The organism is Micromonospora pallida (assembly GCF_900090325.1).
Taxonomy (GTDB): domain Bacteria; phylum Actinomycetota; class Actinomycetes; order Mycobacteriales; family Micromonosporaceae; genus Micromonospora; species Micromonospora pallida.
Genome location: NZ_FMHW01000002.1, coordinates 2,475,216 through 2,532,886, shown reverse-complemented (window position 1 = coordinate 2,532,886; position 57,671 = coordinate 2,475,216). Strand labels below are relative to the sequence as shown.

The following is a 57,671-nucleotide window of genomic DNA, read 5'->3' as shown; positions in this document are numbered from 1 at the left end:
CACCGACAAGGGCGGCTTCCTCTACGACGCCACCGGGTTCGACCCGGGCTTCTTCGGTATCTCGCCGCGCGAGGCCCTGGCGATGGACCCGCAGCAGCGGCTGCTGCTGGAGAGTGCGTGGGAGGCGTTCGAGTCCGCCGGCCTGGACCCGCAACGGCTGCGTGGCAGCCGCACCGGCGTGTTCGCCGGGGTGATGTACCACGACTACGCCTCCCGGGTGCTGGACCTGCCCGAGGGCGTCGAGGGGTACATCGGCACCGGCAACTCCGGCAGCCTCGTCTCCGGCCGGGTCGCCTACACGTACGGCCTCGAGGGGCCGGCGGTCACCGTCGACACCGCGTGCTCGTCGTCGCTGGTCGCCGTGCACCTGGCGGTACAGGCCCTGCGCCAGCGTGACTGCGACTTCGCCCTGGCCGGCGGGGTGACCGTGCTGTCCACCCCGGGTGTCTTCGCCGAGTTCTCCCGGCAGCGCGGTCTCGCCTCCGACGGGCGGTGCAAGTCGTTCGCCGCCGCCGCCGACGGCACCGGCTGGGCCGAGGGCGTGGGCGTGCTGCTGCTCCAGCGGCTCTCCGACGCCCAACGCGACGGCCGGCGCGTCTACGCGGTGATCCGGGGCAGCGCGGTCAACCAGGACGGCGCGAGCAGTGGCCTGACCACCCCCAACGGCCCCAGCCAGGAACGGGTGATCCGGCAGGCCCTCGCGAACGCCCGGCTCGCTCCCGCCGACGTGGACGCCGTCGAGGCGCATGGCACCGGCACCACCCTCGGTGACCCGATCGAGGCGCAGGCCCTGCTCACCACGTACGGGCAGGACCGGGCCGGGGCGGAGCCGCTCTGGCTCGGCTCGGTCAAGTCCAACCTCGGCCACACCCAGGCCGCCGCCGGGGTCGCCGGCCTGATCAAGATGGTGATGGCGATCCGGCACGGCGTGCTGCCGGCCACCCTGCACGTCGACGAGCCGTCGCCGCACATCCACTGGTCGGCCGGGGCGGTGTCACTGCTCACCCAGGCCCGCTCCTGGCCCGAGGCGGATCGCCCGCGCCGAGCGGGCGTGTCGTCGTTCGGCATCTCCGGCACCAACGCCCACGTCATCGTCGAACAGGCCCCCGCCGTCGAGGAACCCGAGCCGCCAGCGGACGTCGTCGTGCCGCCGCTGGTTCCCGTCCTGCTTTCCGCCCGCAGCCCGGAGTCCCTGGCCGCCCAGGCCGGCCGCTGGGCCGACCACCTCGCCGCCGACCTCTCCGTCCGCCCGGTCGACGTCGCCGTCTCCTCGCGTGCCCGCGCCGGCCTGGACCGGCGGGCCGTGGTGCTCGCCGGGGACCGCGCCGCCCTGCTCGCCGGGCTGCGTGCCCTCGCCGACGGCGAGCCGACCGCCTCGGTGGTCACCGGCACCGCCATGCCCCGCGGTCGGGTCGCGTTCCTCTTCTCCGGGCAGGGCGCCCAGCGCGCCGGGATGGGCCGGCAGCTCGCCGAGGCGTACCCCGTCTTCGCCGCTGCCCTCGACGAGGCCTGCGCCGCGCTCGACCCGCACCTGCCCCGGCCGCTGCGCGAGGTGATGTTCGCCGAGGCCGACACGCCCGAGGCCGAGCTGCTGCACCAGACCGTCTTCACCCAGCCCGGCCTGTTCGCCGTCGAGGTGGCCATGTTCCGGCTGGCCGGATCCTTCGGCCTCGTCCCCGACTTCCTGGTCGGCCACTCCATCGGCGAGCTGGCCGCCGCGTACGTCGCCGGGGTGCTCTCCCTCGCCGACGCCGCCACGCTGGTCGCCGCCCGGGGACGGCTCATGCAGGCCCTGCCGGCCGGCGGGGCGATGCTCGCCGTCGCCGCCGACGAGGCGAGCGTGGTCGAGTCGCTGACCGGCGTCACCGGCCGGGTCGGCGTCGCCGCCGTCAACGGCCCCACCGCCGTCGTCGTCTCCGGCGACGCCGAGGCGATCGACGAGCTGGCCGCGTACTGGTCCGGCCGGGGCACCCCCACCCACCGGTTGCGGGTCAGCCACGCCTTCCACAGCGAACTGATGGACCCGATGCTCGCCGAGTTCGCGGCCGTCGCCGCGGGGCTCACCTTCCGGCCGCCCACCGTGCCGATCGTGTCGAACCTGACCGGCCAGATCGCGTCGGCAGAGCAGTTGGGCAGCCCCGGGTACTGGGTACGGCACGTGCGGGAGGCCGTCCGCTTCGCCGACGCCGTCGACCGGCTCGCCGAGGCCGGCGTGGGCACGTACGTCGAGCTGGGCCCCAACGGTGTGCTCACCGCGATGGCCCAGAGCTGCCTCTCCGACCCGGCGGCCGTGCTCGTGCCGCTGGCCCGCAAGGACCGGTCCGAGCCCCGTGCCCTGCTGGAGGCCCTGGGCCGCCTGCACGCCGACGGCCTGCACGTCGACTGGGACGCCCTGCTCGCCGGCTCCGGCGCCCGCCGGGTCGACCTGCCCACGTACGCGTTCCAGCACGAGCGGTACTGGCTGGAGCCGGCCGGCCGGATCGCCGACGTCTCCGGTGCCGGCCTCGGTGCGGCCGGGCATCCGCTGCTCGGCGCGGCTGTCTCCGTGGCCGGCGAGGACATGGTGCTGCTCACCGGCCGGCTGTCCCTGGCCACCCATCCGTGGCTGGCCGACCACGCCGTCTCCGGTGTCGTGGTGCTGCCGGGCACCGCGCTGGTCGAGCTGGTGGTGCGGGCCGGCGACGAGGTCGGCGCGTCCCGGGTACGGGAGCTGACCATCGCCGCGCCGCTGACCCTGCCCGAGGCCGGCGGCGTCCGGGTGCAGGTGCGGGTCGGTGTGGCCGACGACGCGGGCGTCCGAACCGTGGCCGTGCACACCCAGGCCGAGGACGACCCCGACGCCGGTTGGGTAAGGCACGCCGAGGGTGTGCTGGAGCCCGCCGCCGACGAGCCCGACTTCGGTGTGTGGCCGCCCGTCGCGGCCACCGAGGTGGATCTGACCGGATGGTACGACGCCCTCGCCGGGCGCGGTCTCGCGTACGGGCCGGCGTTCCGAGGGCTACGCGGGCTGTGGACCGGCGACGGCGAGGTGTACGCCGAGGTCGTCCTGCCCGAGGAGGCGACGGAACACGCGACCGCGTTCGGGGTGCACCCGGCGCTGCTGGACGCTGCCCTGCACCCGGTCGGACTGCTGATCGCCGGGGAGGAAGGCGGACCCCGGGTGCCGTTCGCGTTCGAGGGCGTGCAGGTGTACGCGTCCGGGGCGGCGGCGCTGCGGGTGCGGCTGACCCGCGACGGCTCCACGGTACGGCTGGTCGCCGTCGATGCTGCCGGCGCGCCGGTGGTGTCGGTGGACTCCCTCGTCCTGCGGGAGATGACCGGCCTGACCGCCCCGGGCGTCGCGACCCGCTCCCTGTTCGAGGTCGCCTGGCAGGCCGAGGACGTCCTGACCGTCGAGGACCTGGCCGGTTGGGTGCTGCTCGCCGGCCCGGCCCGGCCCGGCCCGGCCGAGCTGCCCGCCTTCGCGGACGTGGCGGCGGTCCTGGCCGCCGTCGACGCGGGGCAGGAGCCGCCGCGCGCCCTCGTGCTGTCGGTGGTCGGTCGGTCCGACGTCGATCCGCCCGAGGCGGTGCGCGCCGCCACCGCCCACGTGCTCGGTGTGGTCCAGGAGTGGCTGGCCGCCGAGGCGCTGGCCGACTCCCGGCTGCTGGTCCTCACGGCGGGCGCGGTCGCCACCCGGGACGACGACCCCGTCACGGACCTGGCCGGTGCCGCCGTGTGGGGGCTGCTGCGCTCCGCGCAGTCCGAGCACCCGGACCGCCTCGTCCTGGCCGACCTGGACCGGGATCCCGACGCGGCCACCCTCGCCGTACTGGCAGGTGTCGTGGACGACCCCGCCGGCACCGGCGGGCAGGTGGCACTGCGCGGCAGTGGGGTGCTGACCCCGCGGCTGGTCCGCGCCGTAGCCCCGGCTGCCGGGGACCGGGGCGGCGACGAGACCGGACCGGCCCTCGGCGAGGGCACCGTCCTGGTCACCGGCGGCACCGGCGCGCTCGGCGCCCTCGTGGCTGAGCACCTGGTCACCGCGTACGGTGCGCGGTCGCTGCTGCTCGTGTCCCGGCAGGGCCCCGATGCCCCCGGCGCGGGCGAGCTCACCGCGCGGCTGACCGGCCTGGGTGCCCGCGTCGAGGTCGTCGCCGCCGACGTCGCCGACCGGGACAGGGTCGCCGCGCTGGTCGCGGGCGTCTCCGGCCGGTTGGCCGGCGTGGTGCACACGGCCGGTGTGCTCGACGACGGGGTGGTCTCGGCGACCAGCCCGGAGCGGCTGGCCGGGGTGTTGGCGCCGAAGGCGACCGCCGCCTGGTGGCTGCACGAGGCCACCCGGGACCGGGACCTCGATCTGTTCGTGCTCTTCTCGTCGGTCGCCGGGGTGCTCGGCTCGCCCGGGCAGGCCGCGTACTCGGCGGCGAACATGGTGCTCGACGCCCTTGCGGCGTACCGTCGGCAGGCCGGGTTGCCGGCGGTCAGCCTGGCGTGGGGCATGTGGGACACCGACGGCATGGCCGCCACCGTCAGCGACACGGACCGGGCCCGGTCCACCCGGGCCGGCATCACCCCGATGAGCGCCCCCACCGCCCTGGAGTTGTTCGACGCTGCCCTCGCCGCCGCGCGGCCGGCCCTGGTACCGGCCGTGATCGACGTGTCGGCGATGCGGGCGCAGGTCGTCGCCGGCCGGGTGCCGTCGATGCTGCGGGTGCTGCTCGGCGCGGTCACCGCCCGCCGGCAGGCCGGCAGGGGCAACTGGGCCGAGCGGGTCGCCGGGTTGGAACCGCAGGATGCCCGCGACCAGGTCGACGTCCTCGTGCGCGGCCTCGTCGCGCAGGTCCTCGGCCACGGCGGAGCCGACGCGGTACCCGCAGACCGGGCGTTTCGGGAATTGGGCTTCGACTCGCTGACCGCGGTGGACCTGCGCAACCGGATCAACGCCGCCACCGGGCTGCGGCTGGCCTCGACGCTGGTCTTCGACTATCCGACCCCGCAGATCCTCGCGGGACAGGTGTACGCGGAGCTGGCCGGTGGCCGGTCCGCCAGGGGCACGCGTGCCGACGTGGCGAGCGCCGCCGGCCGGGACGAGCCGATCGCGATCGTCGGCATGGCCTGCCGGTTCCCCGGCGGGGCGGACAACCCCGACCAGCTGTGGGAGCTGCTGGCCACCGGTGGGGACGGTATCGGGGAGTTCCCCGCCGACCGGGGCTGGGACCTTGACACCCTGTTCGATCCGGACCCGGACAACAGCGGCACCTCCTACACCCGGCACGGCGGCTTCCTGTACGGCGCCGCCGAGTTCGACCCGGGCTTCTTCGGTATCTCGCCGCGCGAGGCCCTGGCGATGGACCCGCAGCAGCGGCTGCTGCTGGAGAGCTCGTGGGAGGCGTTCGAGTCCGCCGGCCTCGACCCGCACCGGCTGCGCGGCAGCCGTACGGGCGTCTTCGCCGGTGTCATGTACCACGACTACGCCTCCCGGCTGATGGACCTGCCGGCCGAGGTGGAGGGCTACATCGGCACCGGCACCTCCGGCAGCGTCCTGTCCGGACGGATCGCGTACACCCTCGGCCTTGAAGGCCCGGCCGTCACCGTCGACACCGCCTGCTCGTCCTCGTTGGTGGCGTTGCACCTGGCGGCACAGGCGCTGCGGTCGGGGGAGTGCGACTACGCGCTGGCCGGCGGTGTGACCGTGATGGCGACGCCCGGCACGTTCGTCGAGTTCTCCCGGCAGCGCGGCCTGTCTCCCGATGGCCGATGCAAGGCGTTCGCCGGGGGCGCCGACGGTACGGGCTGGGGTGAGGGTGTGGGCATGCTGCTCGTGCAGCGCCTCTCCGACGCCCAGCGGGCCGGCCGGCGGATCTACGCCGTCGTGCGCGGCACGGCCGTCAACCAGGACGGCGCGTCGAACGGCCTGACCGCCCCGAACGGGCCGTCGCAGCAGCGGGTGATCCGCCAGGCACTGGCCAACGCGCGGCTGACCACGGCGGACGTGGACGCGGTCGAGGCCCACGGCACCGGCACCACCCTGGGCGACCCGATCGAGGCGCAGGCCCTGCTGGCCACCTACGGGCAGGACCGGCCGGCCGACCGGCCGCTGCTGCTCGGCTCGGTCAAGTCGAACATCGGCCACACCCAGGCCGCCGCAGGCGTCGCCGGGGTGATCAAGATGGTGCAGGCGATGCGGCACGGCCTGGTGCCGCCGACCCTGCACGTGGACGAGCCGTCCCCGCACGTCGACTGGACCGCCGGCGCGGTCGCCCTCGCCACCGAGCCGACGCCCTGGCCGGCGGTCGGCCGGCCCCGCCGGGCCGCGATCTCCTCCTTCGGCATCAGCGGCACCAACGCCCACGTCGTCCTGGAGCAGGCGCCCGACCCGACCGGAGCCAGGTCCCAGCCCGGTGCCGTCGACGATGCCGGGCTCGTCCCGCTCGTGCTGTCCGCCACCGACCCTGCCGCGCTGCGGGAGCAGGCCGTCCGGCTACGCGCGCACCTCGCTGCGCACCCGGAGATCGACCCGGCGGTGGTGGCGTACGCCCTCGCCACCACCCGGTCCTCGTTCCCGCACCGGGCCGTCGTGCTCGGCCCGGAGCGAGCCGATCTGGTGAAGGGCCTCACCGCCCTGATCGACGGTGACTCCGCCGCCACGGTGGTGACCGGCACGGCTCTCCGCAACGCCGCCCCCGTCTTTGTCTTCTCCGGCCAGGGCTCCCAGTGGTCCGGGATGGTCGTGGAGCTGTTGGACACCTCCCCGGTGTTCGCCGCGTCCGTCGCCGAGTGCGAGGGCGCCCTCGCGCCCTGGGTGGACTGGTCGCTGGCCGACGTGCTGCGCGGCGTCGAGAACACCCCGCCGCTGGTCGACCCGGGCGTGGTGCAGCCCGCTCTGTGGGCGGTGACGGTCTCCCTGGCTCGGCTGTGGCGTTCGCTCGGCGTACGCCCAGCCGGGGTGGTCGGGCACTCGCAGGGCGAGATCGCCGCCGCCTGTGTGGCCGGCGCGCTCTCCCTGACGGACGGTGCCAGGATCGTCGCCCTCTGCGCGGCCGACGGCGTGCGGACCCCTCCCGTCGCCGTCGACCACGCCTCCCACCCGCCGCGGGTCGAGGCCGTCGCCCAGCGGCTGCTGGACAGCCTCGACGGGATCACCGCCCGCCCCGCCGAAGTGCCGTTCTACAGCGCCACCGGCGAGCGGACCACCACCGCTCTCGACGCCGGCTACTGGTACCGCAACCTGCGTGAGACGGTGAACTTCGAGCACGCCGTCCACAACCTGCTCGCCGACGGTCACCGGGTCTTCCTGGAGATCAGCCCGCACCCGGTGCTCAGCGTCGACATGCGGGAGACGATCGACGCCAGCGAGCATGAGGCGGCTGTGGTCGACTCGCTGCATCGCGGCGCGGGCAGCTGGTTGCGGCTGTTCACCGCCCTGGCCGAGCTGCACGTGCGTGGGGTGGACGTCGACTGGAACGCCGTCTGCGGGGTACGTACCGGCCCAGCCGCGCCGCTGCCCACCTACGCCTTTCACCGCCAGCGGTACTGGCCGGAGGCGCCCGTGCGGACCGGCCCGGCGGCGACCGCCGAGGACCCGGTCGACCGGCAGTTCTGGGACGCCGTCGAGCGCGCCGACGCCACGGCGCTCGCCGCCGCCATGCGCGTCGACGAGGCCGGGACCCGCGCGCTCGGTGATGCGCTCCCCATCCTCTCCTCGTGGCGTCGACGACGGCGCGACGAGAACACCGTGGACGGCTGGCGCTACCGGGTTCAGTGGAACCCCCTGCCCGCGGTGTCGGCGACCTCGCTCGGCGGCACGTGGCTGCTCGTCGCGCCCACCGCGTACGCCGACCACCCGCTGGTCGGGCAGGTCGCCGAGGCCCTCGGCGAGGCCGGGGCCGACGTGCTTCCCCTGACCGTCGCCGACCCCGACCGTCGGGCGCTCGCCGCGCAACTCGCCGCGACCGGCACCGACGCCGTCACCGGCGTGCTGTCCCTGCTCGCACTCGACGAGACCGACCATCCCGACCGGCCGGTCGTCCCCGTGGGCCTCGCCGGCACCCTTGCCCTGGTGCAGGCTCTCGGCGACGTCGGGATCACCGCCCCGCTCTGGTGCGTCACCAGCGGCGCCGTCTCCGCCGGCCGCGCCGACCCGCTCGACCATCCCCGGCAGGCCCTGGTCTGGGGCCTGGGCCGGGTTGCCGCCCTCGAGCACGCCGACCGCTGGGGCGGGCTGATCGACCTGCCGTCCCCACTGGACTGGCGCTCGCGCGGCCGGCTGGCCGCCGTGCTCGCCGGAGTCGGACATGAGGACCAGGTCGCCGTGCGCGCCTCCGGCCTGTTCGTCCGCCGGCTCGTGCGCGCCGGTGCGGAAGCCGCCCGCGAGGCCGCCGGCTGGCGGCCCTCGGGCACCGCCCTGATCACCGGCGGCCTCGGCGCGATCGGCGCGCACGTGGCCCGCTGGCTGGCCCGCGACGGCGCGTCCCACCTGGTGCTGACCAGCAGGCAGGGCCCTGCGGCGGCCGGCGCCGCCGAACTGGAGGCCGAAGTGACCGCGCTCGGCGCGACCGTCACCATCGCCGCCTGCGACGTGGCCGACCCGGTCTCGCTGCGTGCCCTCATCGACCGGCTCGCCGACGACGGGGTCCGCATCGACGCGGTGTTCCACGCCGCCGGGGTGGCCCCCGCCGGCCTGCTCGCCGACACCGACCTCGCCACGCTCGCCGACGGCCTGCACGCCAAGGTCGCCGGCGCGGTCAACCTCGACGCGTTCCTCGGCGACGTGGGCGCGTTCGTGCTCTTCTCCTCGGGCGCGGGTGTCTGGGGCGGCGGCCTCCAGGGCAGTTACGCCGCCGGGAACGCCTTCGTCGACGCCCTCGCCGAGGACCGGCGCCGCCGGGGCCTGGCCGCCACGGCGGTGGCCTGGGGCGCATGGGACGGTGCCGGCCTGCTGGAGACCGAGGGCGCTGCCGACCAGATGTTCCGCTCCGGCGTCCGCCCGATGCGCCCCGACCTGGCAGTTTCCGTGCTGGCTCACGCACTCGCCCACGACGAGACCACCCTCACCGTCGCCGACATCGCCTGGGACCGGTTCCACCAGACCTTCGCGATGACCCGCCCCCGGCCGTTGATCGAGGACATTCCCGAGGTCGCCCGGATCACCGACGCCGCCCGGGCCCGGGACGACGAGACGCCGGTCCAGGCGTCTCCGCTGCGCGGCCGGCTCGCCAGCCTCGCCGAGCCGGAACGCCGTCGCACCTTGCTGGAACTGGTCCGGGTGCAGGCAGCGGCCGTGCTCAGACACGACTCAGCCACGGCCATCGGCGCCGACCGACCGTTCCGGGAGATCGGCTTCGATTCGCTCAGCGCCGTGGAACTGCGCAATCGGCTCGGTGAGGCCGTCGGACTGCGGCTGCCCGCCACCCTGGTCTTCGACCAGCCCACACCGGCGCTGCTCGCCGGCTGGCTCGCCGACCGCATCCTCGGCGTCACCGAGCAGGTCGACGCCCCCACGCAGGCCGTCGCCGCCCTCGGCGAACCCATCGCCATCGTCGCGATGAGCTGCCGTTACCCGGGCGGGGTGGCCAGCCCCGAGGACCTGTGGCGGCTGGTCGCCGAGGGCCGCGACGCGATCGCCGGGTTCCCGGCCGACCGGGGCTGGGACCTGGACGCCATCTACGACCCCGACCCCGACACCCCCGGCACCTCGTACGTGCGGGAGGGCGGTTTCGTCTCCGACGTCGGCGGGTTCGACGCCGGCCTGTTCGGCATCTCCCCCCGCGAGGCGTTGGTGATGGACCCGCAGCAGCGGCTGCTGCTGGAGACCGGGTGGGAGTTGTTCGAGCGGGCCGGCATCGCCCCCGCCGACATGCGGGACAGCAGCACCGGCGTCTTCGTCGGCACCAACGGCCAGGACTACGCGACCCTGCTGATGGCCGCGAAGGCCGAGACCGAGGGCTACCAGTCCACCGGCAACGTGGCGGCGGTGCTCTCCGGCCGGCTCTCCTACACCTTCGGCCTGCAGGGGCCGGCGGTCAGCGTCGACACCGCCTGTTCGTCGTCGCTGGTCGCCCTGCACCTGGCCGTGCAGTCGCTGCGGGCCGGCGAGTGCGAGATGGCGGTCGCCGGTGGGGTGACCGTGATGGCCACCCCCGGCCCGTTCCTGGAGTTCGCCCGGCAGCGCGGTCTCGCCTCCGACGGGCGGTGCAAGTCGTTCGCCGGAGCCGCTGACGGCACTGGCTGGGGCGAGGGCGCCGGCCTGCTGCTCCTCCAGCGGCTCTCCGACGCGCAGCGGGACGGCCGGCGGATCCTCGCCGTGGTCCGCGGCTCCGCCACCAACCAGGACGGCGCGTCCAACGGGCTCACCGCCCCCAACGGCCCCGCCCAGCAGCGGGTCATCCGGCAGGCCCTGGCCAACGCCCGGCTCACCCCCGCCGACGTCGACGCCGTCGACGGCCACGGCACCGGCACCCGGCTCGGCGACCCGATCGAGGCGCAGGCCCTGGTCGCCACGTACGGGCAGGACCGGCCCGCCGACCGGCCCCTGCTGCTCGGCTCGGTCAAGTCCAACCTCGGCCACACCCAGGCGGCGGCCGGAGTCTCCGGCGTCATCAAGATGGTGATGGCCCTCCAGCACGACCTGCTCCCGCCCACCCTGCACCTCGACGAGCCGACCCCGCACGTCGACTGGTCCGAGGGAGCCGTCGCGCTGCTCGCCGAGCCCACCCCGTGGCCCGAGACGGACCGGCCGCGCCGCGCCGCCGTGTCGGCGTTCGGGGTGAGCGGCACCAACGCCCACGTCATCCTCGAACAGGCCCCCGAGCCCGACGCCGACGAGGAGCCGGAACCCGACACCGGACAGCCGCCGGCGCCGCCGCTGCTGCCCTGGATGGTCTCCGGCAACGACGAGGACGGGCTGCGCGCCCAGGCCGCGCGGCTGGCCGACTGGGCGGTGACCGGATCCGTCGACGACCCCGCCGTCGCCTTGGCGCTGGCCACCGGCCGGTCCCACCTGCGGCACCGGGCGGTGCTGTTGGCCGCCGACCGGGAGACGTACCTGGCCGGGCTGCGGGCGCTCGCCGTCGGGCAGGGCCACTCCGCCCTCACCCGGGACGTCGCCGAGCCCGGCGGCACCCTCGCCGTGCTCTTCTCCGGCCAGGGGGCACAGCACGCCGGGATGGGTCGCGAGCTGTACCACGCGTTCCCCGCCTTCGCCGAGGCCCTCGACGAGGCATGCCAGCACCTCGACGCCCACCTGCCCCGGCCGCTGAAGGACGTGCTGTTCGCCGCCGAGGGCGGCGCCGAGGCCGCGCTGCTCGACCAGACCGTCTTCACCCAGGCCGGCCTGTTCGCCGTCGAGGTTGCCCTGTACCGGCTGGTGGAGAGCTGGGGGATCAGACCCGACCTGGTGGCCGGGCACTCCGTCGGTGAACTCGCCGCCGCGCACGTGGCCGGGGTACTCACCCTCCCGGACGCGTGCGCCCTGGTCGGCAACCGGGGCCGGCTCATGCAGGCCCTGCCGGCCGGCGGCGGGATGCTCGCCGTCGCCGCGGGCGAGGTCGAGGTGCGCGACACCCTCACCCGGTACGTCGGGCGGGTGGCGGTCGCCGCCGTCAACGGGCCGGCCGCCGTGGTCGTCTCCGGCCACGGTGACGCGCTCGCCGAACTCGCCGACCACTTCACCGCCCTCGGGGTACGCGTCAAGCGGCTGACCGTCAGCCACGCGTTCCACAGCCCGCTGATGGAGCCGATGCTGGCCGAGTTCGCCGCCGTCGCCGCCACCGTCGCGTACGCCGCTCCGACGATCCCGTTGGTCTCCAACCTGACCGGCCGGGTCGCCGACCCCGACGAGATCAGCACCCCCGACTACTGGGTGCGGCACGTGCGGGAAGCCGTCCGGTTCGCCGACACCATCACCCACCTGCACTCCCTCGGAGTGGGCACCCTGTTGGAGGTTGGCCCGGACACCGTGCTCACCGCGCTGGCCACCGAGACCCTGCCCGACGACGGGCGCACCCTGGTCACCGGGGTGCAGCGCCCGGGCCGGGGCGAGGTCACGGCCCTGCTCGGCGCGCTGGCCCGGCTGCACTGCCACGGCGTACGCGTCGACTGGGCGGCGCTGCTGCCCCCCGTCGCCCCGGCCGCCCTGCCCACGTACGCCTTCCGGCACCAGCGGTTCTGGCCGGTCGGCGACGGCGCCGTGGTCGGCGCCGCCGCGCCGGTCGCTCCGGTCGCCGGAACCGTCGACGAGGCGTTCTGGCAGGCGGTGGCCGACGCCGACGGCGACGGGCTGGCCGCCCGCTTCGGCGTCGACCCGGACCAGCCGCTGCGCAACCAGCTCCCCACCCTCGCCCGGTGGCACCGGCAGCGACAGACCGACGCGCTGGTCGACGGCTGGCGCTACCGGATCACCTGGCCGCAGCGGAAGCTCACCGCCGGCCCCGCCACCGGTGACTGGCTGCTGGTCGTCCCGGACGGAACGGCCACGGACACCGCTGCCCGGACCGCCGCGCTGCTCGGCGAGCACGGCGGCGCCGTCCGCACCCTCGCCGTCGACCCGGCGGCGGTCACCCGGGTCGGACTGGCCGGGCTGCTGCCCTCGCCGGCCGGGACGCCCACCCGGATCGTGTCGCTGCTCGCCCTCGACGAGCGACCCCACCCGGACCACCCGGCGGTGCCCGCCGGTCTCACCGGCAACCTGGCCCTCGTCCAGGCCGTCACCGACGCCGCCCCGGCCGGCCCGCTCTGGCTGCTCACCCGGCAGGCCGTCAGCACCGGCCCGGGTGACCCGCTCGCCCACCCCGCCCAGGCCACCACCTGGGGCCTCGGCCTGGTCACCGCCCTGGAACACCCCGCCCACTGGGGTGGCCTGGTCGACCTGCCGGCCGAGCTGGACCCGGCTGTCGAGGGGCACCTGCTGCGGGCGCTGACCAACACCGACGCCGAGGACCAGCTCGCCGTCCGCCCTCTCGGGGTGCACCTGCGGCGGCTCGCCCGGGCCGCCCGGGGCGAGCTGCCCGACGCCCCGGCCTGGCAGCCGCCCGGCACGGTGCTCATCACCGGTGGCACCGGCGCCATCGGCCGGTACGCCGCCGTCTGGTTCGCCCGGCACGGCGCTCGCCGACTGATCCTGGTCAGCCGGCGCGGCGCGGACGCCCCGGGCGTCGCCGACACCCTGGCCGAGCTGGCCGACCTCGGCGTGCAGGCCCGTGCCGTCGCGTGCGACCTGGCCGACCCCGATGCCGTCGCCGCTCTCGTTGACGGGCTGCGCCGCGCCGGCGAGACGGTGAACGCCGTGGTGCACGCCGCCGGCGTCGGCCGGCTCAACCCGGTCAGCGTGGTCGACGTCGACGAACTCGCCGACGTGGTGGCCGGCAAGACCGCCGGAGCCCGGCACCTCGACGCGTTCCTCGACGCGGACGACCTCGAGCTGGTGGTCTACTTCTCCTCCATTGCCGCCGCGTGGGGGGTCGGCGACCACGGCGCGTACGCCGCTGGCAACGCCTTCCTCGACGCCTGGGCGCAGTCCCGGCCCGCCGGGCGGGCCCGGGTGGTGTCGGTCAACTGGGGACCGTGGGCCGGCGGCGGCATGGTGAGCGACGAGCACGCCGTGGCGATGAGCCGGCGCGGGGTCTCCCTGCTGGACCGGGAACCGGCGATGGCCGCCCTGCGGGCGGCGATCGAGGGCGACGGCACCGTGCTCACCGTCGCCGACGTCGACTGGTCCTGCTTCGCCCCGGTATTCGCCTCCGCCCGGCCCCGGCCGCTGATCAGCGACCTCCCCGAGGTCGCGGCGCTGCGTACCGGCCCCGATCCGGCCGCCGGCGGCGGCGACGAGGTTCTCACCGGTCTGCGCAAGCGGCTGGCCGACCTCACCGTCGCCGAACAGAACCGGCTGCTGACGGACCTCATCCGCACTGCCGCCGCCGAGGTCATCGGCCACGACAGCCCGTACTCCCTGGAAGCCGACCGGCCGTTCCGGGACCTCGGGTTCGACTCGCTGACCGCCGTGGAGCTGCGCGGCCGGCTGGCGAGGGCCACCGGCCTCAGCCCGGCCAGCTCGGTGGTGTTCGACTACCCGACCCCGCAGGCCCTCGCCGAGCACCTGCGCGCCGAACTGGTCAGCGAGGCGTCGGGGGAGGAACTGCCCACCGTCGAGGAACTGGACCGGCTGGAGGCCGCCCTCGTCGGACGCGAATCCGACGACCTCGGCCGGGTCCGGATCACCATGCGGCTGCACCGCCTCCTGGAACGGCTCGGCGCGACCGAGCGGGGTGCGGGGGAGCCCGCCGACGGGGGCGCCGACATGGCCGACCGGCTGCGGGAAGCCAGCAACCAGGAACTTTTCGATCTTCTTGACCGGGACCTCGGGCTTTCCTGAGTCACGCGTCACGTACCGGTGGAGAACGAGGGAGCGAGATCGACCATGGCGGACGAAGAGAGGCTGCGCGAGTACCTGACGCGGGTCATCGCCGAGCTGCACCAGACCCGCCAACGGCTGCGCGAGGTCACCGCCGAGGAATCCGAGCCGGTGGCCATCGTGGCGATGAGTTGCCGCTACCCGGGTGGCATCGCCTCGCCGGAGGACCTGTGGTCGTTCGTCTCGGCCGGCGGGGACGCCATCGGCGAGTTCCCCACCGACCGGGGCTGGGACCTCGACCGGCTGCACCACCCCGACCCCGACAACCCCGGCACCTCGTACACCACCTCCGGTGGGTTCCTGTACGACGCCGGGCGGTTCGACGCCGCCCTGTTCGGCATCTCCCCGCGCGAGGCCCTGGCCATGGACCCGCAGCAGCGGCTGCTGCTGGAGGTCACCTGGGAACTGTTCGAGCGTGCCGGCATCGCCCCGCTCTCCCTGCGCGGCAGCCGCTCCGGCGTCTTCGTCGGCACCTCCGGCCAGGACTACGCCGCCGTGCTGCACCGTGCCCCCGGCGTCGAGGGGTACGTGCTCACCGGCACCGCCGCCAGCGTCGTCTCCGGCCGGCTCGCCTACACCTTCGGGCTGGAGGGGCCAACGGTCACCGTGGACACCGCCTGCTCCTCCTCGTCGGTCGCCCTGCACCTGGCCTGTCAGGCGCTGCGCCAGCGCGAGTGCGGACTCGCCCTGGCCGGCGGTGCCACCGTGCTGGCCACCCCCGGCCCGTTCGTCGAGTTCTCCCGGCAGCGCGGGCTGGCCGCGGACGGCCGGTGCAAGGCGTTCGCCGCCGCTGCCGACGGCACCGGCTGGTCCGAGGGCGTCGGCATGCTGCTGCTGGAACGCCTCAGCGACGCCCGCCGCAACGGCCACCCCGTCCTCGGGATCATCCGCAGCTCCGCGGTGAACCAGGACGGCGCGTCCAACGGGCTCACCGCCCCGAACGGCCCCGCCCAGCAACGGGTCATCCGGCAGGCGCTGGCCAGCGCGAAGCTCACCCCCGACCTGGTCGACGTGGTCGAGGCGCACGGCACCGGCACCACCCTCGGCGACCCGATCGAGGCACAGGCGCTGCTCGCCACGTACGGCCAGGAACGGGGCGACGCCGCGCCGCTGCTGCTCGGCTCGGTCAAGTCGAACATCGGCCACAGCCAGGCCGCCGCCGGCATCGCCGGCATCATCAAGATGGTCATGGCTATGCGGCACGGCACGGTGCCCGCCACCCTGCACGTGGACGAGCCCACCCCGCACGTCGACTGGGCGGCCGGCGCGGTCACCCTGGTCACCGCGCCGACCCCGTGGCCGGCCGTCGACCGGCCCCGCCGCGCCGCCGTCTCCTCGTTCGGCATGAGCGGCACCAACACCCACCTCATCCTCGAACAGCCCGATCCGGCCCCTGACAGGGCCGACCGGCCGGCCCTTCCCGTACCGGGCCCGGTGCTGCTCACCGGCCGTACCCGCGCCGCGCTGCGCCGTCAGGCCGAACGTTGGCACGGGCGGGTCGCCGCCGACGCCGACCTGCATCCGGCCGACGTCGCCTGGACCTCCGCGGTATCCCGGTCGTCCCTCGAACACCGCGCCGTCGTCCTCGCCGACGACCGGGACACCCTGCTGACCGCCCTGACCGCCCTCGCCGACGACCGGCCCGCCCCCGGCCTGTTCACCGGGGCTGCCGCCGACCGGGGAGCGGTCGCGTTCCTGTACTCCGGGCAGGGCGCCCAGCGCGCCGGTATGGGCCGGGAACTCGCCGAGGCGTACCCCGTCTTCGCGCAGGCCCTCGACGAGGTCTGTGCGCACCTCGACCCCCGGCTGCCCCGGCCGCTTAAGGAGGTGCTGTTCGCCCAGGCCGGCTCCGACGACGCGGCCCTGCTGGACCAGACCGTCTTCACCCAGGCCGGTCTCTTCGCCGTCGAGGTCGCCCTGCACCGGCTGCTCGGCTCCTGGGGCATCGCGCCCGACCTCGTCGCCGGGCACTCCATCGGCGAGGTCACCGCCGCCCACGTGGCCGGTGTGCTCACCCTCGAGGACGCCTGCGCCCTGGTCGCCGCCCGAGGGCGGCTCATGCAGGTCCTCCCCGCAGGCGGGGCCATGCTCGCCGTCGCCGCCCGCGAGGACGAGGTGGCCGAAGCCCTCGTCGGCCGTACGGACCGGGTCGGGATCGCCGCCGTCAACGGCCCCGCCTCCGTCGTCGTCTCCGGCGACGCGGCCACCATCGACGAGCTGGCAGACCGGTGGACCGGAGACGGGGTGAAGGTCCGCCGGCTCCGGGTCAGCCACGCCTTCCACAGCCCGCTCATGGAGCCTGCGCTCGCCGACTTCGCCGCCGTCGTCGCCGGCCTCGACCTGCATGCCCCCACCCTGCCCCTGGTGTCCAACCTGACCGGTGGGCTGGCCGACCCCACCGAGATCCGCACCCCGAACTACTGGGTGCGCCACCTCCGGGACGCCGTCCGCTTCGCCGACGGCGTCCGCGCCCTGCGTGCCCACGGGGCCGGCACCTTCGTCGAGATCGGCCCGGACGCCGTCCTCGCCGCCGCCACCGAGGAGACCCTCGCCACCGTCGAGACCGCCGCCGACGTCGCTCCGGCCGCGGTGGTGCCGCTGCTGCGCCGGGACCGCCCCGAACGCCGGGCCCTGCTCGGCGCGCTCGCCCGGCTGCACGTCGCCGGCACCACCGTCGGCTGGACCGACCTCGTCGCCGGCCGCCTCGTCGACCTGCCCACCTACCCGTTCGAGCGGCAGCACTACTGGGTGCCCGCCGAGGCCCCCGCCGAACCGGCGACCACCACGGCGACGGGCCTGCTCGACCGCCGCTTCTGGGAGGCCGTCGAACGCGGCGACCTCGACGCGCTGCGCGCCACCCTCGCCGTCGACGACCAGGCCGCCGCCGAGTCGCTGCGCACCCTGCTGCCCGTCCTCGCCGACTGGCGGCGGCAGCGGCAGGAGCACTCCCGGCTCGACGGTTGGCGGTACCGGGACGACTGGCAGGTCGCCGCCGAACCCACCCCCGGCCGGCTGACCGGCCGGTGGCTGCTCGCCGTCCCCGCCGACCTCGGCGACGACCCGGCCGTACAGGCCGTACACACCGCCCTCGCCGACGCCGGCGCCGACGTGGTGCCGCTGCCGGTCGCCCCCGACACCGACCGGACGGCCCTCGCCGGCGCCTTCGCCGGGACCGCAGCTGCCTTCGCCGGGGTGGTCTCCCTGCTCGCCTGGGAACCGCCGGCCACCGACGTCACCGTCCTGCCCGGCCTCGCCGCCACCCTCACCCTCACCCAGGCCCTCGGCGACGCCGACAGCATCGTCCCGCTCTGGCTGGTCACCCGAGGCGCGGTCGCCGCCGCCACCTACGACCGGCTCGCCGATCCCGCCCAGCACGCGGTCTGGGGCCTCGGCCGGGTGGTCAGCGTGGAGGCCCCGCACCGCTGGGGCGGCCTCGTCGACCTGCCGACCCAATCCGACGCCCGCGCCGCCTCCCGGCTCGCCGCCATCCTCACCGGCGCCACCGGCGAAGACCAGCTCGCGGTCCGCGGCTCCGGCATCTTCGCCCGCCGCCTCGTCCGAGCCGGACTCGGCGACCGCCCCCCGGTACGCCGCTTCGCCCCCACCGGCACCGCCCTGGTCACCGGCGGCACCGGCGGGCTCGGCGCCCGCGCCGCCCGCTGGCTCGCCGCGGCCGGGGCCGACCACGTCGTGCTGGTCAGCCGGCGCGGCCCCACCGCCCCCGGCGCCGCCGACCTGGAGGCGGAACTGACCGGTCTCGGCGCCCGGGTCACCGTCGCCGCCTGCGACGTCGCCGACCGGGACGCCGTCGCCGCCCTGATCCGCCGGATCGAGGCCGACGGCCCGCCGGTCCGCGTCGTCGTGCACGCCGCTGGCACCGCCCAGACCACCCCGTTGATGGCGGTCACCCCCGTCGAACTGGCCGAGGTGACCGCCGGGAAGACCGCCGGTGCGACCCACCTGCACGAACTGCTCGCTGACCGCGAGCTGGACGCCTTCGTCGTCTACTCGTCCATCGCCGCCACCTGGGGCAGTGCCGGCCAGGCCGGATACGCCGCCGGCAACGCCTACCTCGACGCACTGGTGCAGCAGCGCCGCGCCGACGGCCGGGCCGGCACCGCCGTCGCCTGGGGACCCTGGGCCGACGGCGGCATGCACGGCGCGGAGTCCGACCAGCAGCTACGCCGCCGTGGCGTGCCCGCGATGGACCCCACCGTCGCCATGAGCGCCCTGCGGCAGGCCCTCGACCACGACGACGTCACCCTCACCGTCGCCGACGTCGACTGGGCCCGCTTCGCCCCCGCGTACGCCTCCGCCCGGCGGCGACCGCTGCTCGAGGGCGTACCCGAGGCGAAAGCCGCCCTCGACGGCGGCACACCCGTCGACGACGGCGACGACGGACCTGCGGCGGACCTGCGCCGCCGGCTGGCCGGGCTCACGGGGGCCCGGCGGGAGGAGACCGTCGCGGACCTCGTCCGCGAGCTGGCCGCCGACGTCCTCGGCCACGACGGCGGTGCCGCCGCGATCCCGGTCGGCACCGCGTTCCGGGACCTCGGCTTCGACTCGCTGACCGCCGTGGAACTGCGCAACCGGCTCGTCGCCGTCACCGGGAAGGCGCTGCCCACCACCCTGGTCTTCGACCACCCCAACCCGGTCGTCCTGGCCCGCTTCCTGCTCACCGGTCTGCTCGGTGCCGGTGACGAGCCCGTACCGGCCGCCGTGGTCCCCGTCGCGGACGCCGACGACCCCGTCGCCATCGTCGGTATGGCCTGTCGCTACCCCGGCGGGATCGACGACCCCGACCAGTTGTGGCGGCTCGTCGCCGAGGGTGTCGACGCCATCGGTGACTTCCCCACCGACCGGGGCTGGGACCTCGACCGGCTCTTCGACCCCGACCCCGAGAAGCCCGGCACCTCCTACGCCGACAAGGGCGGATTCCTGCCCGAGGCGGCGTCGTTCGATGCGGGTTTCTTTGGGATCTCGCCGCGTGAGGCGGTGGCGATGGATCCGCAGCAGCGGTTGTTGTTGGAGGCGTCGTGGGAGGTGGTGGAGCGGGCAGGGGTTGATCCGGGGGGTTGCGGGGTTCGCGAACAGGGGTGTTCGTGGGGACGAATGGTCAGGACTATGGGGCCCTGTTGATGGTGTCCGGGGATGAGGTGGAGGGGTTCGCGGGGACGGGGAACGCGGCGAGTGTGGTGTCGGGTCGGGTGGCGTACGCGTTGGGGTTGGAGGGGCCGGCGGTGTCGGTGGACACGGCGTGTTCGTCGTCGTTGGTGGCGTTGCATCTTGCGGTGCAGGCGCTGCGGCGGGGCGAGTGCGACCTGGCCCTCGCCGGCGGCGTCCTGGTGATGGCCACCCCCGGCACCTTCGTCGAGTTCTCCCGGCAGCGTGGTCTGGCCGCGGACGGCCGGTGTAAGGCGTTCGCCGCGGCGGCTGATGGTACTGGTTGGGGTGAGGGTGTTGGTGTGTTGTTGGTGGAGCGGCTTTCCGATGCTCGCCGTAACGGTCACCGGGTCCTGGCGGTCGTGCGGGGGAGCGCGGTCAACCAGGATGGTGCGTCGAATGGTCTGACCGCCCCGAATGGTCCCTCGCAGCAGCGGGTGATCCGTGCCGCGCTCGCCAACGCGCGGCTGACTTCCGCCGACGTGGACGTGGTGGAGGCGCACGGCACGGGTACGACCCTGGGCGATCCGATCGAGGCGCAGGCGCTGCTCGCCACCTACGGCCAGGACCGGCCGGCCGAACGGCCACTGCTGCTCGGCTCGGTCAAGTCGAACATCGGGCACACCCAGGCCGCTTCGGGTGTCGCCGGTGTGATCAAGATGGTGCAGGCGATGCGGCACGGTCTCGTGCCGGCGACCCTGCACGTGGACGCCCCGTCCCCGCACATCGACTGGACCGCCGGAGCGGTCGCCCTCGTCACCGAGGCGCAGCCGTGGCCGGAGACGGGCCGGCCGCGCCGGGCGGCGGTGTCGTCGTTCGGCATGTCCGGCACCAACGCGCACGTGATCGTCGAGCAGGCTGAGGAGTTCGCCGACCCCCGTGACCTGTCCGGTGCCACCGGCCTGGCGGCCTCGGACACGACCGTCTGGCCGCTGTCGGCCCGGTCGAAGACCGCGCTGGTCAACCAGGCCGCCCGGCTGGCCCGGTACGTGCGTGAGCACGGAAACGTGGATTCGGCGGTGGTCGGCTGGTCCCTGGCGACCACCCGTACCGTCTTCGACCAGCGGGCCGCCGTCGTGGGCTCGCGCGTCGAGGATCTGCTGTCCGGCTTGGACGCGATCGCTGCCGGTCTGCCGGCGGGGAACGTGGTGGCCGGCACTGCCAGCAGTTCGTCTGCGGGTCCGGTGTTCGTGTTTCCGGGTCAGGGCGCGCAGTCGGCGGGGATGGCGTCGGGTCTGGTGGGTCGGGTTCCGGTGTTCGACGCGAAGCTCGCCGAATGTCAGCGTGCCCTCGCGCCGTTCCTGGACGTGGATCTGGTGTCGGTGCTCACGGGTGACGACGAGTCGTGGCTCGACCGGGTGGAGGTCGTCCAGCCGGTCCTGTGGGCGGTCGGTGTCGCCCTGGCTGCGGTCTGGGAGCACGTCGGTGTCAGCCCGGCGGTGGTGATCGGTCACTCGCAGGGTGAGATCGGCGCGGCCTGTGTTGCGGGCATCCTGAGCTTGGAGGATGCGGCGAAGACGGTGGCGTTGCGGTCGCGTGCTTTGGCGGTGTTGCGGGGTACGGGGGCGATGGCGTCGGTGGATCTGTCCGCCGGGGCTGTCGCGGAGCGGCTGTCGGCGTTCCCGGGTGTGGGTGTGGCGGCGGTGAACGGGCCGTCGACGGTGGTGGTGTCGGGTCCGCCGCAGCCGGTCGAGGATCTTGTCGCGGCGTGTCAGGCCGACGGCATCCGGGCGCGGTTGATTCCGGTGGACTACGCGTCGCATTCGTCGGCGGTGCAGGAGGTCGCCGAGCAGTTGCGCACGGATCTGGCCGACATCCGACCCCAGCAGGGTCACCTCCGTCTCGTCTCCACGCTGACCGGGCAGTGGGTGGAGCCGGAAAGCATGGGCGCCGGCTACTGGTACGAGAACCTGCGGCAGACGGTGTTGTTCGACCCGGCGGTCCGGGTGGCGGTCGAGGCGGGTCACAGCACGTTCGTGGAGATCTCTCCGCATCCGGTGTTGACGATGCCGGTCGCCGCGATCCTCGACGACGTGGGTGTCACCGGGCACTCCCTGGGGACGTTGCGGCGCGGTGAGGACGATCCGACGCGGCTGTTGACCAGCCTCGCCACCGCGTACACGATCGGCCTGCCCGTCGACCTGAAGCGGACCCTCACCGAGACCGAGACGGTCTCCCTGCCCACCTACGCCTTCGACCGGAACCGGTACTGGCTGGTGCCGCCCGCGCACCGGGTCCGCGACGTCGGCTCCGCCGGTCTCCAGGACGCCGGACACCCGCTGCTCAGCGCCGCGATCCCGGTCGCCGACGACCAGACGGTGGTGCTCACCGGCCGGCTGTCCGTGCGTACCCACCCGTGGCTCGCCGACCATGCCGTCGGCGGGGCGATGATCGTCCCTGGCACAGCCCTCGTCGACATGGTGGTCCGGGCCGGCGACGAGGTCGACGCCGGACAGATCGGCGACCTCACGCTGATCAGCCCGCTGGTGCTCGCGCCGGCCGGTGCCGTGCAGGTGCAGGTACGGGTCGGCGCGGCCGGAGGTACCGGCGAGCGGGCCGTCACCGTGCACTCTCGGCCCGAGGACGACGGCGACGCCGAGTGGACGCGGCACGCCGAGGGTCTGCTGCTGCCGCAGCTGCCCGCCCCACCCGTCGTGGCAGGGGAGTGGCCGCCGGCCGACGCCGTCGAGGTCGACATCGACCTGGACGCCTGGTACGCGCGGATGTCCGGCGGTGGCCTCGACTACGGCCCCGCCTTCCAAGGACTGCGCCGGGTGTGGCGCGGTGCCGACGAGGTGTACGCCGAGGTGGCCCTGCCCGACGAGGTAGCCGCCGACGCGTCCCGGTTCGGCCTGCATCCCGCCCTCTTCGACGCGGCGCTCCAGGCCAGCGGGGTCACCGCCCTGCTGGGCGACGGTGACACCGCCGGAACCGGCTGGATGCCGTTCGCGTTCCGCTCCGTCGGGTTGCACGCGCACGGGGCCACCCGACTGCGGGTGCGGCTGCGCCCGCTCGGCCCCGACACGGTCGCGGTCATCCTCACCGACACCGCCGGGCAGCCGGTCGCCACCGTGGAGTCGCTGACCTTCCGTCCGGTCGCCGCCGGGCGGACCGACGAGGCCGCCGCCCTGCGCCGTACCTCGCTGTTCCACCTGGACTGGACGCCGCTGGCGTCACCCGAAGCGTCACCCGACACCGTCCGCTGGGCGCTGCTCGGTACGGACACCCTCGGGCTCGCCGACGCGCTGACCGCCGCTGGGCAACCCGTGACCGTCCACGCCGACCTGGCGGCGCTGGTCACCGACATCGAGCGCTCCGGCGACGTACCGGACGTGGTGGTGGAGCAGCGGGCCGACGTCGACCCGGCGCGGGCCGGCGAGGCCGCGCACGACGCGGCCCGGGACGCCCTCGCGCTGGTGCAGGCATGGCTCGCCGAGGCCCGGCTGGAGCGGTCCCGACTGGTCCTGCACACCGTCGGTGCGGTCGGCGTGGCCCCCGGCGAGGCACCCCGCGACCTGGCCCGGGCCGCCCTGTGGGGGCTGGTCCGGTCGGCGCAGTCCGAGCACCCCGGCCGTTTCACGCTGCTCGACACCGATGCCTCCGCCGTCTCTCGCGCGGCCGTCCCGGCGGCCGTCGCCTCCGGTGAGCCGCAGCTCGCGGTCCGCGACGGCGCGGTGCTGGCCCCCCGGCTGGTCCGGGCCCGCGACGCCGGGGTGCTGCCGCTGCCCGGCGACGACGTGCCGTGGCGGCTTGACGTCACCGAGAAGGGCACCCTGGAAAACCTGGCCCTGCTGCCCTGCCCGGAGGTCACCGGGACGCTGCCGGCGGGCCAGATCCGGGTGGCGATGCGCGCTTCCGGCCTGAACTTCCGGGACGTGGTGTTGACCCTCGGCATGGTTCCCGACCAGGAGGTGCTGGGCAACGAGGGTGCCGGCGTGGTGCTCGACGTGGGGCCCGGGGTCACCGACGTGGCGCCCGGCGACCGGGTGATGGGCCTCTTCTCCGGCTCGTTCTCCTCGATCGCGGTCACCGACCACCGACTGGTCACCCGCATTCCCGACGGCTGGTCCTACGCGGAGGCCGCCGCCGTGCCCGTGGTCTTCCTCACCGCCTGGTACGGCCTGGTCGAGCTGGCCCGGCTGGGTGCCGGTGAGTCCGTGCTGGTGCACGCGGCGGCCGGTGGGGTCGGCATGGCCGCCGTGCAGATCGCCCGCCACCTCGGCGCCGAGGTCTACGGCACCGCCAGCCCCGGCAAGTGGCCGGCGCTGTGCGCCAACGGCTTCGACGACGCCCGCATCGCCTCCTCCCGCACCCTCGACTTCGTCGACGAGTTCCGCGACCGCACCGGCGGGCGCGGCGTCGACGTGGTGCTCAACGCGCTCAGCGGGGAGTTCGTCGACGCCTCGCTGCGGCTGCTGGCCCCCGGCGGTCGGTTCGTCGAGATGGGCAAGACCGACAAGCGGGACCCGCAGCGGGTCGCCGCCGACCACCCCGGCGTCAGCTACCAGGTCTTCGACCTCATCGAGGCCGGCCAGGACAGGATCGGCGGGATGCTCGCCGAGCTGATGCCGCTCTTCGCCACCGGCGCGCTGCGACCGCTGCCCCGGCGCGACTGGGACGTCCGGCGTGCCCCCGAGGCGTTCCGCTTCCTCAGCCAGGCCCGACACGTCGGCAAGCTCGCCCTGAGCATCCCGCAGGTGCCCCGGCTCGACGGCACCGTGCTGGTCACCGGTGCCACCGGCACCCTCGGCGCACTGCTCTGCCGGCACCTGGTCACCGCGCACGACGCCCGGCAGCTCCTTCTGGTCAGCCGACGCGGCCCGGACGCCGAGGGCGCCGACGTGCTGCTGGGCGACCTCAAGGCGCTCGGCGCGGACGTGTCGATCGTCGCCGCGGACCTGGCCGACCCGGAGGCCGTCGCCGACGTGCTGTCCATGGTGGACCGACGACACCCGCTGCGGGCCGTCGTGCACGCCGCCGGTGTCCTCGACGACGGCACCGTCGAGTCTCTCACCCCCGACCGGCTCGACGCGGTGCTGCGGCCAAAGGTCGACGCGGCCTGGAACCTGCACCGCGCCACGCTCGACCGCGAGCTGACGGCGTTCGTGCTCTTCTCCGCCGCCGCTGGTGTGTTCGGCGGGCCGGGGCAGGGCAACTACGCCGCCGGCAACGCGTTCCTCGACGCCCTCGCCGAACACCGGCGGGCCCTCGGGCTGCCGGCGGTCTCCCTCGCGTGGGGCCGGTGGGCGCAGGCCAGCGGCATGACCGGGCACCTCGACGCCGCCGACATCCGGCGGCTCGACCGGGGTGGCATGGCCGCCCTGTCCAACGACGAGGCCCTGGCCCTGTTCGACGCCGCCTGGCGGTCGGAGCGGGCGGTGCTGCTGCCCGCGAAGATCAGCACCGGGGTGGCCGCGCCCGGTGCGCCGGTCCACCCGCTGCTGGCCGGCCTGGTCCGCGCCGCCGGCCGCCGGACCGCCGTCGGCGAGACCACGGACCGGCAGGCGTACGCCGAGATGATCCGCGGCCTCTCCGAGGACAAGCGGGTACGTGCCCTGCGCGACCTGGTGCTGTCGCACGTGGCCGTCGTCCTCGGCCACGGCGACCCGTCGACGGTCGATCCGACCCGGGCCTTCCGGGAACTCGGCTTCGACTCGCTCACCGCGGTCGAGCTCCGCAACCGGCTCGGCGCGTCCACCGGACTGCGGCTGCCGGCGACGCTGGTCTTCGACAACCCCACCCCGACCGCGCTCGCCACGCACCTGGCCGGTCAGTTCGGCCCGGCCGAACCGGCGGACCGGTCGGTGGCGGTCGGGCGGGACCTCGACCGGCTGGAGGCGGCGCTCGCCGGCCTCGACCCGACCGACGACGCGTTCCGGCGGATCACCGACCGGCTGCACGGCCTGCTGGGCCGACTGACCGAGCTGCAGTCGGACGCGGACGGCGACGACGACCTCGAGTCGGCCACCGCCGAGAACATCTTCGACCTGATCGACCGCGAGCTGGAGACGTCGTGACCGCCAGCCGCAACGACCACGGCATGCCGAGTGAGGTGGGTCCACGGTGAGCAACGAGGACGAGAAGTACGTCGAGTACCTGAAGCGTACGACCTCGGAGCTGCGGCGCACCCGGCGGCGGCTGCGCGAGCTGGAGGCCCGGGACGCCGAGCCGATCGCCATCGTGGCGATGAGCTGCCGCTACCCGGGCGGGGTGGACAGCCCCGAGGCGCTGTGGCGGCTCGTCCACGAGGGCGGGGACGGCATCGGCCCGTTCCCCGCCGACCGGGGCTGGGACCTTGACCGGCTGTTCCACCCCGACCCGGACAACCCGGGCACCAGCTACGTCCGCGAGGGCGGCTTCGTCTACGACGCCGCGGCCTTCGACGCCGACCTGTTCGGCATCTCACCCCGTGAGGCCGTCGCGATGGACCCGCAGCAGCGGCTGCTGCTGGAGACGTCCTGGGAGGCATTCGAGCGGGCCGGCGTGCCGCTGCCGGCGGTGCGGGGCAGCCGTACCGGGGTGTTCGTCGGCGCGGCGTCGCACGGCTACGACGGCATCATGGCCCAGGCCGAGAACGGCGAGGGGCACCTGCTCACCGGCAACGCCACCAGTGTCATCTCCGGCCGGGTCGCGTACACCCTCGGCCTGGAGGGGCCGGCGGTCACCGTGGACACCGCCTGCTCGTCGTCCCTGGTCGCCATCCACCTCGCCGCGCAGGCCCTGCGCAACGGCGACTGCGAGCTGGCCCTCGCTGGTGGCGTGACGGTCATGCCCACCCCGGCGGTCTTCGTCGGCTTCTCCCGGCAGCGCGGGCTGGCCGTCGACGGCCGGTGCAAGGCGTTCGCCGCCGCCGCCGACGGCACCTCCTGGTCGGAGGGGATCGGCATGCTGCTGCTCGCCCGCCTCTCCGACGCCCAACGCCACGGGTACCCGGTCCTCGCCGTGGTCCGGGGCAGCGCGGTCAACCAGGACGGCGCGTCCAACGGCCTCAGCGCGCCGCACGGCCCCTCCCAGGTGCGCGTCATCCGGCAGGCCCTCGCCAACGCCCGGCTCACCCCCGACCAGGTCGACGTGGTCGAGGCGCACGGCACCGGCACCACCCTCGGCGACCCGATCGAGGCACAGGCGCTGCTCGCCACCTACGGCCAGGAACGCGGCGACGCCGCGCCGCTGCTGCTCGGCTCGGTCAAGTCGAACATCGGCCACACCCAGGCCGCCGCCGGCGTCGCCGGGGTGATCAAGATGGTGCAGGCGATCCGGCACGGAGTCGTCCCGCCCACCCTGCACGTCGACGCGCCGTCCCCGCACATCGACTGGGACGCCGGTGCGGTCGAGCTGGTCACCCAGGCCACGCCCTGGCCGGCGGCGGACCGGCCGCGCCGGGCGGCGGTGTCGTCGTTCGGTGTCTCCGGGACCAACGCGCACACCGTCATCGAGCAGGCCCCGACCCCGGAGGCCGACGAGCCCGAGGCGGGCCCGACCGCCGTCCGCCCGGTCGCCCCGGTGCTGCTCTCCGCCCGGTCGCAGGCCGCGCTCGCCGCCCAGGCCGGTCGTTGGGCGGCCTGGCTCGACGTGGACGCCGACCTGACCCCCCTGGACGTCGGCTTCGCGTCGGCGACGTCCCGGGCCGTGCTCGACCGGCGGGCGGTCGTGACCGCCAGTGGCCGTGACGACCTGCTCGCGGGGCTGCGCGCCCTCGCCGCCGGTGCGCCGGCCGGGAACGTCTTCGCCGGCCCGGGCACCCCTCGCAACCAGCTCGCGGTCCTCTTCTCCGGTCAGGGCGCGCAACGTGTCGGCATGGGTCGGGAGCTGTACGCGACCTTCCCGGTCTTCGCCGCCGCCCTGGACGAGGCGTGTGCCCACCTGGACCGGGCACTGCCGCAGCCGCTGAAGACGGTGCTCTTCGCCAAGGCGGGCACGCCGGGGGCGGACCTGCTCGACCAGACCGTGTTCACCCAGGCCGGCCTGTTCGCCGTGGAGGTGGCGCTGTTCCGCCTCATCGAGTCGTTCGGAATCGTGCCGGACGTCGTGGGCGGTCACTCGGTCGGCGAGATCGTCGCCGCGCACGTGGCCGGTGTGCTTTCCCTGGAGCACGCGTGTGCGCTGGTCGCCGTGCGTGGCCGGTTGATGCAGGCACTGCCGACCGGTGGCGGCATGCTCGCCGTCAACGCAACGGAGGCGGACGTCCGGTCGACCCTGGACGGACGCACCGACCGGGTCGACGTCGCCGCGGTCAACGGCCCGACCTCCGTCGTGGTCTCCGGCGACACCGCGACGCTGGACGAGATCGAGCGCCTCTGGCGGGACCGGGGCGTGCGCACCCGCCGGCTCGCCGTCAGCCACGCGTTCCACAGCCCGCTGATGGAACCGATGCTGGCGAAGTTCCGGGCGGTGGCGCAGAAGCTGACCTTCACCGCGCCGATGCTGCCCGTGGTGTCGAACCTGACCGGCGCGCTCGCCGACGCCGACGAGATCCGTACGCCCGAGTACTGGGTGCGGCACGTTCGGGGGGCGGTCCGGTACGCCGACGGGGTGACCGCGCTGCGCGCCGCCGGGGTGGACACGTTCCTGGAGATCGGCCCGCAGAGCGTCCTGACCGCGATGACCGCCGACACCCTCCCCGGCGACGACGGCGTGCTGGCCGTGGCGGCGCAGCGTCGGGACCGACCCGAGGCCGCCGCCCTGCTCGCCGCTCTCGGTGAGTTGCACGTCCATGGTGTCCCCGTCACCTGGGGACCGTGGTTCGCCGACACCGGCGCCCGGCGGGTGGACCTGCCCACGTACGCCTTCCAGCACCAGCGGTACTGGCCCGAGGCCGGTGTCGTCGCCGCCCAGGCTGCCCCCGCCGACGACACCGAGGGCGGCTTCTGGGCCGCCGTGGAACGCGGTGACCTGACCGGGGTGGCGTCCCACCTCGCCGTGCAGGACGACCCGGCAGCTGTCGAGGCTCTCGCCCCGGCCGTACCGGTCCTGTCGTCGTGGCGACGTGCCCGGCTGCGCGACGTCACGCTGGACGGTTGGTCGTACCGGATCGACTGGGAGCCCGTCCGTCCCGCCCCCGTAGCGGCCCTGACCGGCCGCTGGCTCGTCGTCACCACCGACACCGGCACCGCCGACCTGGCCGCGGTCCTGACCGGCGCGGGTGCGCGGGTGGACACCCTCGAGGTGCCGGCGGGCACCCGACGGGACGACCTGGCCGAGGCGCTGCGGCAGTACGGTGAGCAGGGCTGGACCGGCGTGCTCTGCGCGTTGCCCGAACGCGACGAGCCGCTGCCGGACGCCCTCGCCGTACCCGCCGGAACGGCGCTGCTGCTCACCCTCGCCCAGGCGCTCGCCGACACCGGTCAGTCCGGCCGGTTGTGGTGCCTCACCCGGGGCGCGGTCTCGGTCGGCGGCGGCGAGAGCATCGCCGACCCGTCGTCGGCGGTGGCCTGGGGGCTCGGCCGGGTGGTCGCCCTGGAACAGCCGGACCGCTGGGGCGGGCTGGTCGACCTGCCGGCTCGCGCCGACCGGAACACCGGGGAGGCGTTGCTCGCCGTCCTGGCCGACGCCGGGCACGACCAGGTGGCGATTCGCTCGCACGGTGTCTTCGGTCGTCGTCTGGTGCCGGCCGTGTCGTCGGTGGGGTCGGGGTGGCGGCCGTCGGGAACGGTGCTGGTCACCGGTGGTACCGGTGCGTTGGGTCGTCGGGTGGCTCGTTGGTTGTTGGCCAACGGTGCCGCCGAGGTGGTGCTCGTCTCCCGGCGTGGCCCCGACGCCCCGGGCGCGGCGGAGCTGGTGGATGAACTGAACGGCCAGGGAATCGTCCGGCTGGTGGCCTGTGACGTGGCCGATGCTGATTCGGTCACCGCCCTGGTCGCCGGGCTGCCGGCGCTGACCGCCGTCGTGCACACCGCCGGAGTCGTCGACGACGGCGTCCTCGACGGCCTCGACCACGCCCGCATGCAGGTCGTCCTCGACGGCAAGGTCCGCGCCGCCCGGGTGCTGCACGACGCCACCGCCGGCCGGGACCTCGACGCGTTCGTACTCTTCTCCTCGCTCGCCGGTGTGGTCGGCAGCGCGGGCCAGGGCAACTACGCGGCGGCCAACGCATACCTCGACGCGTTCGCGGCGTGGCGACGCGGCCAGGGTCTGCCCGCCACCGCCCTCGCCTGGGGTGCGTGGGCGGAGGACGGCATGGCCACCGCCACCGCCGCCCTGACCGCCCGTCTCACCCGGGGCGGCATCACCCCGATGCCCGCCGACCAGGCGGTCACCGCGCTCGGCCGGCTGGTCAACGCCGCCGAACCCGCCGTCGTCGTCGCCGACGTCGACTGGGGGCGCCTCGCCGCGTCCTGGGGTCGACCGACGCCGTTGATCGCCGCCCTGCCCGGGGTGCCCGCCGTCTCCGCCACCCCGGTCCGCGCCACCGTCGTCGGGCGGTCCCTGCCGCAGCTCGCCGACCTGGTCCGCACCCAGGCTGCCGTGGTCCTCGGCTACCCGGCCGGGCAGCCGCTGCCCGACCGCACCTTCCGCGACCTCGGCTTCGACTCGCTCACCGCCGTCGAGCTGCGCAACCGGCTGACCGCCGAGACGGGCATGCCCCTGCCCGCCACTCTCGTCTTCGACCACCCCACCGTCGCCGAACTCGCCGTCCACCTGCACGGCCTCACCGTCGGTCAGACCACCGGGGAGGTCGTCGCCGCCGGCAGCGGACTGCACCGCGAGCCCATCGCCATCGTCGCGATGAGCTGCCGCTTCCCCGGGGGGTGTCCTCGCCGGAACAGCTGTGGGACATGGTCGTCAACGGCACCGACGCGATGACGTTGATGCCCGCCGAGCGTGGCTGGAACGTCGCCGAGCTGTACCACCCCGATCCGGAGCACCTCGGCACCAGCTACGTCCGGGAGGGTGGTTTCGTCGCCGGGGCCGGCGAGTTCGACCCGGCGTTCTTCGGCATCAGCCCTCGCGAGGCCCTTGCCATGGATCCGCAGCAGCGGCTGCTGCTCGAGGCCACCTGGGAGGCGTTCGAGCGGGTCCGGATCGACCCGACCGCCCTGCGGGGCAGCCGCACCGGCGTGTACGTCGGCACCAACGGCCAGGACTACGGCTCCCTGCTGATGGCCGCCGGGGACGTCGACGAGAACTACCTCGCCACCGGCACCTCCGCCAGCGTCATCTCCGGCCGGTTGGCGTACTCGTTCGGGCTGCACGGCCCGGCGGTCACCGTCGACACGGCCTGCTCCTCGTCGCTGGTCGCCCTGCACCTCGCCGCGCAGGCCCTCCAGGCCGGCGAATGTGACCTGGCCCTGGCCGGTGGGGCCACCGTGATGGCCACCCCCGGCATCTTCGTCGGTTTCTCCCGCCAGCGGGGCCTCGCCATCGACGGCCGGTGCAAGCCGTTCGCCGGGGCCGCCGACGGCACCGGCTGGGGTGAGGGCGTCGGCCTGCTGGTGCTCCAACGGCTCTCCGACGCCCGCCGCGACGGGAACCCCGTCCTCGCCGTCGTGCGGGGCAGCGCGGTCAACCAGGACGGAGCGTCCAACGGGCTCACCGCCCCCAACGGCCCCGCCCAGCAGCGGGTCATCCGGCAGGCCCTGGCCAACGCCCGGCTCACCCCCGGGCAGGTCGACGCCGTGGAGGCGCACGGCACCGGCACCACCCTCGGCGACCCGATCGAGGCGCAGGCGCTGCTTGCCACGTACGGGCAGGACCGCGCGGCCGACCAGCCGCTCTGGCTCGGGTCGATCAAGTCGAACATCGGCCACACCCAGGCCGCCGCCGGCGTCGCGGGCGTGATCAAGATGGTCATGGCGATGCGCCACGGGACGCTGCCGCCCAGCCTGCACGTCGACGAGCCCACCCCGCACGTCGACTGGTCGGCCGGGAACGTCGCGCTGCTCACCGAGGCCCGCCCGTGGGAGCCCGTCGACGGCCTCCGCCGTGCCGGAGTCTCCTCCTTCGGCATCAGCGGCACCAACGTCCACACCATCCTCGAACAGGTCGTCGACGAGGAACCCGCCGCACCGGCCGCCGAGGGGCCGGCCGGGGAACTGCCCTGGGTGCTCTCCGGGCGTACCCCCGCCGCTCTCGCCGCCCGCGCCCGCGACCTGCGCGCCCACCTCGACACCGTCGCCGACGCCGTACTGCCCGCCGTCGGCTGGTCCCTGGTCGCCACCCGGGCCGCCCACGACCACCGGGCCGTCGTCTTCGCCGCCGACCGGGACGGCCTGGCCGCCGCGCTGGACGGGCTCGCCGACAGTCGGCCCACCCCGGAGACCGTCACCCGGGCCGCGGGTACGCCCGGCGAGGTGGCGTTCGTCTTCCCCGGTCAGGGCTCCCAGTGGGTCGGCATGGCCGCCGAGCTGCTCGACACCGCGCCCGTCTTCGCCGACACGTTCGCCACCTGTGCCGAGGCACTGCGCCCGTACGTCGACTGGTCCCTGGCCGACGTGGTGCGCGGGGCACCCGACGCCCCCTCCCTGGACCGGGTCGACGTGGTCCAGCCCGCCCTGTTCGCCGTCGGCGTCTCCCTCGCCGCGCTCTGGCAGTCGTACGGCGTCCGTCCGGCAGCCGTCATCGGCCACTCCCAGGGCGAGATCGCCGCCGCGTACGTCGCCGGCGCGCTCACCCTCGACGACGCGGCGGCCGTGGTCGCCCTGCGCAGCCGGATCATCCGGGGCATCGCCGGGGACGGCGGCATGGTCTCCGTCGCCACCACCGCCGACGAGGCCACCGCGACGATCGAGCGGTGGGACGGCCGGCTCGCCCTCGCCGCCGTCAACGGCCCCACCGCCGTCGTCGTCTCCGGCGACGCCGCCGCCCTCGACGAACTCGTCGCCCACTACGAGTGCCGCGACGTGCGGGTCCGTCGAATCCCCGTCGACTACGCCTCCCACTCCGCCCACGTCGAGCCGCTGCGCGACCAGCTCCGGGAACTGCTCGCCGGGCTGCGCCCCCGCACCAGCGAGATCCGCTTCTGGTCCACCGTGGACGGCGACTGGCTCGACACCGTCGGTCTCGACGCCGACTACTGGTACCGCAACCTGCGGCAGACCGTCCGCTTCGACCACGCCGTCCGTAGCCTCACCACCGCCGGGTACCACACCTTCATCGAGGTCAGCGCCCACCCGGTGCTCACCATGGCCGTGCAGGAGAGCGTCGAACTGGCCGCCGCCGACCCGGGTGCGGTCACCGTCACCGGGACGCTGCGCCGCGCCGAGGGCGGCCTCGACCGGTTCCATCGGGCCGTCGCCGAGGTCCACACCGGCGGTACGGCCGTCGACTGGCGGCCGGCCTTCGCCGGCCAGCCCGTCCACCGCCGTGACCTGCCCACCTACCCCTTCCAACGGCAGCTCTACTGGCCGCAGCCCGCCGCCGCTCCAGCCGTCGTCGCCAGCGGACCCGGCGAGCACGACGAGGTGGACGCCCGCTTCTGGGCCGCCGTCGAGGCCGAGGACCTCACCGCGCTCACCGCCGAACTCGCCGACACCGCCGAGGTGCCCGAGGCGGCCGTCGCCGACCTGCTGCCCGTCCTCGCCGCCTGGCGACGCCGACACCGCGACCAGGCCACCATCGACTCCTGGCGGTATCGCGACGCCTGGCTGCCCGTCGTCGGCGACAGCGTCGCCGCGCCAGCCCTGACCGGTACGTGGTGGCTGGTCACCGGCCCGGACGACACCGGCGCCGGGCAGGTCGCGTTCGCCCGGGACGCGCTGGAACGGCACGGCGCCACCGTCGTACCCCTCGCCCTGGACACCGAGCGGACGGACCGGGACGCCCTCGCGGCCCGGCTGCGTGACCTCGCCATCACCCACCCGGCCATCGGCGTCGTCTCCCTGCTCGCCCTCGACGAGACCCCCGTACCAACCCACCGGCATGTGCCGGTCGGCTTCGCCGGCACCGTCACCCTCACCCAGGCACTCGGCGACGCCGGGGTGCGCGCCCCGATCTGGGCACTGACCCGGGGTGCCGTCTCCACCGACTCCGCCGACCCGTTGCCGCATCCCGGCCAGCACCTCACCTGGGGTTTCGGTCGGGTCGCCGCCCTGGAACACCCGGACCGCTGGGGCGGCCTCGTCGACCTGCCCGGGGCCCTGGACGACACCGCCGGCCGACGCCTCGCCGCCGTCCTTGCCGGCACCGACGGGGAGGACCAGGTGGCGCTGCGCGCCGCCGGGACGTTCGGCCGCCGGCTGCTGCGCGCCCCGCTCGACGACACCCCCGCCGTCCGCACCTGGCGGCCCTCCGGCACCGCCCTGGTCACCGGCGGCACCGGCGCGCTCGGCGGGCACATGGCCCGTTGGCTGGCCGCCAACGGCGCGTCCCACCTGGTGCTGCTCAGCCGGCGCGGCCGGCAGGCCGACGGTATCGCCGAGCTGGAGGCGGAGCTGACCGGTCTCGGCGCCCGGGTCACGGTGGCCGCCTGCGACGCTGCCGACCGGGACGCGCTCGCCGCCGTGATCGCCGACCTGCCCGCCGAGCACCCGCTGACCGCCGTCGTACATACCGCCGCCGTCCTCGACGACTCGGTGATCAGCGCGCTCACCCTCGACCAGGTCGACTTCGCGCTGGGCGCCAAGGTCACCGCCGCGGTCAACCTGCACGACCTGACCCGCGCCCACGACCTCGACGCGTTCGTCCTGTTCTCCTCGATGGCCGGCACTGTCGGCAGCTCCGGTGTCGGCAACTACGCCCCCGGCAACGCGTACCTCAACGCCCTCGCCGAGCACCGGCGCGGCCTCGGCCTGCCGGCCACCTCGATCGGCTGGGGCGCCTGGGGCGGCGGCGGCATGGCCGAGGGCGAGTTCGGGCAGATGCTGCACCGCCACGGCGCACCGGAGATGCATCCCCGGCTCGCAGTCGCCGCGCTGCACCAGGCCGTCGAGCACGACGAGACGTTCCTGACCATCTCCCACATCGCCTGGGACCGGTTCTACGTCGCGTTCACCGCCACCCGCCCCGGTCCGCTGATCGCCGAGATCCCCGAGGCCCAGCAACTCAAGGCCACCAAGGGACTCGCCGAGGTCGCCGAAGCCGACGAGCACGACCCGGCCACCGCGTTCACCCGGATGAGCGCCGCCGAGCGCCAGCAGGCACTGCTGGACCTGGTCCGCGACCAGGCCGCCGCCGTCCTGAAGTACGACGGCGGCCACGCCGTCGACCCGCACCACGCGTTCCGGGACCTCGGTTTCGACTCGGTGACCGCAGTGGAGTTGCGTAACCGGCTCGCCACCGCCACCGGGCTGCGGCTACCGGTCACCCTGGTCTTCGACTACCCGACCGCGACCGTGCTCGCCCGGCACCTGTACCAGGAGCTGGGCGGTGGGGCGGCGGCGGTCGCCGAGACCACCACCGTGACCCTCGACGACGACGAACCGGTCGCCATCGTCGCCGTGTCCTGCCGGTTCCCCGGCGGGGCCAACGACCCCGAACGGTTCTGGGAACTACTGCACGCCGGCCGGGACGCCGTGTCCGACCTGCCCGGTGACCGGGGCTGGGACATCGACCGTCTGTACGACCCCGACCCCTATTCCGCCGGCACCTCCTACGTCCGCACCGGGGCCTTCCTGTACGAGGCGGCGTCGTTCGATGCGGGTTTCTTTGGGATCTCGCCGCGTGAGGCGGTGGCGATGGATCCGCAGCAGCGGTTGTTGTTGGAGGCGTCGTGGGAGGTGGTGGAGCGGGCAGGGGTTGATCCGGGGGGGTTGCGGGGTTCGCGAACAGGGGTGTTCGTGGGGACGAATGGTCAGGACTATGGGGCCCTGTTGATGGTGTCCGGGGATGAGGTGGAGGGGTTCGCGGGGACGGGGAACGCGGCGAGTGTGGTGTCGGGTCGGGTGGCGTACGCGTTGGGGTTGGAGGGGCCGGCGGTGTCGGTGGACACGGCGTGTTCGTCGTCGTTGGTGGCGTTGCATCTTGCGGTGCAGGCGCTGCGGCGGGGCGAGTGCGACCTGGCTCTGGCCGGCGGTGTGACGATCATGGCCACCCCCGGGCTGTTCGTCGAGTTCTCCCGGCAGCGTGGTCTGGCCGCGGATGGGCGGTGTAAGGCGTTCGCCGCGGCGGCTGATGGTACTGGTTGGGGTGAGGGTGTTGGTGTGTTGTTGGTGGAGCGGCTTTCCGATGCTCGCCGTAACGGTCACCGGGTGCTCGCCGTGGTGCGTGGGTCGGCCGTCAACCAGGATGGTGCGTCGAATGGTCTGACCGCCCCGAATGGTCCGTCGCAGCAGCGGGTGATCCGGCAGGCCCTCGCGTCGGCCCGGTTGTCGGCGGCGGACGTGGACGTGGTGGAGGCGCACGGCACGGGTACGACCCTGGGCGATCCGATCGAGGCGCAGGCGCTGCTCGCCACCTACGGCCAGGACCGCGACGAGCCGCTGCTGCTCGGCTCGGTCAAGTCGAACATCGGGCACACGCAGGCCGCCGCCGGCGTTGCCGGGATTATCAAGATGGTGCTGGCCATGCAGGAGGGCGTCGTCCCGGCGACCCTGCATGTGGACGCCCCGTCGCCGCACATCGACTGGTCGGCCGGCTCGGTGGAGTTGGTGACGCAGGCGCGGCCGTGGCCGGAGACGGGCCGGCCGCGCCGGGCGGCGGTGTCGTCGTTCGGCATCTCCGGCACGAACGCGCACGTGATCATCGAGCAGGTCAACGAGCCGGTGGGCGAGGAGCCCGTCGTGGCCACCGAGCCGGTGTCGGGACTGATCGCCTCGGACGTGACGGTGTGGCCGGTCTCCGCCCGTTCGGGGGCGGCCCTCACCGGTCAGGCCGCCAGGCTGGCCCGGTACGTGCGTGAGCACGGGGACGTGGATCCGGCGGTGGTCGGCTGGTCGTTGCTGTCCACTCGGTCGACGTTCGATCAGCGCGCGGTGGTCGTCGGTTCGGGTGTCGAGGACCTTCTCGCGGGTCTGGACGCGGTGGCGGCAGGTGCTCCGGCGGGGACCGTCGTCTCGGGTGCCGTGTCGGGTCACGGTGCGGGTCCGGTGTTCGTGTTTCCGGGGCAGGGTGCGCAGTCAGCGGGGATGGCGGCTGGTCTGGTCGGCCAGGTTCCGGTGTTCGATGCCCGGCTGGCGGAGTGTCAGCGTGCCCTCGCGCCGTTCCTGGACGTGGATCTGGTGTCGGTGCTCACGGGTGACGACGAGTCGTGGCTCGACCGGGTGGAGGTCGTCCAGCCGGTCCTGTGGGCGGTCGGTGTCGCCCTGGCTGCGGTCTGGGAGCACGTCGGTGTCACTCCGGCGGTGGTGATCGGTCACTCGCAGGGCGAGATCGGCGCCGCCTGTGTTGCGGGCATCCTGAGCTTGGAGGATGCGGCGAAGACGGTGGCGTTGCGGTCGCGTGCTCTGGCGGTGTTGCGGGGTACGGGGGCGATGGCGTCGGTGGATCTGTCCGCCGGGGCTGTCGCGGAGCGGCTGTCGGCGTTCCCGGGTGTGGGTGTGGCGGCGGTGAACGGGCCGTCGACGGTGGTGGTGTCGGGTCCGCCGCAGCCGGTCGAGGACCTTGTCGCGGCGTGTCAGGCCGACGGCATCCGGGCGCGGATCATTCCGGTGGACTACGCGTCGCACTCTCCGGCGGTGCAGGAGGTCGCCGAACGGTTGCGCACGGACCTGGCCGATGTCACCCCCCGGGCGGGGCATGTCCGGCTGGTGTCCACGTTGACGGGGACGTGGGTGGAGCCGGAGTCGATGGGTGCCGGTTACTGGTATGAGAACCTGCGGCAGACGGTGTTGTTCGACCCGGCGGTCCGGGTGGCGGTCGAGGCGGGTCACAGCACGTTCGTGGAGATTTCCCCGCATCCGGTGTTGACGATGCCGGTGACCGGGATTCTCGACGACGCGGGTGTCAGCGGACACGTCCTGGGCACGTTGCGGCGGGGTGAGGACGACCCCACGCGGTTGTTGACCAGCCTCGCCACCGCCCACACGATCGGCCTGCCCGTCGACCTGAAGCGGATCCTCACCGAGACGACGACCATCGACCTGCCCACCTATGCCTTTGACCGGAGCCGGTACTGGCCGACCCGGGCCGTCCAGGAGGGCGGCGAGGCGGCCCCGAGCGGCGTCGACTCCGCCTTCTGGGCAGCCGTCGAGCGGGAGGACCTCGCCGCGCTCGCCGAACTCACCGCCCAGGACGCCGCCGACTCCCTGGAACGGCTCGGCGCGGCCCTGCCGGTGCTCGCCTCCTGGCGGCGGCAGCAGCGCGACCGGTCCGCCCTGGACGACCTGCGCTACCGGAGCGTCTGGCAGCCGTACACCAGCACTCCGGTCAGCTTCCTGCCCGGCGCCTGGTGGGTCGTCGCCGACGAACGCCACCCGGCCGAGGGAGAGGCGGCAGTCGCCGAACTGACCCGCCGGGGCGCCGATGTCCACCTGCTGCTGCTCCCCGAGGCCCTCGTCGACCGCAGCGCCGTCGCCGCGCACCTGGCCGCCGCGACTCGCGCCGCCGACGGAACACCGGTCCCGGTCGACGGGGTGCTGTCGCTGCTCGCCCTCGCCGACGGCGCCGTCGACGACACCCAGCCGGTGCCGCCGTTCCTCGCCCGGTCCCTCGCCCTGGTCCAGGCCCTCGGTGACCTCGACGTGGCTGCACCATTGTGGTGCGTCACCCGGGGTGCCGCCGGCACCACGCGGGGCGGGACGGTGCACCGGCCGGAGCAGGCGCTGCTCTGGGGTCTCGGCCGGGTCGTCGCCCTGGAACATCCCGAGCGCTGGGGCGGCGTGGTCGACGTACCGGCCACCCTCGACGACCACGGCTGGGACCTGCTCTGCGCCGCCCTCGCCGGGATCGACGGCGAGGACCAGATCGCCGTCGACGGGGCCACCATCCTGGTCCGCCGGCTGGTCCGGGCGCCGGGCGGTGCCCCCGCCGCCGCCGACGACGCCCCCGACCACGGGGGCACGACGTTGATCACCGGCGGCACCGGGGCCATCGGCACGCAGGTGGCCCGCTGGCTGGCTGCCCGGGGGGCCGAGCACCTGCTGCTGGTCAGCCGCCGGGGACCGGACGCACCCGGCACCGACGACCTGGTCCGGGAACTCACCGACGCCGGTACCCGGGTCACCGTCGCGGCCTGCGACGTGGCGGACCGGGCGGCGCTGGCGAAGCTCCTCGACCAGGTTCCCGCCGACCTGCCGCTGACCGGTGTCGTGCACGTCGCGGGCGTCCTCGACGACGGCATGCTCGACGGCCTCACCGGCGACCGGCTCGCCACCGTCCTGCGGCCCAAGGTGCTCGGCGCGCTGCACCTGCACGAGCTGACCGCCGCCCGGGACCTGCGTACGTTCGTGCTCTTCTCGGCGATGGCGGGCCAGCTCGGAGCCGCCGGGCAGGGCAGCTACGCCGCAGCCAACGCGTACCTCGACGCGCTGGCCGAGCAGCGGCACCGGCAGGGCCTGCCGGCCACCTCGATCGCCTGGGGACCCTGGGCGGCCGGGGGGATGGCGTCCACCGACCCGGCCGTCGAGGAGCGCCGCCGCCGCACCGGCATCACCCGCCTGGACACCGGGCTCGCGCTCACCGTCCTGGCCGGGTGCGTCGCCGGCCGCGAGCCGGTCACCCTGGTCGCCGGCATCGACTGGGCCCGGTACGCCTCGGGGTTCGTCGCCGTCCGGCGCAGCCCGCTGCTCTCCGGCGTCGCCGAGGCGCAGCAGGCGGCGGAGGCGGACGCGGCGGGCCCGGACGCGCAGTCCCTCACCGCGCTCCTCGCCGGGCAGACCGACGCCGAGCGGCGCAAGACCCTGCTGGACCTGGTACGCGGCCAGGCCGCCGCCGTGCTCGGGCATGCCTCGATGGACGCCGTCGGACCCGACCGCGCCTTCCGCGAGCTGGGCTTCGACTCGCTGACCGCAGTGGAGCTGCGTAACCGGCTCGGCGCAGCGGGCGGCGTCCGGCTACCCGCCACGGTCGTCTTCGACTACCCGACCGCCACCGCCCTCGCCGACTACATCCGGGCGGCGATCGTGGACGGGGGAGTGGTCGGTGTCGCGCCGGTCTTCGGTGAACTGGACAGGTTGGAAGCGGCGCTCTCCGGCTCGGCACCGGACCGCAGCGCCCGAATTCGGATCACCGAGCGGCTGCGGGCGATGCTGGCCACCCTGCACGAGGCCGACGCCCCGGCGGGTGGTGGCGGGGAGACCGTCGCCGAGAAGCTCCAGGACGCCACCCCCGACGAGGTCTTCGACTTCATCGACCGGGAGTTGGGGGTGTCCTGACGTGATCGCTGCTGGATCGACGGGTCAACACAGGGAGAGTGCGGTCCATGGCTGACGAGGCGAAGCTTCTCGACTACCTCAAGCGGGTCACCGCCGACCTGCACCAGGTGCGGCAGCGCCTGCGCGAGGTGGAGGCCGGCGAGCAGGAACCCGTCGCCATCGTCGCCATGAGCTGCCGTTTCCCCGGCGGGGTGCGGTCGCCGGAGGACCTGTGGGAGGTGGTGGCGTCCGGCCGGGACGTCATCTCCGACTTCCCCGAGGACCGGGGCTGGGACCTCGCCTCCCTGTACGACAGCGACCCGGAACAGAGCGGCACGTCGTACACCCGGCAGGGCGGCTTCGTCCACGACCTGGCCGACTTCGACCCCGGCTTCTTCGCGATCTCCCCGCGCGAGGCCCTCGCGATGGACCCGCAGCAGCGCTGGTTGCTGGAGACCTCCTGGGAGGTCTTCGAGCGGGCCGGCATCGACCCGCACTCGCTGCGCGGCAGCCGCACCGGCGTCTTCGCCGGCAGCACTGGCCAGGACTACGGCGGCGTGCTCATGGGCGCCGCGCAGGGCCTGGAGGGTCACCTGATGACCGGCAACGCGGGTAGCGTCGTCTCCGGGCGGATCGCCTACACCTTCGGCCTGGAGGGGCCGGCGGTGACCATCGACACCGCCTGCTCGTCGTCCCTGGTCGCCCTGCACCTGGCCGCTCAGGCGCTGCGGCAGCAGGAGTGCACCCTCGCCGTCGTCTCCGGGGTCACCGCCATGTGCACCCCGGCCGCGTTCGTCGAGTTCTCCCGGCAGCGCGGGCTGGCCACCGACGGTCGGTGCAAGGCGTTCGCCGCCGCCGCCGACGGCACCGGCTGGTCCGAGGGTGTCGGCGTGCTGCTGCTGGAGCGGCTCTCCGACGCCAAGCGCAACGGCCATCCGATCCTCGCCGTGGTCCGGGGCAGCGCGGTCAACCAGGACGGCGCGTCCAACGGGCTGAGCGCCCCGAACGGTCCCTCCCAGCAGCGGGTCATCCAACAGGCCCTCGCCAACGCCGGCCTCGCCGCCGGCGGGGTGGACGTGGTCGAGGCGCACGGCACCGGCACCCGGCTCGGTGACCCGATCGAGGCACAGGCGCTGCTCGCCACGTACGGGCAGGACCGGGGCGACGCCGCGCCGCTGCTGCTCGGCTCGGTCAAGTCGAACATCGGCCACGCGCAGGCCGCCGCCGGTGTCGCCGGGGTGATCAAGATGGTGATGGCGATGCGACACGGCATCGTCCCGCCCACCCTGCACGTGGACGCCCCGACGCCCGAGGTGGACTGGGACGCGGGTGCCGTCGAGCTGGTCACCGAGGCCACCCCGTGGCCAGCGGTCGACCGGCCGCGCCGCTCGGCGGTGTCGTCGTTCGGGGTGTCCGGCACCAACGCCCACACCATCCTCGAAGCGGCCCCGGAGCCCGAGGCCGTCCCGGCCGAGGCGATCACCACCGTCGAGCAGCCGGTCGTACCGGTGGCGGTGTCGGCCCGTGAGACCGCCGCGCTCGCCGCCCAGGCCGGCCGCTGGGCCGCCTGGCTGGACGCCGACCCCGCCCTGCGCCCGCTGGACGTGGCGTTCTCCTCGGCCACCGCGCAGGCCAGCCTGGACAGCCGGGCCGTGGTGGCCGCCACCGGCCGCGACGACCTGCTGGCGGGGCTGCGGGCCCTCGCGGCGGGCGAGCCGTCCAATGCGGTGGTCACCGGTCGGGTGACCGGACCGGGTCCGCTCGCGGTGCTCTTCTCCGGCCAGGGCGCGCAGCGTGCCGGCATGGGCCGCGAGCTGTACGCGACGTTCCCGGTCTTCGTCGCCGCCCTGGACGAGGTCTGCGGTCACCTCGACCCGCTGCTGCCGCAGCCGTTGAGGACCGTCCTGTTCGCCGAGCCGGGTACGCCCGAGGCGGAGCTGCTGGACCAGACCGTGTTCACCCAGGCCGGTCTCTTCGCGGTCGAGGTGGCCCTGTTCCGCCTCGTCCAGTCGTTCGGTGTGGTGCCGGATCTCGTCGGTGGCCACTCCATCGGTGAGATCACCGCCGCGCACGTCGCGGGTGTGCTCTCCCTGGCGGACGCGTGCGCACTGGTCGCGGCGCGGGGTCGGCTGATGCAGGCCCTGCCGACCGGCGGTGGCATGCTGGCCGTCAACGCCGCCGAGGCGGACGTGCTGTCGACCCTGGACGGGCTGACCGACCGGGTCGGCGTCGCCGCAGTCAACGGCCCGACCTCCGTGGTCGTCTCCGGCGCTGTCGACGCGCTCGACGACATCGAGCGGGTCTGGCGGGACCGGGGCGCCCGCACCCGCCGGCTCACCGTCAGCCACGCCTTCCACAGCCCGCTGATGGAGCCGATGCTCGCCGAGTTCCGGGCCGTCGTCGCGGGGCTTGCGTTCACCGCGCCGACGCTGCCCGTGGTGTCGAACCTGACCGGGGAGCTCGCCGACGCCGACGAGATCCGCAACCCGGACTACTGGGTGCGGCACGTCCGGGAGGCGGTCCGGTACGCCGACGGGGTAGCCGCGCTGCGCGCCGCTGGTGCCGGCACCTTCCTGGAGGTCGGCCCGCAGAGCGTGCTGACCGCTATGACCGCCGACGCCCTCCCGGACGACGCCGATGTCCTCGCCGTCGCCGCCCAGCGCAAGGACCGGACCGAGGTCGCCGGCCTGCTGGCGGCCCTGGCCGAACTGCACGTCCACGGTGTCCCGGTGACCTGGGCCCCGTGGTTCGCCCACACCGGCGCGCGCCGTGTCGACCTGCCCACGTATGCCTTCCAACACCAGCGGTACTGGCCCGAGTCGGGCGCCGGCTGGACCGGCGACGTCACCGCCGTCGGCCTGCGCCCCGCCAAGCACCCCCTGCTCGGCGCGGCCGTCGGCGTCGCCCACGCCGGGGGTTTCCTGTTCACCGGACGGCTCGCCCGGCACACCCACCCGTGGATCGCCGACCACGTCGTCTTCGACACCGTGCTGCTGCCCGGCACCGGTTTCGTCGAACTCGCCCTCCAAGCCGGGGCACACGTCGGCGCCGACCACGTCCGCGAGCTGACCCTGGAGGCGCCGCTCATCCTGCCGGAGACCGGCGGCGTCGACATCCAGCTCTGGATCGGCCCTGCCGACGAGGCCGGCTGCCGTTCCGTGTCGCTGCACTCCGCCCCGGATAGCGAACCGGCCGAGGGCACCGCCGAACGGGCGTGGACCCGCAACGCCAGCGGCGTCCTCGCCAGCGGCCCGGCGAACCCCGGTGGGGCACCCGGCTGGGCCGACCTGACCGTCTGGCCGCCGCCGGGCGCGACCGAGGTGGGCACCGACGACCTGTATCTCAACCTCGCCGCCCAGGGCTACGACTATGGCCCGTCCTTCATCGCGCTGCGTTCCGCCTGGCGGCGCGGCGACGACCTCTTCGCCGAGCTGGCCCTGCCCGAGACGCCCGCCGCCGAGGCCGGCGGGTACGGGCTGCACCCCGCCCTGCTCGACGCGGCCCTGCACACCCTCGGCCTCGCCACCGCCACCGGCACCCCCTCCGGCGCGGACGTACCCCCGGGCTACGGGCGGCTGCCGTTCTCCTGGAACGACATCGACCTGCACGCCGCCGGGGCCGCCGCCGCCCGGGTCCGGCTCCGGCACACCGGCAGTGACAGCGTCTCCCTGCTCCTCACCGACGTCACCGGCGCGCCGATCATCTCGGTCGGCTCGCTCGTGCTGCGGCCGGTCTCCGCCGACCAGCTCCGCACGGCCGGTGGCGGCACCGAGTCGCTGTACCGGATCGAGTGGGCCCCGCTGACCGCGCCCGTCGGTCCGACCACCGCCGCCTGGGCGGTGGTCGACGACGCCACCGACCTCGTCGACGCGGTCGCCGCCACCGGGACCGCCGTGGCGGCGTACCCTTCCCTGGCCGATCTGGGTGCGGCGCTGGCCGACGGGACGGACGTACCCGGCGTGCTGGTCGTGCCGTTCCTGCACCCACCAGCCGCCACGGACGTGCCGCGCGCGGTTGCCGAGGCGACCCACCGGGCGCTCGCCGTCCTCCAGCAGTTCCTTGCCGACGACCGGTACGCCGCGTCCACGATGGTCGTGCTGACCCGGGGTGCCGTGGCCACCGACCAGGCCACCGACCTGACCGATCTGGCCGGCGCGGCGATCATCGGTCTGGTCCGCTCCGCGCAGTCGGAGAACCCCGACCGGTTCCTCCTCGTTGACGTGGACGACGTGGCCGGGTCCGCCGCCACCCTCGTCGCCGCCGTCGGCACCGACGAACCGCAGGTCGTGATCCGCTCCGGCGTCGCCGCCGGAGCCCGGCTCACCCGGGTACCGCCGACGATCGAGCCTCCCGCCACCCCGTTCGACGGCGAGGGGACCGTCCTCATCACCGGCGCCACCGGCACCCTCGGCCAGTTGATGAGCCGGCACCTGGTGACGCGGTACGGCGTCCGACACCTGGTCCTCACCAGCCGGCGCGGCCGGGCCGCCACCGGGGTCGCCGAGCTCTGCGCCGACCTGGAGGCGTTCGGCGTCACCGTCACCGTCGCCGCCTGCGACGTCGCCGACCGGAATGCGGTCGGCGAGCTGCTCGCCGGTATCCCCGACGCCCACCCGCTCACTGCCGTCATCCACGCCGCCGGCATCCGTGACGACGGCGTCATCTCCTCGCTTACCCCGGAGCGGATGGACGACGTCCTGCGCCCCAAGGTCGACGCGGCCTGGAACCTGCACGAGCTGACCGCCGACCTCGATCTGAAGGCGTTTGTCTCGTACTCGTCGCTTGCCGCCACCGCGGGTGGCCCCGGTCAGGGCAACTACGCCGCCGCCAACGCCTTCCTCGACGGTCTGGCCCACCACCGCCGGGCGCACGGCCGCGCCGCGCTCACCCTCGCCTGGGGCCTCTGGGCCGATCGCAGCGGCATGACCACCGAGCTGGACGACGTCCACCTCAACCGGATCTCCCGCTCCGGCGTCGCCGCGATGGAGGCCGAGGAGGGCCTGGCCCTCTTCGACGCCGCCTGCCACACCACCGACGCCGCGCTGGTGCCCGCCCGCCTTGACCTGGCCGCGATGAAGGCCCAGTTCGCCGGGGGCAGCATCCCGCCGCTGTACCGGGCCCTGATCCGTCTGCCCCGCAGCGCGGCGGCCACCACCGGTCAGTCGCTGGTGCAGCAGCTCGCCGCACTCGGCGACACCGACCGGGTCAACGCGCTCGTCGAGATCGTCCGGGGGCAGGCCGCCGCCGTGCTCGGCTACCCCGATCCGGCCGCCATCGAACCGCGCCGTGCGTTCAACGAGTTCGGCTTCGACTCGCTCACCGCCGTCGAGATGCGCAACCGGCTCAACAACGCCTTCGGTATGCGCCTGCCGGCCACCCTGGTCTTCGACTACCCCAGCCCGTGGGACCTGGCCGTCCACCTCGGCACCGAGATCGCCGGCACGCCCGTCCCGGTCCGGCCGGCGACCACCACCGTGCCGATACGCGACGACGAACCGCTGGCGATCATCGGCATGGCCTGCCGGATGCCCGGCGGGGTCCGCTCCCCGGAGGACCTGTGGCGGCTCGTCGCCGACGGCGTCGACGCCATCTCCGACCTGCCCACCGACCGGGGCTGGGACCTCGACTCGCTCTACAACCCCGACCCGGACGCCCCCGGCACCTTCTACGCCCGGGGCGGCGGCTTCCTCACCGGCGTCGACCAGTTCGACTCCGCGTTCTTCGGCATCTCGCCGCGCGAGGCCCTGGCCATGGACCCGCAGCAGCGGCTGCTGCTGGAAACCACCTGGGAGACCTTCGAGTCCGCCGGCATCGACCCGGCCACCGTGCGCGGCAGCAGCACCGGCGTCTTCGTCGGCACCAGCGGCCAGGACTACAGCAACCTGGTCGCGTACGCGGGGGAGGGCACCGAGGGGTACGCGCTGACCGGCCTCACCAGCAGCGTCATCTCCGGCCGGGTCGCCTACACGTTCGGGCTGGAGGGACCGGCGGTCTCGCTGGACACCGCCTGCTCCTCGTCCCTGGTCGCCCTGCACTGGGCCGGCCAGGCGCTGCGCAGCGGCGAGTGCGACATGGCCCTCGCCGGCGGCGTGATGGTGATGACCACGCCGACCGCGTTCGTCGAGTTCTCCCGGCAGCGGGGCCTGGCCGCCGACGGTCGGTGCAAGTCGTTCGCCGCGTCGGCGGACGGCACCGGCTGGTCCGAGGGCGTCGGCATGCTGCTGGTGGAGCGGCTCTCCGATGCCCGTCGCAACGGGCACCGGGTTCTCGCCGTGGTGCGGGCCTCGGCCATCAACCAGGACGGCGCATCGAACGGTCTGACCGCGCCGAACGGCCCGTCGCAGCAGCGGGTGATTCGGCAGGCCCTCGCCTCCGCCGGCCTCGGTAGCGCCGACGTGGACGTGGTCGAGGCGCACGGCACGGGCACGACCCTGGGCGACCCGATCGAGGCACAGGCCCTGCTCGCCACGTACGGGCAGGGCCGGCCGGGCGACCGGCCGCTGCTGCTCGGGTCGATCAAGTCGAACATCGGGCACGCGCAGGCGGCTGCGGGTGTGGCGGGTGTGATCAAGCTGGTGCAGGCGATGCGGCACGGGGTGGTGCCGGCGTCGTTGCACGTGGACGAGCCGTCGCCGCACATCGACTGGTCGGCGGGCGCGGTGGAGTTGGTGACGCAGGCGCGGGCGTGGCCGGTGGTGGGTCGGCCGCGTCGGGCGGCGGTGTCGTCGTTCGGCATTTCCGGCACGAACGCCCACGTGATCATCGAGCAGGCCGACGAACCGGTCGACGGGGCTGTCCAGACCAACGAACCGGCGGGCCTGGCGCCCGACGCGCGCGTGGCCGTCTGGCCGCTGTCCGCCCGCACGAAGACCTCCCTGGCCGGCCAGGCCGCCCGGCTCGCCGACCACGTCCGCACGCACGGCGACGTGGACCCGGCAGCGGTCGGCTGGTCCCTGGCGACCACCCGCGCCACCCTCGACCAACGCGCCGCCGTCGTCGGCGCGGACGTCGAGGAACTGCTGTCCGGGCTGGAGGCCCTGGCCGAGGGGATTCCGGCCGGCAACGTCGTCGCCGGCCTCGCCGGTCCGTCGGCTGGTCCGGTGTTCGTGTTCCCGGGGCAGGGCGCGCAGTCGGCGGGTATGGCGGCGGGTCTGGTGGGTCGGGTTCCGGTGTTCGACGCGAAGCTCGCCGAGTGTCAGCGGGCGCTCGCGCCACACCTGGACGTCGACCTGGTTTCCGTGTTGACCGGTGACGACGAGTCGTGGTTGGACCGGGTCGAGGTCGTCCAGCCGGTGCTGTGGGCGGTCGGCATCGCTCTGGCCGCCGTGTGGGAACACGCCGGCGTGTCCCCGGCGGTGGTGATCGGTCACTCGCAGGGCGAGATCGGCGCGGCCTGCGTCGCGGGGATCCTGTCCCTCGAGGATGCGGCGAAGACCGTCGCCCTGCGCTCCCGTGCCCTTGCCGTCCTGCGGGGTACGGGTGCGATGGCGTCGGTGGACCTGTCCGCCGATGCGGTCGCGGAACGTCTGCCGGTGTTCCCCGGTGTCGGGGTGGCGGCGGTGAACGGTCCGTCGACCGTCGTGGTGTCGGGGCCGCCGCAGCCGGTGACGGATCTGGTGGCCGCCTGTCAGGCCGACGGTGTGCGCGCCCGGATCATCCCGGTGGACTACGCCTCCCACTCTCCGTCCGTGCAGGAGGTCGCCGAGCGGCTCCGGACCGACCTGGCGGACGTCGCCCCTCGGGCCGGTCACGTCCGGCTCGTCTCCACCCTCACCGGTGAGTGGGTGCTCCCGGAGAGCATGGGTGCGGACTACTGGTACGAGAACCTGCGCCGCACGGTGCTCTTCGACCCGGCCGTCCGGGTGACGGTGGCCGCCGGTCACACCACGTTCGTGGAGATCTCCCCGCATCCGGTGCTCACCATGCCGGTGACGGGGATCCTCGACGACGCCGGCGTCACCGGCCACACTCTTGGCACGTTGCGGCGGGGTGAGGACGACGCGACCCGCCTGCTGACCAGTCTCGCCACCGCGTACACGGTCGGCCTGCCGGTCGACCTGACCAGGGTCCTCGCCGAGACGGCGACCGTCGACCTGCCCACCTACGCCTTCGAGCACCAACGCTACTGGGTCGACCTGCCCGTCGGCCCGGCCGGGGACGTCGCCTCCGCCGGACTCCAGGAGGCCGGCCACCCGCTGCTCAGCGCCACGGTGACCTTCCCGGACAACGAGCGGATGGTGTTCACCGGCCGCCTGTCGGTGCGTACCCACCCGTGGCTCGGCGAGCACCGGGTGATGAACGCGATCCTGCTGCCCGGCACCGCCTTCGTGGAACTCGCCGCCTACGCCGGTGAGCAGGCCGGCACGCCGGTGGTGGAGGAGTTGACCCTGCTCGCCCCGCTCGTCCTGCCCGAACTCGGCTCCCTCCAGGTGCAGCTCACCGTCGGTGACCGGGACACGGACGGCCGTCGTACGGTGCAGTTCCACTCCCGGCCGTACCGGGACGGCTCCGACGAGATCCTCGCCGACGTGGCCTGGACCTGCCACGCGACCGGTCTGCTCGGCCCGCGTCCGGTCGAGGCGCCCGCCTTCGACCTCGGGGTGTGGCCGCCGTCCGGCGCGACCCGCGTCGAGTCCGACGACTTCTACGCCGGCATCGAGGCGACCGTCTTCGGCTACGGCCCGGTCTTCCGAGGGCTGCGCGCCGCGTGGGTTCGTGGCGACGAGGTCTTCGCCGAGGTGGAGCTGCCCGCCGACCACCACGCCGAGGCGGGTCGGTTCGGTGTCCACCCCGCGCTGCTGGACGGCGCGTTGCAGGCCATGTCCATCGGCGGCTTCCTCGCCCGGATGGGCGACGGCGCCGACCCCGACGCCCCCCGGCTGCCGTTCGCCTGGACCGGGGTCACCCTGCTCGCCGCCGGCGCCACCGCCCTGCGGGTCCGGGTCGCCTCGGCCGGTGAGGTCGGGGTCTCCTTCCAGGTGGCCGACGCCACCGGCGCGCCCGTGCTGCACGCCGAGTCGCTGATCATGCGACGGGTCACCGGTGACGCCCTCGGGGCCGCCCGCTCCGGCCGCCACGAGTCGCTGTTCCACGTCGACTGGCCGGCGCTGCCGGTGCCCGCCGGCCCGGTGCCCGCCGCCACCGGCTGGGTGGTGGTCGGTGACGACCTGGCCCTCAGTGCCGCCTGCGAGTCGGCGGGCGTCCGGGTCCGCGCCGACCTCGCCCCGGAGACCCTCGGGGACCTGCTCGCCGGGGGCGGGTCGGCACCCGGGGCGGTGATCGTCCCGGTCGGTGGCGACGGGACCGACACGGATCCGGCACTCGCCGGACAGGCGCGGGCCACCACCCACCGCGTGCTCGCCGCCGTACGGGCCTGGCTCGCCGACGACCGGTTCGCCGACGCTCGGCTGGTGCTGGTCACCCGCGACGCCGTCGCAACGGGCGAACAGCCCGTGGTGAACCTGCGCCAGGCGCCGGTCTGGGGTCTGCTGCGCGCCGCCCAGCTGGAACACCCGAACCGGCTGCAACTGGTCGACCTCGACGGGGACCCGGACAGCACCGCCGTGCTGGCCGCCGCGATCGGGTCCGGCGAGCCGCAGGTCGCGGTACGGGCCGGCCAGGTGCGCGTACCCCGCCTCGGACGGGTGCCGGCCGGCGTGGAGCTGCTGCCCGGCGGCGTCGACCCGGACGGCACGGTGCTCGTCACCGGTGGCACCGGCGTGCTGGGCCGCCTCCTGGCCCGGCACCTCGCCACCACGCACGGCGTCCGGCACCTGCTGCTCGCCGGCCGGCGCGGTCCGGCCGCCGAGGGGATCGACGACCTGGTCGCCGAACTGGCCGCCCACGGCACGGAGGTGACCGTCGTCGCCTGCGACGCCGCCGATCCCGACGCCCTGACCGCGCTGCTCGCCGGGATCCCCACCGCGCACCCGCTCACCGCGGTGGTCCACGCGGCCGGCGTTCTCGACGACGGGGTGTTCGAGTCGATGACGCCCGAACGCCTCGACGCGGTGGCCGTACCGAAGATCGACGCGGCCTGGCACCTGCACCGGCTCACCGCCGACCGTGACCTCGCCGCCTTCGTGCTCTTCTCCTCGGCGGCGGCCACGCTGGGCAGTGCCGGACAGTCCAACTACGCGGCCGCGAACGCCTTCCTCGACGCTCTCGCCGCACACCGGCGGGCCCGGGGACTGGCCGGCATCTCCCTGGCCTGGGGCCTGTGGGCGCGGGCCAGCGGCATGACCGGTCACCTCGGTGACGCCGACGTGCGGCGGATGGCCGAACAGGGGGCGGCCGGACTCCCCACCGAGCAGGCGCTGCACCTCTTCGACGCCGCCTGGCGGCTGGACGCGGCCGCCGTCGTACCGATGCGGCTCGACGTCGGGACGCTGCGCGGACAGGCGGAGTCCGGGACCCTCGCCCCGATGCTCCGCGCTCTGGTCCGGGTGCCGCTGCGGCGTTCCGCCGACGGCACCGGTGCCGGCCCCGGCGGCGTCTCCCTCGGGCAGCGCCTGGCCGGCCTGGCCGAGCCGGAACGGCGCAAGGTGGTGCTCGACGTGGTCCGGGCGAACATCGCCGCCGTCCTCGGCCACGCCGGGGCCGACGCCATCGACCCGGGTCGGCTCTTCACCGAACTCGGCTTCGACTCGCTCACCGCCGTCGACCTCCGCAACCGGCTGAACGGCCTGTCCGGCCTCCGGCTGCCCGCCACGCTGGTCTTCGACTACCCGACGCCCACCGCGCTCGCCGAGAAGCTGGCCAGCGAGATCACCGCCGGGGAGGCCCCCTCCACGCAGCCCCTCTTCCAGGGCATCGACACCGTGGAGAGCCTGCTCACCACCATCCCGCTCGATCCGGCGACCCGGGAGCGGTTCACCACCCGGATGCGGGACCTGCTGGCCAAGGCGACTGGCCTGGCCGACGGCCCCGCCGCCGAGGAGGACCGGCCTGACCTCGAGTCGGCCAGCGACGACGAGATCTTCGACTTCATCAGCAAAGAGTTTGGAATCTCCTGAGATGACCGACCCCCGGATCGAGGCAGGTGCGGCCCGATGAGCGACGACGACAAGCTGCGGTACTTCCTCAAGCGGGTGACCGCCGATCTGCACGACACGAAGCGCAAGCTGCAGACCGTCGAGGCCCGGGACCAGGAACCTCTCGCCATCGTGTCGATGAGCTGCCGGTTCCCCGGCGGCGTCCGCTCGCCCGAGGACCTGTGGGACCTCGTCGCCGACGGCCGGGACGCCCTCACCGAGTTCCCAGACGACCGGGGCTGGGACCTGGAGTCGCTCTACGACCCCGACCCCAACAAGCCGGGCAAGAGCTACACCCGGGTGGGCGGCTTCCTCGACTCCGCCGGTGACTTCGACGCGTCCCTGTTCGGGATCTCCCCGCGCGAGGCCCTCGCGATGGACCCGCAGCAGCGACTGCTGCTGGAGACGTCCTGGGAGGCGGTCGAGCGGGCCGGCATCGACCCGCTCTCCCTGCGGGGCAGCCAGACCGGCGTCTTCGTCGGGCTCAGCACGTCCAACTACGGCATGGGTCTGCCGAACGTGCCCGAGGGCGTCGACATGTACCTCGGCACCGGCAACACCACCAGCGTCGCCTCCGGCCGGATCTCGTTCACCCTCGGTCTCAACGGCCCGGCCGTCACCGTCGACACCGCCTGCTCGTCGTCCCTGGTCGCCCTGCATCTCGCGGCCACCGCGCTGCGCCGCCGGGAGTGCGACCTGGCCATCGCCGGTGGCGTCACCGTGATGGCCACCCCCGGTGTCTTCGTCGTCTTCTCCCGGCAGCGCGGCATGTCCGTCGACGGGCGGTGCAAGGCGTTCGCGGCGGGCGCGGACGGCACCGGCTGGGGCGAGGGCGGCGGTGTGCTCGTCCTGGAGCGGCTCGCCGACGCCGAACGCAACGGCCACCCGATCCTCGCCGTGATCCGGGGCAGCGCCCTCAACCAGGACGGCGCGTCCAACGGCCTCACCGCCCCCAACGGCCCGTCCCAGCAGCGGGTGATCCGGCAGGCCCTCGCCAACGCCCGGCTCGGCACCGCCGACGTCGACATGGTGGAGGCGCACGGCACGGGCACCACCCTCGGCGACCCGATCGAGGCGCAGGCGCTGCTCGCCACCTACGGACAGGACCGCCCCGCCGACCGGCCGCTCTGGCTCGGCTCGGTGAAGTCGAACATCGGCCACACCCAGAGCGCCGCCGGCGTCGCCGGTCTGGTGAAGATGGTGATGGCGGTGCGCAACGGCGTGATGCCGGAGACCCTGCACGTCGACGCGCCGTCCCCGCACGTGGACTGGTCCGCCGGGGCGGTCTCGCTGCTCACCGAACGTCGGTCGTGGCCGGAACTGGACCGGCCCCGCCGGGGTGGTGTCTCCTCGTTCGGCGTCAGCGGCACCAACGCCCACGTGATCGTCGAGGAGTACCGGCCGTCCGGCACCACCACCGCCCCCGAGCAGGCGGACAGGGACGACACCGGAACCACCGCGTCCGCGTACCGGCCAGGTCTGGTCGCCTCGGACCTGACCGTGTGGCCGGTGTCCGCGCGGTCCCGGGGCGCGCTCGCCGGCCAGGCGGGCCGTCTGGCCATGTACGTGCGTGAGCAGGGCGACCTGGACCCGGCGGCGGTCGGCTGGTCGCTGCTGGCCACTCGGTCGACGTTCGACCAGCGGGCCGTCGTGGTCGGCGCGGACACCGACACGCTTCTCACGGGTCTGGACGCGGTGGCGTCGGGTCTGCCGGCGGGGAACGTGCTGTTGGGTGCGGCTGCGGGTTCGTCTGCCGGTCCGGTGTTCGTGTTCCCGGGTCAGGGTGCGCAGTCGGCGGGGATGGCGTCCGGTCTGGTGGGTCGGGTTCCGGTGTTCGACGCCCGGCTGGCTGAGTGTCAGCGGGCCCTCGCGCCGCACCTGGACGTCGACCTGGTCTCCGTGTTGACCGGTGACGACGGGTCGTGGTTGGAGCGGGTGGAGGTCGTCCAGCCGGTGCTGTGGGCTGTCGGCATCGCTCTGGCCGCCGTGTGGGAGCACGTGGGCGTGACTCCGGCGGTGGTGATCGGTCATTCGCAGGGTGAGATCGGCGCGGCCTGTGTTGCGGGCATCCTGAGCTTGGAGGATGCGGCGAAGACGGTGGCGTTGCGGTCGCGTGCTCTGGCGGTGTTGCGGGGTACGGGGGCGATGGCGTCGGTGGACCTGTCCGCCGATGCCGTTGCGGAGCGGCTGCCGCTGTTCGTGGGTGTGGGTGTGGCGGCGGTGAACGGCCCGTCGACCGTCGTCGTGTCGGGTCCGCCGCAGCCGGTGGCGGACCTTGTCGCGGCGTGTCAGGCCGATGGTGTGCGGGCGCGGATCATTCCGGTGGACTACGCGTCGCACTCTTCGGCGGTGCAGGAGGTCGCGGAGCAGCTCCGGACGGATCTGGCCGATGTCACGCCCCGGGCGGGGCATGTCCGGTTGGTGTCCACGCTGACCGGGGAGTGGATCGTCCCGGAGAGCATGGGTGCCGGCTACTGGTACGAGAACCTGCGGCAGACGGTGCTCTTCGACCCGGCCGTCCGCGTCGCGGTCGAGGCGGGGCACACGACGTTCGTGGAGATCTCCCCGCATCCGGTGTTGACGATGCCGGTGACCGCGATTCTGGACGATGCCGGTGTCACCGGGCACACCCTCGGTACGTTGCGGCGGGGTGAGGACGACCCGGCCCGGCTGCTGACCAGCCTGGGCACGGCATACACGATCGGTCTGCCGGTCGACCTGACCCGGGTCCTCGCCGAGACGGCGACCGTCGACCTGCCCACCTACGCCTTCGAGCACCAGCACTACTGGCTGGACGGCAGCGGCGGACTCAACCTGGAGAGCTTCGTCCAGGGTGCCACCGATCCCAGTGACGCCGGCTTCTGGACGGCGGTGGAACGCGGCGATCTGACCGCGCTCGCCGACGTGCTGGCCGCGGGGGAGATTCCCACCGACCAGGCCGTCGACGCGCTGCGGCCCGCCCTGCCGCTGCTCACCTCGTGGCGGCGGCAGCGCCGCAGGCAGTCCGACATCGACAGTTGGCGCTACCAGGACACCTGGAAGCCGCTGACCGGCGTCGCCAATCGGGGTATGGGCGGCACCTGGGTCGTGGTGATGCCGACCGGTGACATCGTCGAGCCCTGGCAGGACGCCTGCGTCGAGGCGTGCGCTGCCGCCGGCGCGAACCTCCTACCGGTTCCCGTCAGCGCCACCGACGTCGACCGTGACCTGCTCGGCAAGCTTCTGCGGGAGGCCCTCACCGCCGGTGCCGGTGCCGACGGCGGGCAGGCCGAGGTGACCGGTGTGGTGTCGCTGCTGGCCTTCGACGAACTGGTTCACCCGCTGCACCCCTCCGTGCCCGGCGGCTTCGCCGCCACCGTCGCCCTCTTCCAGGCTCTCGGCGACATCGGCCTGTCCGCCCCGATGTGGAGCGTCACCTCCGGTGCCGTCTCCGTCGGCCGCGCCGACCTCCTGCGGGCGCCGATGCAGTCGCTGGTCTGGGGCTTCGGTCGGGTCGCCGCGCTGGAGCACCCGCAACGCTGGGGTGGCCTCGTCGACCTTCCCGAGGCGGTCGAGGAACGCTCGGCCGACCTGCTCGTCGCGGCTCTTACCACCGCAGGCGAGGAGGACCAGATCGCGGTACGACCGGGCGGGGTGCTCGCCCGGCGTCTCACCCGGGTCCCGCTCGGGGACAGTCAACCCGTCAACCCGTGGGAGCCCTCCGGTACGGCCCTGGTCACCGGCGGCACCGGCGCCCTCGGCGGGCACGCCGCCCGCTGGCTGGCCCGCAGCGGAGTGGAGAACATCGTCGTCGTCAGCCGGCGGGGCATGGCCGCGCCGGGTGCACAGCAGTTGGTCGACGACATCACCGCGTTGGGAGCCCGGGCCTCCGTCGTCGCCTGCGACGCCGCAGACCGGGACGCCCTGGCCGAGCTGATCGACGGTATTCCCGCCGAGTACCCGCTCACCACGGTCGTGCACGCCTGCGCGGTGCTGGACGACGCCATGATCAACGACATCCGGATCGACCAGATCCAACGGGTTCTCCAGGCCAAGGTCGACGTCGCGTACCACCTGCACGAGCTGACCCTCGGCCTGGACCTCTCCGCGTTCGTCATGTTCTCGTCCTTCGCCGGCTCCGTGGCCAGTTCCGGTGTCGGCAACTACGCGCCGAGCAACGCCTTCCTCGACGCGCTCTCCCAGCACCGGCGCGGCCTCGGCATGCCCGCCACCTCCGTCGCCTGGGGCGCCTGGGCCGGCGGCGGCATGGCCGACGGCCCCTTCGGTGAGCTGCTGCACCGGCACGGCGTCCCGGAGATGTCCCCGGAGGCCGCGATCACCGCCCTGCACCAGGCGGTGGACCACGGCGAGCCGGCCCTCACCATCGCCGACATCGCCTGGGAGCGGTTCGCCGTCGCCTTCACCGCGACCCGTCCCGGCCCGTTGATCAGCGACCTGCCGGACGTCCGTCGGCTCCAGACCACCGAACGCGCCGGCGGTGCCGAGGTTCCCGACGGTCCCGAGTCGTTGCGGGACCGGCTCGCCGGTCTGCCCGCCGCTGATCGGATGGCCGCGCTGCTCGCGTTGGTCCGTGGTCAGGTCGCCGCCGTGCTCAACTACGCCTCGGCCGAGTCGGTCGAGGAACACCGGGCGTTCCGGGAACTGGGGTTCGACTCCGTCACTGCCGTCGAGTTGCGTAACCGGCTCGGTGTGGCGACCGGAGTGGCGCTTCCGGTCACCCTGGTCTTCGACTACCCGACGCCGACCACCCTTGCCGAGTACCTCTTCGCCGAGGTGGCGCAGGAGGACGTGGTCACCCCGACCGTGCTCCTCGACGACCTCGACCGCATCGCCGACAGCCTCGACGTGGTGGCGCGGGACGAGGCGGCCCGGGTCCGGGCCACCGTCCGCCTCCAGGCGATGCTCTCGCGGCTCGGCCAGGGCGGTGGCGGCGGCGAGATCGGCCGGCACCTCGACGACGCCACCGACGACGAACTGTTCGCGATGGTGGACAAGGACCTCGGTATCTCCTGACCCGCTCCGGCTCTCTCCCGCCACCCCCACTCCGGCTCTCTCCGTCCCCTGCGAGGAAGCGGCTCCGACATGGGCAATGAAGACAAGCTCCGCGACTACCTCAAGCGGGTCATGGCTGATCTCCACGACACCCGTCGCCGGCTCAGCGAGGTCCAGTCCCAGGAACTGGAGCCGGTGGCGATCGTGGCGATGAGCTGCCGGCTGCCCGGCGGGGTACGCAACCCGGACGACCTGTGGGACCTGCTGCGGGACGGCCGGGACGGCGTCACGCCGTTTCCCGACGACCGGGGCTGGGACCTGGAGCGGCTCTACCACCCCGACCCCGACAACCCGGGCACCTCGTATGCCCGGGAGGGTGGGTTCATCGACGGAGCCGGCGACTTCGACGCCCGCTTCTTCGGTATCTCGCCGCGCGAGGCGCTCACCATGGACCCGCAGCAGCGGCTGCTGCTCGAGACGGCCTGGGAGATGGTCGAGTCCGCCGGCATCGATCCCGGCTCCCTGCGCGGCAGCCGGACGGGCGTGTTCGTCGGCACCAACGGGCAGGACTACGGCACCCTGCTGATGATGTCGCCCGACGGGGACGAGGGCCACTCGATGACCGGAGGGGCGGCGGCCGTCGCCTCCGGGCGGGTGTCGTACACGCTGGGGCTCGAGGGGCCAGCCGTGTCGATCGACACCGCCTGTTCCTCTTCGCTGGTGGCCCTGCACCTCGCCGTGCAGGCGCTGCGGGCGGGAGAGTGCGAACTGGCCCTGGCCGGTGGCGTCACCGTGATGGCGACCCCCGGCCTCCTGGTCGGGTCGAGCCGACAGCGTGCCCTGTCCCCCGACGGGCGGTGCAAGTCGTTCTCCGCCGCCGCCGACGGTGCCGGCTTCTCGGAGGGGGTCGGCTGGCTGTTGGTGGAGCGGCTGTCGGATGCCCGCCGCAACGGCCACCGGGTGCTGGCGGTGGTCCGGGGAAGTGCGGTCAACCAGGACGGGGCGTCCAATGGGCTCACCGCCCCCAACGGGCCCGCGCAGCAGCGGGTCATCAGTCAGGCGCTCACCTCGGCCCGGCTCTCCACCGCCGACGTGGACGTGGTCGAGGCGCACGGCACGGGTACGACGCTCGGGGATCCGATCGAGGCGCAGGCACTGCTGGCCACGTACGGGCAGGACCGGGGGGACGCCGCCCCGGTGCTGCTGGGCTCGGTCAAGTCGAACATCGGGCACACCCAGGCCGCTGCCGGCGTCGCTGGTGTGATCAAGGTGGTGCAGGCGATGCGGCACGGTGTGGTGCCGGCGTCGTTGCATGTGGATGAGCCGTCGCCGCATGTCGACTGGTCGTCGGGTGCGGTGGAGCTGGTCACCGGGGCGCGGCCGTGGCCGGTGGTGGACCGGCCGCGTCGGGCGGCGGTGTCGTCGTTCGGCATCTCCGGTACCAACGCCCACGTGATCATCGAGCAGGCCGACGAGTCCGTCGACGAGGCGACCGAGACCCGCCACCGGACTCCCGGCCTGGTCGGCTCGGACGTGACCGTCTGGCCGGTGTCGGCGCGGACGGAGAACGCACTGGCCGGTCAGGCCGCCCGCCTCGCCGCGCACGTGCGCGCGCAGGACCAGACGGATGTCTCCGCGCTGGCCTGGTCCCTGGCGACCACCCGCGCGAGCCTCGACCAGCGTGCCGCAGTCGTCGGCGCGGGCGAGGCGGATCTCCTCGCGGGGCTGGACGCGCTGGCGTCGGGTCTGCCGGCGGGGAACCTGGTCAGGGGTACCGCTTCGAACTCCGGTCCGGTGTTCGTGTTCCCCGGTCAGGGTGCGCAGTCGGCGGGTATGGCTGCTGGTCTGGTGGGCCGGGTGCCGGTGTTCGACGCGCGGCTGGCCGAATGCCAGCGGGCCCTCGCCCCGTATCTGGCACTGGATCTTGTC

6 protein-coding genes and 1 pseudogene (2 of these 7 cut by a window edge) are annotated in these 57,671 nt (G+C 74.4%); all 7 read left to right on the top strand.

Features of this window, described 5'->3' with window-relative positions:
* Positions 1-14,350, top strand: partial view of a type I polyketide synthase gene (locus GA0074692_RS10600; protein ID WP_091642595.1) — the 3' portion only. Its footprint begins 275 nt before the window's first position; 14,350 of the gene's 14,625 nt are visible here — the last part of the coding sequence; its start codon lies off the left edge, out of view; the stop codon is at positions 14,348-14,350.
* Between the two features lie 18 nt (positions 14,351-14,368).
* Positions 14,369-25,569: pseudogene (locus GA0074692_RS36685) on the top strand (type I polyketide synthase).
* A gap of 46 nt (positions 25,570-25,615) precedes the next feature.
* Entirely contained in the window at positions 25,616-30,355 is a 4,740-nt protein-coding gene (locus GA0074692_RS36465; protein ID WP_281198832.1) for a type I polyketide synthase, read from the top strand.
* Positions 30,328-39,738 (top strand): type I polyketide synthase, encoded by a 9,411-nt coding sequence (locus GA0074692_RS10590; protein ID WP_281198831.1) that lies wholly within the window; start codon positions 30,328-30,330, stop codon positions 39,736-39,738. The genes GA0074692_RS36465 and GA0074692_RS10590 overlap by 28 nt, the downstream gene beginning before the upstream one ends.
* 47 nt (positions 39,739-39,785) lie before the next feature.
* Entirely contained in the window at positions 39,786-50,732 is a 10,947-nt protein-coding gene (locus GA0074692_RS10585; RefSeq protein ID WP_091642592.1) for a type I polyketide synthase, read from the top strand.
* Positions 50,733-50,768: 36 nt separating this feature from the next.
* Complete coding sequence (locus GA0074692_RS10580) at positions 50,769-55,763, top strand: type I polyketide synthase (protein ID WP_091642587.1); 4,995 nt, start codon at positions 50,769-50,771, stop codon at positions 55,761-55,763.
* A 69-nt stretch (positions 55,764-55,832) separates the two neighbouring features.
* Positions 55,833-57,671, top strand: partial view of a type I polyketide synthase gene (locus tag GA0074692_RS10575; protein WP_091642583.1) — the 5' end (the start) only. Its footprint extends 7,578 nt past the window's final position; the window shows 1,839 of its 9,417 coding nt (coding positions 1-1,839); its start codon is at positions 55,833-55,835; the stop codon falls past the right edge of the window.

What these genes read in the sequence shown, in the direction of transcription:
- GA0074692_RS10590 (WP_281198831.1), top strand. Translation starts at nt 30,328, where the DNA reads ATGGTCGTCAACGGCACCGACGCGATGACGTTGATGCCCGCCGAGCGT.
- GA0074692_RS10585 (WP_091642592.1), top strand. Translation starts at nt 39,786, where the DNA reads ATGGCTGACGAGGCGAAGCTTCTCGACTACCTCAAGCGGGTCACCGCC.
- GA0074692_RS10580 (WP_091642587.1), top strand. Translation starts at nt 50,769, where the DNA reads ATGAGCGACGACGACAAGCTGCGGTACTTCCTCAAGCGGGTGACCGCC.